Genomic DNA, 55,678 nt, shown 5'->3' with positions numbered 1-55,678 from the left:
CGCGCCGACACCGAACCCGCCACCTTGGCCCCCAGGGCTTCCAGCTTGTCCTTGGCCTGGTCGCGGCTCATGGCCTCCAGCGTGCCGGTCAGCACCCAGGTCTGCCCGGCCAGGGGCAGCCCTTCCACCGCCTTGCGCTCGCACGACCAGTGCATGCCGAACTCCAGCAGTTGCGCCTCGATGCGCAGGGCGTGCTCGCGATTGGCCGGCTCGTCGAAGAAGTCGCGCAGGGAGCGGGCGGCCTTTTCGTTGAGGCGCTCCACCTGGCGCAGGTCCAGCCAGTCGGCCTGGATCACGCCCTGCAGGCTGCCGAAGCGGGCCGCCAGCTTCTCGGCGCCGGTGGTGGCGATGCCGGGGATGTTCAGCTTGTCGATGAAGCCACCCAGGGAGGCACAGGCGGTGAATTCGGCACTGACGTCGCCTTCGTCCTGCAGGATGACGCCGCGGGCCAGCAGGTCGGCAATCACCTGGCGGTTGTGGTCGTCGCCGAAGAAGTTGTGGATCTCCGACGCCACTTCCAGCCCCACGTCGGGCAGGTAGGTCAGCACTTCCGGCAGGGCCTGTTCCAGGCGCTTCAGCGAGCCGAGGGCGCGGGCCAGCAGCTTGGCGGTCTCTTCACCGACATCGGGAATGCCGAGGGCGAAGATGAAGCGCGCCAGGGTCGGCTTGGCGCTGTCCTGGATCGCCGCCAGCAGGTTGCGGGTCGAGAGGTCGGCGAAGCCCTCCAGCTCCACCACCTGCTCGTAGGTGAGGGTGTAGAGGTCGGCGGGCGACGCCACCAGACCGGTGTCCACCAGTTGCTCGACGATCTTGTCGCCCAGGCCATCGATATCCATGGCGCGGCGGGAGGCGAAGTGGATGATCGCCTGCTTGAGCTGGGCGCCGCAGGCCAGGCGGCCGACGCAGCGGTACACCGAGCCTTCGCTGGTGGTGGCCTTGCCCTTGGCACGCTTGACCAGTTGGGTGCGCTCGACAGCGGAGCCGCACACTGGGCACTGCTCCGGTACGTGCACCGGACGGGCATCCGCAGGACGGCGCTCGGCCACCACCTGCATGACCTGGGGAATCACGTCGCCAGCGCGGCGGATGATGACGGTGTCGCCGATCATCAGGCCCAGGCGGGCGACTTCGTCCATGTTGTGCAGGGTGGCGTTGGCGACGGTGACGCCCGCCACCTTGACCGGCTTGAGGCGCGCTACGGGCGTCACCGCGCCGGTACGGCCGACCTGGAACTCGACATCCAGCAGCTCGGTCAGCTCCTCCTGGGCGGGGAACTTGTGGGCGATGGCCCAGTGCGGGGTGCGGGCACGGAAGCCCAGTTGCTGCTGGTCCTCCAGGGTGTTGACCTTGAACACCACGCCGTCGATGTCGTAGGGCAGCGCCATGCGCCGCTGGCCGATATCGCGGTAGTAGTCCAGGCAGGCCTCGACGCCCTTGGCGAGGCGCAGCTCACGGCTGATGGGAATGCCCCAGCCCTTGAGGCGCTCCAGCATGCCCACCTGGGTGGGGGCCAGTTCGGTGCTGACCTGACCGATGCCGTAGCAGCAGAACTCCAGCGGGCGGCTGGCGGTGATCTTCGGGTCCAGCTGGCGCAAACTGCCGGCGGCGGCGTTGCGCGGGTTGGCGAAGGTCTTGCCGCCGCTCTCGGCCTGGCGGGCGTTGAGTTCCTCGAAACCGGCCTTGGGCATGTACACCTCGCCGCGCACTTCCAGCACCTGCGGCCAGCCTTCGCCCTTCAGCTTGAGCGGTACGTTGCGGATGGTGCGCACGTTGGCGCTGATGTCCTCGCCGGTGGTGCCGTCACCGCGCGTCGCGCCGCGCTCCAGCACGCCGTTGCGGTACAGCAGGCTGACGGCCAGGCCGTCGAGCTTCGGTTCGCAACTGTATTCCACGGCTGCTCCACCGCCGAAGAGGTCGCCGCCGGACAGGCCGAGACCACTCTGCACGCTGCGATCGAAGGCGAGAAGGTCCTCCTCCTCGAAGGCGTTGCCCAGGCTGAGCATGGGCACTTCGTGGCGCACTTCGCCGAAGGCGCTGAGGGCCTCGCCGCCGACACGTTGAGTGGGCGAATCGGGGGTGACCAGTTCCGGGTGCTCGGCCTCCAGGGCCTGCAGCTCGCGGAACAGGCGGTCGTACTCGGCGTCGGGCACGCTGGGCTCGTCGAGGACGTAATAGCGGTAGTTGTGCTCATCCAGTTCGGCACGCAGTGCCTGGATGCGCTGGGCGGCATTGCCTGAGGTGTCGTTCATGATGCGGGGCTCTTTTCCGTGCAAACGAAAAGAGCAGCCTGGGCTGCTCTGTTTCGGTGGACCTTCCGGTTCAGCGCTTCTGGGTCAGGCTGCGACGCTCGAACTCGACGATGCGCTGGCGGTAATGCTCGATGGTCTGGGCGGTCAGCACGCTGCGCTGGTCGTCCTTCAGCTCGCCGTTCAGCTCCTGGGAGAGCTTACGGGCAGCGGCCACCATCACGTCGAAGGCCTGCTTCGGGTGACGCGGGCCGGGCAGGCCGAGGAAGAAGCTCACCGCACGGGTGCTGAACAGGTCGATATCGTCCAGATCGAAGGTGCCGGGCTTGACGCCGTTGGCCATGGAGAACAGCACCTCGCCATTGCCGGCCATGCTCTCGTGACGGTGGAAGATGTCCATCTCGCCGAAACGCAGGCCGCTCTCGAGAATGTTCTGCAGCAGGGCCGGCCCCTTGAAGCCACCTTCGTCACGGGCGACCACGTTGATCACCAGCACTTCCTCCACGGGCGGCAGGTCCTGGGCCTTGGCCGGGCGCGCCGCCTTGGCGGAGGCAGCTTCCTCGACGGGAGTCAGCAGAGTCGGTACCGGCTCGTCCAGCGCCAGGTCGCCCTGGCGTGGCTCGTTGCGGCGCTTGTTCAGTTCCCTGGCGCTCATGCTGGGCAGGTCTTCCTCGTCCAGCAGCGGCTCCCCACGCTCGCGAACGCGGGCTGGCCCGAGGAGGCTGGGGTCCTCCTCGTCATCGGGAAGGTTGGAGAAACTGCGATCGAGCTTGAACTTGAGCTTGCCTTTGCCGCCACTCATGCGGCGCCAGCCATCAAACAAAATGCCGGCGATTACGATGACGCCGATGACGATCAGCCACTCGCGCAGACCGATTTCCATTAATCCTGTGTCCCCTGGTCAAAAAATATTCTGATAGTGATGAAGAAAGGACATCCGGTCCCCTGAAAACGTGGCGCCCAACTCCATGTTCCCAATGGCGTTTTCCACGTGTCAAAAAAATTGGGCATTAAGCTAGCACGGCCAGCCCAGCAGAGAAACCTCTGTTCACGAGGCCTGCAGGCCAACTCGGTCGGCAATCACCGCCGGATACATCAGGCCTCTACGAGGGAAAGCGCCTCCTCGACATCCACGGCGACCAACCGTGAGCATCCCGGCTCGTGCATGGTCACGCCCATCAACTGGTCGGCCATCTCCATGGCGATCTTGTTGTGGGTGATATAGATGAATTGGACCTTCTCCGACATTTCCTTGACCAATCGTGCATAACGGCCGACGTTGGCGTCGTCCAGCGGCGCATCCACCTCGTCGAGCATACAGAACGGCGCAGGGTTGAGCTGGAAGATGGCGAAAACCAGCGCCAGCGCGGTGAGGGCCTTTTCGCCACCGGACAGCAGGTGGATGGTGCTGTTCTTCTTGCCCGGCGGGCGCGCCATGATGGCCACCCCGGTGTCCAGCAGGTCTTCGCCGGTCAGTTCCAGATAAGCGTGCCCTCCCCCGAAGACCTTGGGGAACAGCGCCTGGAGGCCGGCGTTGATCTGGTCGAAGGTTTCCTTGAAGCGGTTGCGGGTCTCCTTGTCGATCTTGCGGATGACGTTCTCCAGGGTGTCCAGCGCCTCCACCAGGTCATCGTTCTGCGCGTCCAGGTAGCGTTTACGCTCGGACTGCTGCTGGTATTCGTCGATGGCGGCCAGGTTGATCGGGCCCAGGCGCTGGATGCGCGCGGCCAGTCGCTCCAGCTCCTCGTCCCAGGCCGGCTCGCTGGCGCCCTCGGGCAGCGTGGCGAGCACGCCGTGCAGGTCGTAACCGTCTTCCTGCAATTGGTCCTGCAGCGCCTTGCGGCGCACGGTCAGGGCCTGCCACTCCATGCGTTGCTGCTCCAGTTGGCCACGCAGCAGTTGCGACTGCTGCTCGGCCTGGGTACGGCGTTTCTCGGCGTCACGCAGTTCGCGGTCGGCATCTTCGAGGGCGAGCCGGGCAAGCTTGAGTTCGTCTTCCACCGCCATGCGGCGTTCCAGCAGCTCTTCCAGCTTCATGCGCAGCTCTTCCAGCGGGGCTGCGCCCTCCTCCAGGTTGAGGCTGAGCTGCTCGCGACGCTCTTCGAGGCGTTCGAACTGCTGGCTGAGGCGCTCCAGGGCCTGGCGTGTCGAGTCGTGCTGGGCCCGCAGGGAGCCCAGGCGCACGGCCAACTGGTGGGCCTGGTCCTTGTGCTGGCGAGCCTCCTGGCGGATGCGGTCGAGGCGTTCGCGCAGGTCATCGCGCTCGGCCAGCAGGCGTTCGCGCTGCTCGGTGTCGGTGGCCATGGCGTCCAGGGCGTCCTGCAGCACCAGGCGGGCTTCGCCCAGTTGCTCATGCTCCAGGGCGCGCTGTTCATCGAGTTCGGCCAGCTCCGCTTCCAGGCGCTGGCGACGCAGGTTGAGCTGCTCGACCCGCGCCTGCTGGGCGGACAGGCGGGCCTTCACCTCGGACAGGCAACGCGCCTCGTCCTGCACCTGGCGGCGTTGTTGTTCACGGGTTTCTTCCTGCTGGCGCTGCTGGTCCCGCAGGGTTTGCAGGGCCTCGTCGAGGCGCTCCAGTGTGGTTTCGCGTTCGCCACGCTCGGCGTGCAGGCGCTCCAGCTCCTGGCCACGGGCCAGCAGGCCGCTTTCCGCTTCGCTGGCGCGACGGACACGGAGGAAGTTGCGCCCGACCCAGTAGCCATCGCGGCTGATCAGGCTTTCGTCGGCGGCCAGCGTGGCGCGGCCGGCCAGGGCGTCGTCCAGGCTCTCCACCGGACGCACGCGGCCGAGCCAGGGCGCGAGATCGAGCCGTGACTCGACCTTGTCCAGCAGACTGCCGGCGACTCGCGCCCCGCCTTGGCCGGCGGCTACAAGTCGCAGGTCGCCCTGACTGAAGCCGGCCAGATCGAGCCCCTGGAAGTCCTCCAGCTGCACGGCCTGCAGGTCCGCCCCGAGGACGGTCTCCACCGCCAGCTCCCAGCCCGCCTCCACCCGCAGGCCTTCGGCCAGGCGCGGGCGCTGGTCGAGTCCATGCTCACGCAGCCAGTCTGCCGTGCCGGCACCGGGGTCGAGAGCAGCCTGCTGCAGGGCTTCCAGCGAGGCGATACGGCCGTTGAGGCGCTGCAGCTCGCCCTGGGCCTGCTGCTGGGCCTGGCTGGCGCGCTGCAGTTCATCACGCAACTGCTCCAGACGCTCCACCAGGGCCTCTTCGGCGGCCTGCAGGGTTTCCAGCTCCAGTTCGCCAGCAGCGGCCTGTTCATTCAATTCGAGGATGGCTGCGCTCTCGGGGTCGGCGGCCAGTTGGGCGCGCTCGTCAGCCAGGCGACGCTCGCGCTCCAGCACGCGCTCCAGGCTCTGCTCCAGCTGCTGGATGCGCGCCTGCTGCACTTCGGCCTGGCGCCGAGGCTCAGCGCTGCGCTGGTTGAAGCCGTCCCAGCGCTCCTGCCAGCCCTGCATGCCGGCCTCGGCCTCTTCGAGCTGGGCACTGGCCTCTTCGGCGGCGGCGGCGCTGAGTTCCTGCTCGGGGATGAGCATGTCCATCTCTTCACCGAGGGTCGCCAGCAGGGTGCGGTCATGCCCCAGGTGGGACTCGGTCTCCTGGCGGGCGCGCTCGGCATCGCGCAGGTCGTCCTGCAGTTGCCGCTGGCGCTGCTGGCCGTGCTGGATGCTCTGCTCGACCCGGGCGATATCACCGCCCACGGAATAGAAGCGGCCCTGCACCAGGTTGAAGCGTTCGGACAGCTCGTGATGGCCGTCACGCAGGCGTTCGATGGCAGCGTCGGCGTTGCGCTGCTCGGCCACCAGTGCCTCGAAGGCCACCTCCTGGCTGCCGATCACGCCTTCACGCTGACCCACCTGCTCGTTCAGCGCCTGCCACTTGAGGGCGGACAGCTGGGCCTTGAGCTGGCGCTCCTCGGCCTTGTACTCCTGGTACTTCTCCGCCGCCTGGGCCTGCCGATGCAGGCGGTCGAGCTGGCGCTCCAGCTCTTCGCGCAGGTCGGTCAGGCGCGCCAGGTTCTCGTGGGTGCGGCGGATGCGGTTCTCGGTCTCGCGGCGGCGCTCCTTGTACTTGGAGATGCCGGCGGCTTCCTCGATGAAGTTGCGCAGGTCCTCGGGCTTGGCCTCGATGAGCTTGGAGATCATCCCCTGCTCGATGATGGAGTAGCTGCGCGGCCCCAGGCCGGTGCCGAGGAAGATGTCGGTGATGTCCCGGCGGCGGCACTTGGTGCCGTTGAGGAAGTAGGTGTTCTGGCCGTCGCGGCTGACGCGGCGGCGAATGGAAATCTCGGCGAAGGCGGCATATTCGCCCACCAGGGAGTTGTCCGAGTTGTCGAAGATCAGCTCGATGCTGGCCTGGGCCACCGGCTTGCGGGTGTTGGAGCCGTTGAAGATGACGTCGGTCATCGACTCGCCACGCAGATTCTTGGCCGAGCTTTCGCCCATCACCCAGCGCACAGCGTCAATGATGTTCGACTTGCCGCAGCCGTTGGGGCCCACCACCGCCGACATGTTGCTGGGGAAGTTGACCGTGGTGGGGTCGACGAAGGACTTGAACCCGGCCAGCTTGATGCACTTGAGCCGCATGGGCGCCTCTCCCGATCAGTGGCGTCAGTGACCAGCCAGGGCGGCGAGCACCAACTGGCAGTTGTGCTGGCCGTAGCCCACCAGCACTTCGCGGATGCGCGCCAGGTCGCGGTCGATCACCGCCTTGAGCAGTTGGGCGAAGGCGTTCATGAACTGCACCATCTCGCCTTTGCGCTGCTCCAGCGCCAGGTGATAGGTGCGGCTGATGGCCGGCAGCAGGTTCTCCACCGTTTCCTCCAGATAGGGGTTGTCGGCGAAGGCATAGGCCGCGCGCATGATGCTGAAGCTGGACTCGACGAAGCCGCCGATGTCGTGCTCCCGCAGGTTCTGTTCGAGACGCTGCTGGATGGCCAGGAAGGGCGCAAGGTCCTCTTCGCTCTTCCAGCGCTGGGCAACGGCACAGCCCAGCAGAATGTACATCTCCATCATCAGCGCGTAGAGGCTCTGCACACGGTGCGGGGTGAGCTCGGACACCTGGGCGCCGCGGTGCGGCAGGATGGTGATCAGGTGGCGGCGCTGGAGGATCAGCAGCGCTTCGCGCACCGACCCGCGACTGACGTTGAGGGCCTGGGTGACCTTCTGCTCCTGGATGCGTTCGCGGGCCTTCAGGTCCCCTCGGATGATGCGCTCGGCGAGGTGGTGGGCGATCTGTTCGGCGAGGCTGTCCGGTGCCTTGAACGTCATGGTTTTCCTTCGGTCTTGGCTGTGGGGGGTCGATCAGGCGCCCTCGGGGTCCGGCACAGCGGGCTGGTCGGAAGGGGTCATGCACGAGGGATCTGCGCAGGACGCGGCAGGGGGCAAAGTGTAACACAGGGTGTTACCCGTCAAAGGTGACAGACGGCGGGCATTCAGACCTAAAGGTCGGTCGCCCCGCACCGGATTGAGGCGCAGGATTGTCCGACAATCCTGAAAAACCCACCCACCTGCACGGACGGAGCCCACCATGTTCGAACGCCTGCCCTCCAACTGGATGATCGCCCTGAAGAAAGTCGGCTACTGGATCTGGCTGATCCCGGTGGCCGGCATTCCCATGAGCTACTACTGGTCGCTGGGCAGCGACCACCCCAATGCCTGGCCCTGGCTGGTGATCACCATCGTCTTCGGAGTGATTCCGTTCCTCGATTTCGTCGTCGGCCGCGACCCGGCCAACCCCGACGAGTCGGACGACGTGCCGTTCATGGAGGGCCAGGGTTACTACCGCTTCCTCAGCCTGATGACCCTGCCGCTGTTGCTATTGATGCTGGCCTGGAGCGGCTGGGTGTTCGTCCATCACCCGGACTGGAACTGGGTGGGCAAACTCGGCTGGGTACTCTCGGTGGGCACGGTGATGGGCGCCATCGGCATCACCGTCTCCCACGAGCTGATCCACAAGGACCCGCTGCTGGAGCAGAGCGCCGGCGGTATCCTCCTGGCGGCGGTGTGCTACGCCGGCTTCAAGGTGGAGCATGTGCGCGGCCACCATGTGAACGTCTCCACCCCGGACGACGCCTCCTCTGCCCGCTTCGGCCAGAGCCTCTACCAGTTTCTGCCCCACGCCTATAAGCACAACTTCCTCAACGCCTGGAACCTGGAGGCCCAGCGCCTCAAGCGCAAGGGGTTGCCGGCGCTGCACTGGCGCAACGAGCTGGTGTGGTGGTACGCCCTGAGCGTCGCCATGCTGGTCGGCTTCTCCCTCGCCCTGGGCTGGCTGGGCGGGGTGTTCTTCCTGGTACAGGCGGCGATGGCCTTCACCCTGCTGGAGATCGTCAACTACGTGGAGCACTACGGCCTGCACCGCCGCAAACTGGACAACGGCCGCTATGAGCGCACCAGTCCGGCGCACTCCTGGAACAGCAACTTCCTGCTCACCAACCTGTTTCTCTTCCACCTGCAGCGCCATTCGGACCACCACGCCTACGCCAAGCGCCGTTACCAGGTGCTGCGCCATTTCGACGACAGCCCGCAGTTGCCCAACGGCTATGCCGGGATGATCGTCCTGGCGCTGTTCCCGCCGCTGTGGCGCGCCGTGATGGACAAGCGGGTGCGCGCCTATTATGCCGGTGAAGAACACCAGTTGACCGACCAGCAACAGGTGGCCTGACCCGCCCCTCTCCCTCTCTCCATCCAAGCGCCCCGCCCCAGAGCGGGGCGTTTGCATTCCGGTCTACCCTTGCTCCAGAGCCCCGGCACGGCGCTTGCTAGAAAGCTCGAATAATTTTCTGACTTTCAGGTCAGAAAATTATTGACCGAAAAGTCAACGGACTCTAAATTCGCGGCCATACGAGCCCTCGTAAACAACAATAAAGTGCCTGGAGGTCTTCCTTGATCCAGTTTCTACTCAACCGGGAGCTGCGCACCGAACATGCGCTCGACCCCAACGTCACGGTGCTGAACTACTTGCGTGAGCACCTGGGCAAGACAGGAACCAAGGAGGGCTGCGCCTCCGGTGATTGCGGTGCCTGCACCGTGGTGGTGGGCGAGGTGGTCGACGACCGCATCCGCTACCGCACCCTCAATGCCTGCCTGACGTTCGTCTCCTCGCTGCACGGCAAGCAGCTCATCACCGTCGAAGACCTCAAGCACAAGGGCCAGTTGCACAGCGTCCAGCAGGCCATGGTGGACTGCCATGGTTCCCAGTGCGGCTTCTGCACCCCCGGTTTCGTCATGTCGCTGTTCGCCCTGCAGAAGAGCCGGGCCGCCTCCGGCAGCACCGGCTACGACAAGGCCCAGACCCTGGAAGCCCTGGCCGGCAACCTGTGCCGCTGCACCGGCTACCGCCCGATCCTCGATGCCGCCGAGCAGGCCTGCTGCCAGACGCAGACCGACCAGTTCGACGCCGCCGAAGCCGAGACCCTCGCCCAACTCAAGGCGATTGCCCCGCGCGACACCGCCGAGCTGAACAGCGGCGACAAGCGCTGCCTGGTGCCGCTGACCATCGGCGACCTGGCCGAACTCTACGTTTCCAACCCGCAGGCCCGCCTGCTGGCCGGCGGCACCGACCTGGCCCTGGAAGTCACCCAGTTCCACCGCGAGCTGCCGGTGATGATCTACGTCGGCCATATCGACGCCATGAAGCGCATCGAGACGGATGCCGACTTCATCGAGATCGGCGCCGCCACCCCGCTGTCCGACTGCTACGAGACCCTGTCCCGCGAGTACCCGGACTTCGGCGAACTGCTGCACCGTTTCGCCTCCCTGCAGATCCGCAACCAGGGCACCCTCGGCGGCAACATCGGCAATGCCTCGCCCATCGGCGACGCGCCGCCGCTACTGATCGCCCTCGGCGCCGAGATCGTCCTGCGCAAGGGCAACCAGACCCGCACCCTGCCGCTGGACGAATACTTCCTGGACTACAAGGTCACCGCCCGCCAGGAGTCCGAGTTCATCGAGAAGGTGCGCATACCCCGCGCCCGCAAGAACCAGGTGTTCCGCGCCTACAAGGTCTCCAAGCGCCTGGACGACGACATCTCCGCCGTCTGCGCCGCCTTCAACCTGGTGATCGAAGACGGCGTGGTGCGCCGCGCTCGCGTCGCCTTCGGCGGCATGGCCGGCATACCCAAGCGCGCCAGCGCCTGCGAACAGGCCCTGGTCGGCTCCGCCTGGTACCCGGGCACCGTCGAGCGCGCCTGTGAAGCCCTGGCCCAGGACTTCAGCCCCCTCACCGACTTCCGCGCCAGCAAGGAATACCGTCTGCTGGCTGCCCAGAACCTGCTGCGCAAGTGCTTCCTCGAACAGCAATCCCCAGCCGTCGAAACCCGGGTGACCGCCTATGTCTAAGCACCATTTCAAGACCCAGGAAGAACTGGCGGCGCTGTTCCGTGCCGACATCACCACCGGCGTCGGCAAGAGCGTCAAGCACGAGAGCGCGCCCAAGCACGTCACCGGCGAAGCGGTGTACGTCGACGACCGCCTGGAGTTCCCCAATCAGCTGCACGTCTATGCCCGCATGAGCGACCGCGCCCACGCGCGCATCGTCCGCATCGACACCCGCCCCTGCTACGCGATCCCCGGCGTGGCCATCGCCATCACCGCCGAGGACGTGCCCGGGCAACTGGACATCGGCCCGGTGGTGGCCGGTGACCCGCTGCTGGCGGACGGCAAGGTGGAATACGTCGGCCAGGTGGTGCTCGCCGTGGCTGCCGACAGCCTGGAAACCGCACGCAAGGCCGCCATGGCCGCCCTCATCGAGTACGAAGACCTGGAGCCCGTGCTCGACGTGGTCGAGGCCTACCGGAAGAAGCACTACGTGCTCGACCCGCACCAGCACAAGCGCGGCGACTCCGCCACCGCCCTGGCCGCTTCGAAGCACCGCCTGCAGGGCCACCTGCACATCGGCGGGCAGGAGCACTTCTACCTGGAGACCCAGATCTCCTCGGTGATGCCCAGCGAAGACGGCGGCATGATCGTCTACACCTCCACCCAGAACCCCACCGAAGTGCAGAAGCTGGTGGCCGAAGTACTGGGCGTGCCGATGAACAAGATCGTCATCGACATGCGCCGGATGGGCGGCGGCTTCGGCGGCAAGGAAACCCAGGCCGCCGGCCCCGCCTGCCTCTGCGCGGTGATCGCCCACCTCACCGGCCGGCCTACCAAGATGCGCCTGCCGCGCATGGAAGACATGAGCATCACCGGCAAGCGCCACCCCTTCTACGTCGAGTACGACATCGGCTTCGACGACCAGGGCCTGCTCACCGGCATCGAACTGCAGCTCGCGGGCAACTGCGGCTACTCGCCGGACCTCTCCGGCTCCATCGTCGACCGCGCGATGTTCCACTCGGACAACGCCTACTTCCTCGAACACGCCACCATCAACGGCCTGCGCTGCAAGACCAACACCGCCTCCAACACCGCCTACCGCGGCTTCGGCGGCCCCCAGGGGATGGTCGCCATCGAAGAGATCATGGACGTCATCGCCCACCACCTGGGCAAGGACCCGCTGGCGGTGCGCAAGCTCAACTACTACGGCAAGGACGAGCGCAACGTCACCCACTACTACCAGACCGTCGAGCACAATCTGCTCGCCGAGATGACCGCCGAACTGGAGGCCAGCGCCGAGTACGCCCAGCGCCGCGACGCCATCCGCACCTTCAACGCCCAGAGCCCGGTGCTGAAGAAAGGCCTGGCGATGACGCCGGTGAAGTTCGGCATCAGCTTCACCGCCACCTTCCTCAACCAGGCCGGCGCGCTGATCCATGTCTACACCGACGGCAGCATCCACCTGAACCACGGCGGCACCGAGATGGGCCAGGGCCTCAACACCAAGGTCGCCCAGGTGGTGGCCGAAGTGTTCCAGGTGGACATCTCGCGCATCCAGATCACCGCCACCAACACCGACAAGGTGCCCAACACCTCGCCGACGGCCGCCTCCAGCGGCACCGACCTGAACGGCAAGGCCGCGCAGAACGCCGCCGAGACCATCAAGGGACGCCTGGTGGACTTCCTCGTCGGGCACTTCAAGGTCACCCCCGAGGACGTGGCGTTCAAGAACAGCCAGGTGCGCGTGCGCGACCAGTACCTCGCCTTCGAAGAGGTCATCCAGCTGGCCTACTTCAACCAGGTCTCGCTCTCCAGCACCGGCTTCTACCGCACGCCGAAGATCTACTACGACCGCGACAAGGCCGCCGGCCGCCCCTTCTACTACTTCGCCTACGGCATCGCCTGCTGCGAAGTGCTGGTGGACACCCTCACCGGCGAGTACAAGATGCTGCGCACCGACATCCTCCACGACGTCGGCGCCTCGCTGAACCCGGCCATCGACATCGGCCAGGTGGAAGGCGCCTTCGTCCAGGGCATGGGCTGGCTGACCACCGAGGAGCTGGTGTGGAACGCCAAGGGCAAGTTGATGACCAGCGGCCCGGCCAGCTACAAGATCCCGGCCATCGCCGACATGCCCATCGACCTGCGGGTGAAGCTGGTGGAGAACCGCAAGAACCCCGAGCAGACGGTGTTCCACTCCAAGGCCGTGGGCGAGCCGCCCTTCATGCTCGGTATCGCCGCCTGGTGCGCCATCAAGGACGCCGTGGCCAGCCTCGCCGACTACAAGGCCCACCCGCAGATCGACGCACCGGCCACCCCCGAGCGCGTGCTCTGGGGCGTCGAGCAGATGAAGGCGCTGCAACGCAAGGCCGAGGCCGCCAGCAACGCCCATGTGGAGCCTGCCTGAGGGCAGCCGGGAGGCGACCGATGACCCCACGTCCGATCCTGCACGACACCCCGGCCCGGCCGGCAGCCGCCACCGACACGCCTCGCCCCGGCGAGCGTGACGACTGGCGCCTGTCCCGCTCGCGCCGCCCGCTGCGCAACTGGAGGCTGAGCCGATGAGCTGGATCAACGCCCTTGCCGAGCTGCAGCAGCGCGGCGAACCCAGCGTGCTGGTGACCATCATCGAAGAGCGGGGCTCCACGCCCCGCAACGCCGGCTCGAAGATGGTGGTCACCGCCGAGCGCATCTACGAAACCATCGGCGGCGGCCACCTGGAGTTCAAGGCCATGGCCATCGCCCGGGAGATGCTCGCGAGCGGCAGCCGCGACACCCGCCTGGAGCGCTTCAGCCTGGGCGCCAGCCTCGGCCAGTGCTGCGGCGGCGCCACCGTGCTGCTGTTCGAGCCGATGGACCAGCCCCAGGCGCAGATCGCCCTGTTCGGCGCCGGCCACGTCGGCCGCGCCCTGGCCCCACTGCTCGCCAGCCTGCCGTGCAAGGTGCGCTGGATCGACTCGCGAGAAAGCGAATTCCCCGAGCAGGTGCCCGCCGGCGTGGAGAAGGTGGTGAACGACGAGGTGGTCGACGAAGTCGACGCCCTGCCCTCCGGCAGCTACTTCATCGTCATGACCCACAACCACCAGTTGGACCTGGAGCTGACCGCCGCCATCCTCAAGCGCAACGACTTCGCCTACTTCGGCCTCATCGGCTCGCGCACCAAGCGGGTCAAGTTCGAGCACCGCCTGCGCGAGCGCGGCTTCGCCAGCGAAACCGTGCAGCGCATGCGCTGTCCCATGGGGCTGGCCGAGGTCAAGGGCAAGCTGCCGGTGGAGATCGCCATCTCCATCGCCGGTGAGATCATCGCCACCTACAACGCCACCTTCGGACAGAAGGACAATGGCCAGGACGTGAAGAAGGGAGAAACGGTCGCCCGGCTGGTGCCCAGCTCCCGCCGCGAACAGGCCTGACCAGACGACGCACAGGAAAGCGGGCGTCCCCCGGCGCCCGCTTTTCCACGCCCGCGCGAAACGCGGGCCCTCAAGTACCGCATTGACCGACGAGACTGCCATGACCCGTTTGATTGCCTACCGCTCCGCCCTCCTCCACAGCATCGCCGACCCTGCAGAAGTGGGCGTCGAGGCCTCCTACGAATACTTCGAGGACGGCATCCTGCTGGTGGAGGATGGCCGCATCGCCCGCATCGGCCACGCCCGCGACCTGCTGCCCCAGCTCGACGGCGTGGAGATCCGCGAATACCCCAACGCGCTGATCACCCCCGGTTTCATCGACACCCACATCCACTACCCGCAGACCGGCATGATCGCCTCCTACGGTGAGCAGTTGCTGGACTGGCTGAACACCTACACCTTCCCTACCGAGCGCGCCTTCGCCGACCCGGCCCACGCCCGCGAAGTAGCCGACCTGTTCCTCGGCGAGCTGCTGCGCAACGGCACCACCACCGCCCTGGTGTTCGGCACCGTGCACGCCACCTCCGTGGACGCCTTCTTCGAAGCCGCCCAGGCGCTGGACCTGCGCATGATCGCCGGCAAGGCACTGATGGACCGCAACGCCCCGGACTACCTCACCGACACCGCCGAATCCGGCTATGCCGACAGCAAGGCGCTGATCGAGCGCTGGCACGGCAAGGGCCGCCTGCACTACGCAGTGACCCCGCGCTTCGCCCCCACCAGCACCCCCGAGCAACTGGAGCTGGCCGGCAAGCTCTATGGCGAATACCCCGGCCTGTACATGCACACCCACCTCTCCGAGAACAAGGCGGAGATCGAATGGGTCAAGTCGCTGTTCCCCGAGCGCAAGGGCTACCTGGACGTCTACGACCACTACCGGCTGATCGGCGAGCGCTCGGTGTTCGCCCACGGCGTGCACCTGTGCGACGAGGAGTGCCAGCGCCTGGCCGAGACCGGCTCTGCCGTGGCCTTCTGCCCCACCTCCAACCTGTTCCTCGGCAGCGGCCTGTTCGACCTGCAGAAGCTGGAACAGCACGGCGTGCGCGTGGGCCTAGGCACGGACGTCGGCGCCGGCACCAGCTTCTCCCAGCTGCAGTCGCTGAACGAGGCCTACAAGGTCATGCAGCTGCAGGGCAAGAAGCTCGACCCGTTCAAATCCCTCTACCTCGCCACCCTGGGCGGCGCCCGCGCGCTGTACCTGGACGACCACATCGGCAACTTCCAGACCGGCAAGGACGCCGACTTCGTCGTCCTCGACTACCAGGCCACCCCGCTCATGGCCTACCGCATGCAGCAGGCCCGCAGCCTGGCGGAGAAACTGTTCGCGCTGACCATCCTCGGCGACGACCGCACCGTGAAGGAAACCTTCGCCGCCGGCCGCTCGGTACATCGCCGCGCCTGAACCACGCCACGGTTTCCAGACGCAGAAACGCAACGAGGGGGCCAATTGGCCCCCTCGTTGCGTTACAGCAGTGCGGATCAGTCTTCGCGGTAGCGACGCAGCTTCAGCGACTTGCCCGCCACGCGGGTGTCCTTCAGCTTGCCCAGCAGGCGATCCAGGCCCTCTTCGGGCAGCTCGATCAGGCTGAAAGTCTCGCGGATCTGGATACGACCGATGGCTTCGCGCGCCAGGCCACCCTCGTTGAGGATGGCGCCCAGCAGGTTCTTCGCGGCGATGCCGTCGCGGGTCCCCAGGGCGGTGCGGCAACGCACGCGGCCTTCGCCGACCGGCAGCGGCGCACGACGCTCGCGGTATTCACCGCGCTCGCCACGCTCACCGTCACGCTCACGGCGCTCACGGGGCTGGGGAGCGCCCGGTACCAGCGGCTGCTCGCGCTCCACGTCCGCCAGGTTCAGCGACTGGCCGTTGGTGGCCTTGCGCAGCAGCGCAGCGGCCAGGGCACGCGGGCTGCAGCCGATGTCGGCGATCAGGCGGTCGAGCAGTTCGCCATGGCTGGCCTCGGCGTCGGCCACCAGGGGGGCCAGGCTGTTGGTCAGCTTCCTGATCCGTGCATCCAGTACCTGGGGCGCGGTGGGCAGACGGACTTCGGCGACCTTCTGGTTGGTCACGCGCTCGATCACCTGCAGCATGCGGCGCTCGCGCGGGGTGACCAGCAGCAGGGCACGGCCTTCACGACCGGCACGGCCGGTACGGCCGATACGGTGCACGTAGGACTCGGGGTCGTACGGCATGTCCACGTTCACCACGTGGGTGATGCGCGGTACGTCGATGCCGCGAGCGGCGACGTCGGTGGCGACGACGATGTCCAGGCGGCCGTCCTTGAGGGACTCGATCACGCGCTCACGCTGGTTCTGGGCGATGTCGCCGTTCAGCGCAGCAGCCTTGTAGCCCTTGGCTTCCAGGGCGGAGGCCAGGTCCAGGGTGGCCTGCTTGGTGCGCACGAAGGCGATCAGCGCGTCGAACTCCTCGACTTCCAGCAGGCGCAGCACGGCACCGACCTTCTGGTCGGCGTGGACCATCAGGTGGGCCTGCTCGATGCGGGCCACGGTCTGGGTCTTGGCAGCGATCTTGACGTGCTGCGGCTCTTTCAGGTGACGCTCGGCGATCGAACGGATCGACGGCGGCAGGGTGGCGGAGAACAGCACGCTCTGACGGCTTTCCGGCAGGGCCTCGAAGATCACTTCGAGGTCTTCCATGAAGCCGAGCTTGAGCATCTCGTCCGCTTCGTCCAGCACCATCTGCTGCACGGTGGCGAGCATCTTCTCGTCACGGCGCAGGTGGTCGCACAGGCGGCCGGGGGTGGCCACGATCACCTGGGCGCCCTGGCGCAGGGCCTTGAGCTGCGGGCCCATGGGCGCGCCGCCGTAGACGGCCACGACGTTCAGGCCGGGCATCTGCTTGGCGTAGGTTTCGAAAGCGGTGGCGACTTGCAGTGCGAGCTCGCGGGTCGGTGCCAGGATCAGCGCCTGCGGCTCACGTTTGGCCGGATCGATACGGGAGAGGATCGGCAGCGCGAAGGCTGCAGTCTTGCCGGTACCGGTCTGGGCCTGGCCGATCATGTCGTGCCCGGCGAGGATCACCGGAATCGACTGGGCCTGGATGGGGGAAGGCTCTTCGTAGCCCACTGCAGCGATGGCAGCGAGAACATTGGGGTGAAGGCCGAGCGCGGCGAATCCGCCGATATCCTGGGTCATGGGTATGCCTCATGTGCATCCGCAAAGACCCAAACCCAAAGCTGCATATGCCGAAAGACCTTGTGGGTCACCCTGGCAGCCTGGGAGAGAATTTGCGAGTTGCTTATTGGTTGGAGTGTTACGTCTAGGGTAGTCCGCGATGCGGACGGTGCAGCTGAAGGCGAATGCCCCGAAAGATGCAGTTCCTGAACGGGGCCCAGTTAGGGCCGGCGCGCATCATACAGCAAAAGCTGACAAGCGCGCAGCGTTTTTCTCACGCAAAGCGCCAGACGGCTCTGGTCGCATGGACAACGCCACACGCAACGGCTATATCCTCCGAGCCCCCGCCCTTCCCTCCGAGGACCGCCTCCATGTCCCACGCCCAAACCGGCCGCGTGACCCGCGAACAGCGCGGCCACATCCTGCTGCTCGGTCTCGACCGCCCAGCCAAGCGCAACGCCTTCGACCAGGCGATGCTCGATGACCTGGTGCTGGCCCTGGGGGACTACGAGCGGGATGACGAGGCACGCTGCGCACTGGTGTTCGCCCACGGCGAGCACTTCACCGCCGGCCTCGACCTGGCCAACGTCGCCGAGACCTTCCGCAACGGCTGGCAACTGCCCGAGGGCGCCGTCGACCCCTGGGGCACCTTCGGCGGCCCGCGCCTGAGCAAACCGCTGCTGGTGGCCGTGCAGGGCTACTGCTTCACCATCGGCATCGAACTAATGCTCGCCGCCGACATCAACCTCTGCGCCAGCAACACCCGTTTCGCCCAGATGGAAGTCCAGCGCGGCATCTTCCCCTTCGCCGGCGCCACCCTGCGCCTGCCCCAGGTGGCCGGCTGGGGCAACGCCATGCGCTGGCTGCTCACTGGCGACGAATTCGACGCCCACGAAGCCCTGCGCCTGGGCCTGGTGCAAGAGGTGCTGGCCAGCGAAGAGCTGATGCCCCGCGCCCTCTGGCTGGCCGAGCGGATCGCCGCCCAGGCGCCACTGGGCATCCGCGCCACCCTTGCCTCCGCACGGCAGGTGGTGAACGAGGGTGAACTCGCCGCCGCCCGCGCCCTGCCGGCGGTCGCCCAGCGCCTGCTGACCTCGGAGGACGCCCGGGAAGGCCTGCAAGCCATGCTCGAGCGCCGCCCTGGCACCTTCAAGGGACGCTGAAGCCATCGCACCACTGCTGATCCTGCTGCCCGGCCTGGACGGCAGCGGCCTGCTGTTCGCCCCCCTGCGCCAGGCCCTTGACGGGCGCCTGGACTGCCAGGTGCTCGGCTACCCGACGCTGGCGCCCCAGGACTACGACAGCCTGGTCGAATGGGCGGAACAGCAACTGCCGAAAGACCGGCCCTTCATCCTGCTCGGAGAATCCTTCTCCGGCCCCGTCGCCTTGAAATTGGCGCTGCGACACCCGCCGGGCCTGATGGGGCTGGTGCTGGCCTGCAGCTTCGCCCACCGCCCTCGACCGGGGATCGCTCTTCTCACACCGCTGATCCGCCGACTGCCCCTCGACGCCGTGCCGGGTTGGCTGCTGCGCTTTGCCCTGCTGGGCGCCGACGCGCCCGCGTCGACCCTGGCGGCCCTGCGCCAGAGCCTGTCCCTGGCCCCACCAGCCTGTCTCGCCGCGCGCCTGCGCGCCGTCGCCACGGTGGACCTGCGGGCCCGCCTGACGGAACTGCAGGTTCCGTCGCTCTACCTGCAGGCCCGGCAGGACCGTTTGGTGCCGGCACGGACCGCCCGGGCAATGGCGCGCCGCACCCGCGGCTTCAACCTGGTCCGCCTGGACGGCCCCCACGCACTGCTGCAGGCCCACCCCCTGGCCTCGGCCGAGGCCATCATGGCGTTCTACCGGCGGCACCTGGGTGTGAACTGAATCATCGGGAAGAGATGATCGCCGTCACCCTGCACCTTCCCGGAGCTTTTCTATACTCGTTGCACAACCTCGAACCGGACCGCCCTGTGCCCGCCAAAGCGCCCTGGATCATCGCCCTGCTCTGCCTCGCATTCGGCCTCCAGGCACAGCCACGTCAGGTGGACCTGTACCTGCCCGATGCACCGCCCTTGACCCTGGTTCAGGACGCCAAGGGCCACGGCATCGTCGGTGACGCCGCACTTTTGGCGCTCAAGCGCGCCGGCTACCGGGTGCGCATCCGCGTCGAGCCCTGGGCCCGGGCGCAGAAAACCGTCATGGACGGCCGCGACCTGCTGATCATCCCCCTCTCCCGCACCCCCGAGCGCGAAGCCCATTACACCTGGGTGGCACCGGTCATGGCGCTGGACCGGGTGTTCTTCAGCCTCGACGAGCCGGTGAAGAACTTCGAGGAGGCGCGCCAACGCTACCGGCAGATCGGCGTGGGGCTCGGCACCGCCCAGAGCGACATCCTCCACCGCGAAGGCTTCGCAGGCGAACAGATCCGCCACCTGATGCTGGGTGACAAACCCGTGCAGTTGTTGCTGATGGGGCGCATCGACGCCTGGTTCACCGGCGCAATCGAAGGGCTCTACATCTGGCCCCAGGTCACCGACCGGAAACTGCACATCAGCCCGCCACTGGCCACCACCGACCTCTACATCGCCTGCTCGCGCCAGTGCGACCCACAATTGGTCGACGCCGTCGCGCAGGCCATGCAGGCCCTGCGCGACGAAGGCCGCATAAAGCACATCCAGAAACACTACCTGCCTGGGGTTCGGTGAACAGGGCGAGGCCCAAAACCATCGACAGCCCAAGCAGCGCGTCCTATGATGCGCGCGCCCTTCGGTGGCGATTCTGCCGCCAGGGTCGATGATCTGCCTCTTCCCTGTCCGTCGGCGATGGCCGGCCCGCAGCATGAACACTCAATGTGTCATCTCACTGATCAAGCGCATCGAGCTTGATCACCTGTTCGACCTTGCACTCAACAGCGCACCCGACCTTCACAACGAACCGCCCCTGCCTCCTTGCGGCTGCATACACCCAGAACACGAATACGCATTCGGCCGGTTGTTCGATGCGGTCCGCTTCCAACCTCATCAGTTGAATCAACTGCTGGCAGCAGAACGAAGCTTGGTGACAGCCGGTAACGGGTTGGGTGAAAACGTCCTGCACTGGATGGCGGTTGAAAACCGTGTACAGGAAATCGAATTACTCCGAGGGCTGGGTTCTCCGATTCCTGGCCCAGCCCTGGTCGAAGCCGTGGAAATGGGCCATGCCGAAACGGTGATCCTGTTATTGGAACTGGGCGTGGAAGTAGACCGACACGGCTGCCGTATCGCCCTGATGGAAAGCGGTCTGGCATCGAGCAAGCGCAGCCTCATCGACCGTTACTTCCGCCAGTTCGGCCACTACCTGATCGATCAGCCCGACACAGTACGCCCCCGGCGTATGCACCGGCGCCAGAAGCGGCAAGAGCTTCGCCCCAACCACCGGCAACCACTGGCCACTCAACCCAATCGACGGCTGAGCCCGCGTCGCCCCGCGAACCAGTTGCTGCGACAGCTCCAAGCGCTGGACGACTAACTCCGATCAGAAATGCTTGCCCGGGTCTTCCGGCGGCGTTTCCTCGGGCAGTTCCTCCAGCTTCAGCTCCAGGCCCCAACTGGCCGCGTCCTGGGTACGGGGCGCGGCCGGTGGCGGGGTGGGAGCGGCGGCTGGAGCCGGCGTCGGCGCGGGGGCTGGGCCATCGCGGTAGAGCTTCAGCTTGAGGCGCAGGTTGTTGGCGGAGTCGGCATTCTTGATCGCCTCGTCCTCACTGATAGCGCCTTCCACCACCAGGTCGAACAGCGCCTGGTCGAAGGTCTGCATGCCCAGGGCCTTGGACTTCTCCATGATCTCCTTGATGGAGCTGAAATCACCGCGCTTGATCAGGTCGCTGATGGTGGAAGTGCCCAGCAGCACCTCCACCGCCGCGCGACGCTTGCCGTCGGAGGTGCGTACCAGGCGTTGGGAGACGAAGGCCTTGAGGTTGTTGCCCAGGTCGTTGAGCAGCTGCGGCCGGCGCTCCTCGGGGAAGAAGTTGATGATGCGGTCCAGCGCCTGGTTGGCGTTGTTCGCGTGCAGGGTGGAAATGGCCAGGTGGCCGGTGTCGGCGAAAGCCAGGGCGTGCTCCATGGTCTCGCGGTCGCGGATCTCACCGATCAGGATCACGTCCGGCGCCTGGCGCAGGGTGTTCTTCAACGCCGCGTGGAAGCTGCGGGTGTCCACCCCCACCTCGCGCTGGTTGATGATGGATTTCTTGTGCCGGTGCACGTACTCCACCGGGTCTTCGATGGTGATGATGTGCCCGCCGCTGTTGCGGTTGCGGTAGTCGATCAGTGCCGCCAGGGAGGTGGACTTGCCAGAGCCGGTGCCGCCGACGAAAAGCACCAGGCCGCGCTTCTCCATCACCACCTTGAGCAGCACCTCGGGCAGCTTGAGGTCCTCGAAGCGGGGGATGTCCAGCTTGATGTTGCGCGCGACGATAGAGACCTCGTTGCGCTGCTTGAAGATGTTGATGCGGAAGCGCCCCACGTTGGGCACTGAAATCGCCAGGTTCATCTCCAGCTCACGGTCGAATTCGACGCGCTGCTCCGGGTCCATGATCGACTCGGCGATACGCGCCACGTCCCCCGGCTTGAGCGGGTCGGCGCTCAGCGGCTTGAGCACGCCATTGAACTTGGCGCAGGGCGGCGCGCCGGTGGACAGGTAGAGATCCGAGCCATCCTGGGAGGCAAGGACCTTCAGCATCGAAGGGAGATCCATGGGGCGTGTATCCGTGGGGCGGGACAAGGTAACGGTAGGCGAATTTCGCCAGTGGGCACGGCGCGTGCCGTGAAGGCGACGAACTGTATGGCCCGACCCGCGACTGGCACAATGAACGGCTCCACAAACCAAGAGGAAATCCCATGGCCAAGGCCCTTGCCCGCCACATCCTGGTCAAGACCGAGGCGGAAGCCGAACAGATCAAGCAGCGCCTGGCCAAGGGCGAAGATTTCGCCGTGCTGGCGAGGAAGCACTCCATCTGCCCATCCGGCAAGCGCGGTGGCGACCTGGGCGAGGTGCGCCCCGGACAGATGGTGCGGGTGATCGATCAGGTGATCTTCAAGAAACCGGTGCGCACCATCCACGGCCCGGTGAAGAGTCAGTTCGGCTATCACCTCGTGCAGGTGTTCTTCAGGGACTGAAACAGTCCTACGCGCCACGTCGAGGCATCCCCCTTCCGCCATCGGCCACCCCCTGGGGATGCGGCGATTGCCTTCCGCTACCGTGGGCGGCTTTCGTAACTGATAGAGGAAGCCGACCATGTGGTTTGCCAGGAAGAAGCCGGCCGCGCCGCCCGTATCGCTGGGGGAGCTCGAGCTGCGGGCCATCCGCAATGCCATGGCGATGATCGAGTTCAGCCCGGACGGCACCATCCTCGATGCCAACGCCGCGTTCCTCGGCGTCGTGGACTACCAACTGGACAACGTACTTGGGCGCAACCACAGCCTGTTCTGCACCCCGGAACTGGTGCGCAGCCCGGCCTACGAAGAGTTCTGGCGCCGCCTGCGGGCCGGCGAGCACTTCAGCGACCGTTTCATGCGCCTGACCCGCAGCGGCCGCCAGGTATGGCTGGAGGCCACCTACATGCCGGTACTGGATGAAACCGGCCAGACCATCCGCATCCTCAAGGTCGCCACCGACATCACCCGCCAACTGGAAGCCGAGCACGTTCACGAGAGTTACGTGAACGCCATCAACCACGCCATGGCCGCCATCGAGTTCGACCTCGAAGGCCGGGTGGTGGGCGCCAACGCCAACTTCCTCGGCCTGATGGGCTACAGCCTCAACGAGGTGCAGGGCAAGCACCACAGCCTGTTCTGCTGTGCCGAGGAGGCCAGCGGCAGCGACTACCAGCACTTCTGGGACCGCCTGCGCCACGGCGAGTACATCTCCGATCGGTTCCGCCGGGTCACCCGCTCGGGCAGCACCATCTGGCTGCGCGCCACTTACAGCCCGCTGTACGACTCCACCGGCCGCCCCTACGGCGTGGTCAAGTTCGCCACCGACATCACCCCACAGATGCTGCGGCGCGACACCGAGGCCGCCGCCGCGCAACTGGCTCAGGACATCGCCCGGGAAACCGACATCACCGCCGACCGCGGCACCCGCACCGTGGCCGAGACGGTCCAGGTGGTCACCGAGATCGCCGACGACCTGGCCGCCGTGGCCGGGCAGATCGAAGGCCTCAACCAGCAGTCGGAGCAGATCACCAATATCGTCCAGGTGATCCGCTCCATCGCCGACCAGACCAACCTGCTGGCGCTCAACGCTGCCATCGAGGCCGCCCGCGCCGGCGACCAGGGGCGCGGCTTCGCGGTGGTCGCCGACGAGGTTCGCCAACTGGCCTTCCGCACCAGCCAGGCCACGGTGGAGATCAAGGCCGTGGTGCAGCAGAACCAGAGCCTGGCCCACGATGCGGTGACCGGCATGGCCACCACCCAGACTCGCGCCCAACGCGGCGTGGAGCTGGCCAACCAGGCCGGCACGGTGATCACTGAAATCCGCTCCGAAGCCCAGCGCGTAGTCGACGCCGTGGCCCAGATCGCCCTCTCCTACACGGACTGACCCACCTGCGGCTCACTCCCGGCCGGCGACCTCCGCCGCCGGGACACCGATCATTCGTACAGCCGCCGTACAGCCGACCTTACTTACGCTTGGCACCGAGCCTGGACGGCTCCGAAAGCCCCCCAGGGAACGTACACCCGACCATGCAGACCTCTCCGACCATGCGCTGGCAGCGACTCGCGATCCCCGTCCTTCTTCTCCTGCTACTCCTGCGTCTCATCGCCGCCTGGGCACTCCCTCTCACCGACAAGACCGAAGCCCGCTACGGTGAGATCGCCCGCAAGATGTGGGAGACCGGCAACTGGGTCACCCTGTGGCACGACTACGGCGTGCCCTTCTGGGCCAAGCCGCCCCTGTCCACCTGGCTCTCCGCCGGCAGCATGGACCTGCTCGGCATCACCGAACTGGCAGCACGGCTGCCCTCGCTGCTGCTGGCCGTGGCCACCTTGTTGCTGACCTGCAGCCTCATCCGCCAGCGCAGCGGCCGCGACGCCGCCCTCGCCTGTGCACTGATCCTCGGCAGCGGGCTGCTGTTCCTCGGCACCGCCGGCACGGTGATGACCGACTCCGCTCTGCTGTTCTGCGTCACCTTCAGCCTGGTGGCGGTCTGGCGTGCCGTGGTCCTGGGCAGCCTGGCCTGGGGCTACCTGCTGTTCGTCGGGCTGGGGCTCGGCCTGCTGGCCAAGGGGCCGCTCGCCGGCGTGCTGGTGGGCTTGCCGGTGTTCTTCTGGGTCCTGCTGGGCAACCGTTGGCGCGCCCTCTGGCAGGGTCTGCCCTGGCTCACCGGCACTCCTCTGATGCTGGCCATCGCGCTGCCCTGGTACCTGCTGGCAGAACACTGCACCCCGGGCTTCCTGAACTACTTCATCGTCGGCGAGCACCTCAGTCGTTTCTTCGATGCCGGCTGGAAGGGCGACAGGTACGGCTTCGCCCACGCCACCCCGCGCGGCATGATCTGGCTCTACGCCTTCGCCGCACTGCTGCCCTGGTCACTGGTGATGCTCGCCTGGCTGGCGCGCCACGGCCGCCAACTGCCGCGCCTGGTACGTGACGAGGACGGCTGGGTGCTCTACCTGGCGCTCTGGACGCTGATGACGCCGCTGTTCTTCACCCTCTCCGGCAACATCATCTTCCCCTACCCCATGCCCATGCTGCCGGGCTGCGCCCTGCTGTTCGCCGAACTCTGGCTGCGTGCCCGGAGCAATCCCGACGGCAGCAGCACCCTGCCGCTGATCGCCGCCTTCGGCGCCCTGCTGCTGGCCGGGGTACTGGCCGTCAACCACGTGCAGGGGGACCGCTACCTGCGCACCCAGAAGGACGTGATCGCCGCCTGGCGGGCACAGCACCCGACGCCCGCCAGCGCGCTGGTGTACTGGAACAACAGCCGGACCTTCTCCGCCGAGTTCTATTCCCACGGCCGCGCCCGCACCACCGAAGACCCGGAGCAGTTGCGCGCCTGGCTGGCCGGCCGCCCCGGCAGCTTCATCGTCTGCCAGGACAAGGACCTGCGCCTGCTGCCGGCGGACATCCGAGTCCGCTTCGAGCCCGTGGCGCAGGTGCGCAATGCCGGCACCACCTTCCTGCTGCTGGGCGAAGCCGCCCCCATCCCGGACGTCGAGGGCCATCATCATGACTGATTACCTGATCCCGCCTTACCTGCTGGCCCTGCGCGCCCAGGAGCGACCGGTCGATCCGCTGGTCAGTTGCATCCTGCCGGCCTACAACGAGGCGGCCAACATCGTGCCGATGCTGCAGACCCTGCACGCCCTGCTCGACGCCGCCGGCTACCGTCATGAACTGGTGGTGGTGGATGACGGCAGCCGCGACGACACCGTGCAGCAGGTACTCGGCCAGTTGGAGGCGCTGCCGGTGAAGCTGATCCAACTGTCGCGCAACTTCGGCAAGGAGATCGCCCTGAGTGCCGGCATCGACCAGGCCCGGGGCGACGTGGCCGTGCTGATCGACTGCGACTTCCAGCACCCGCCGGAGCGCGTCCCGGATTTTCTCGAACAATGGCGGCAGGGCTACGACATGGTCTACAGCGTGCGCGAACACCGCCGCGGCGAGCCCTGGATCAAGCGCGTGTGCACCCGCACCTTCTACCGCCTGACCAACAGCGGCTGCCGACACAAGATGCCGCCGGACACCCAGGACTTCCGCGTGCTCGACCGCTGTGTGCTGGAAGCCCTGCGCCAGATGCCCGAGCGCAACCGCTTCATGAAGGGCCTGTACCACTGGGTCGGTTTCACCCAGCGGCCGATGATCACCCGCGTCGACGAGCGCCGCGCCGGCCACAGCAGCTTCAACTACCGGCGTCTGCTGGACCTGGGCATCACCGGGCTCACTGCCTTCTCCAACCTGCCCTTGCGCATCTGGACCCTGGTGGGTTGCGCGATCTCGCTGCTCGCCATCGGCTATGCCGTCTGGGAACTGGTCCACACCCTGCTGTTCGGCAACCCGCTACGGGGCTGGCCGACCCTGGCCGTGGCGGTGTGCTTTCTCGGTGGAGTCCAGTTGCTGTCCATCGGCATCCTCGGCGAATACGTCGGGCGCATCTTCGACGAGGTCAAGCAGCGCCCCAACTACCTGATCAGCCGCATCAGCGGCCGCGACCAGGAGCCCCGCCCTTGAGCCGCGAGCTGTTCTGGTTCGGCGTGGTCGGCATCAGCGCCCTGCTGGTGCACTTCGCCAGCGTGGCCTGGGTGCTGGTACCCCTGGGGCTGGCGCCGCTGCTGGCCAACGTGCTGGGCTTCCTGCTGGCCTTCCAGGTCAGCTACTGGGGGCACCGGGTGCAGACCTTCCGCGCCACTGGCGTGCCCCATCGCCAGGCCCTGCCACGCTTCTTCGCCGTCGCCTGCCTGAGCTTCGCGGTCAACGAAGGGCTGTACGCCCTGCTGCTGCAGCACACGGCCCTCGGCTACCGCCCGGCCCTGCTGCTGGTCCTGGTCCTGGTGGCCGGGATGACCTTCGTGCTCGGCAAGCGCTGGGCCTTCCGCCTGCCCGGACGTGCCGGATGACCCGCCACGCCCGCCCACCCCGTCGGCTGACCCTGTGCGCCGACGACTTCGCCCAGACCGACGCCACCAGCGGCGCCATCCTCGCGCTGCTGGGCGCCGGGCGCCTGTCGGCCACCAGCGTGATGAGCCAGTCGCCGCTGTGGCCCGAACACGCCAGAGCGCTCAAGGCCTTCGACGGCCAGGCGGACATCGGCCTGCACTTCAACCTGACCCATCCGTTCGAGCACGGTGCACGTCCACTGCCCTGCTGGCTGCTGCTGAGCCAGCTCCGCGCCTTGCCCCGCGCAAGACTGCAAGACCTGGCGCTGGCCCAGATCGACCGTTTCGCCGAGCACTTCGGCCGCCTGCCGGACTTTATCGACGGGCATCAGCACGTCCATGCCTTCCCGGTGATCCGCGAGGCGCTGCTGGCCGCCATCGAACAACGCTGGGAACACATCGCACCGCCCTACCTGCGCGCGCCGGACCGGCTCGCCCACCCCGGCGACAGCGGGTTCAAGGCGCGTGTGCTGGCCAGCGCCTGCCGGGGTTTCCAGCAGCGGGCCAAGGCTCGGGGGTTGCGCACACCGCCCTGGTTCGCCGGCCTCTACGCGCTGACGCCGGAGGCGGACTTCCCAGGGCTCATGCACACCTGGCTGGACGCCTGCCCCGATCGCGGCCTGCTGATGTGCCACCCCGGCCACGGCCCGCGCGCCGCTGACGACCCAATTGCCGCTGCCCGGGAACGGGAATACGCCTTCCTCGCCAGCGACGCCTTCATGGAGGCCTGCACACAGCGGGACATCCTCCTCGCGCGCTTCGGCTGACCCAGCCGCTCAGCGCTGGATGCGCATTCCCTCACCAACAGCCTCGACCCGAACTCCATGGCTCTGCACCAGCATGGCCAGTGCCAGGGGCAGGTCATCGACGGGGAAAGTGCCGGACACCCGCAGGTTCGCCACGGCGGGTGACCAGGCCAGGGGTCGGTCGCTGTAGCGCATCAGCTCCTGCGCCCATTGCGCCAGCGGCATGTCCTCCGCCACCAGCAGCCCCTTGCGCCAGGCCAGGGCGGACTCGCGCGCGACCTCGACGACGCCGAACCGCTCATGGCTGAAGCGCACCTGCTGGCCGGCCTGCAGGACCACCTCGCGCGGCATCGCCCCTGGGTGATCGAGGGTCACCTTCACTGCCCCCTGGTAGACGGCGAGCAGGCTCGCGTCGGGGAAGGTGCGGACGCTGAAGCGCGTGCCCAGCGCCTGCATCAGCCCCTGCCCGGTGCGCACCCGCAGCGGCCGGGCCGGCACCTGCCGGTCCACGGCAGTGGTCACGTACAGCTCGCCGCGCTGCAGGTTCAGCAGGCGCTGGTCGGCGCTGAAGCGCACCTGCAGGGCCGAGTCGCTGTTCAGTGCCACCTGGGTGCCGTCCTCCAGCCACAGCTCGCGGCGCTCGCCCCGGGCAGTGAGGTAGTCGAGGCCCGCTCGGCTGCGCTGCCACAGCCACCACCCCAGCGGTGCCGAGCAGGTGGCCAGGAGCAGGCTGCGCAGCACCGTGCGGCGACTGCTAAGGGGGCGGGACAGCGCCTGCCGGGCCAGGCCCGGCGGCAGCGCGTCCAGGCAGTCCAGCAGCCGCTGGGCACGCTGCCAGGCACGCTCATGTTCGGGATCGTCGTGCTGCCAATGCTCCAGCTCGGCCCGTTCGGCAGACGTCAGCGGCCGCTCCTGCATCAGCAGCAGCCAGGACGCGGCCTGTTCCAGCACGGTGGTGGCGATGGGTTCGCCAGAGGGGCGCAGGTCAGGCATCGGGCATCCGGCTCAGGCAGACCAGGTAGCCCTGGTGGATGTACTGCTTGACGGTGGGCAAGGCGATGTTCAGGGCCTCGGCGATGGCTTTCTGCTTCATGCCGTCCAGGGTCGCCATGAGGAACGCCTGGCGCACACGCGGGCGCAGGGTGTCGAGCAACGCATCCACCTCATGCAGCGTCTCGAGGATGACGCTCTGCTGCTCCGGCGAGGGATGCTCCGGTTCGGGCAACTGCAACAACGCCTCCAGCCAGGCCTGCTCCAGGGAATGTCGCCGCCGCCAACTGACCAGCACGCACTGGGCGATGCGGGTCAGGTAGGCGCGTGGCTGCTGAATGACCCCCTCCTGCCGGGCGTCACGGCTGACCAGCACCCGCAGGAACACGTCCTGGGCCAGGTCATCGGCGACACCCCGCCCCCAGGAACGCAAACGATAGCTCAGCCACCCGCGCAGCCAGCCGTGATGCTCGGTGTACAGCGTGGTCACGGGGCAGCGCTCGGCAGGCAGGGGCGGGGATTCGGGGGAAGTCATCGCGGACAGGATCGGCACGGCAGGTCGCAAATGAAAACAATTATCACTAAAATTCGGGCCGCCACAAGCACGGATGAAAACAAGAACGATCCGCATATACCTTTTCCAATCTCGTGCGACAGAGGGAGTGACAGCCCGCATCGAGTGACGGGCCACACACCCTACGAGCGAGAGAACCATGCCAGCAGTCCACCGGCGCCCTGCCACTTCGCCCATCCCCATCCGCCTCTCCCCGATCAGCCTGGCCGTCGGCTGCGCATTGCTCGGCTGCCTGCTGGCCGGTGTCACCGCCCCGCCCGTGCAGGCCACGGAGACGACCGCGCCCCACGACCGGCCGGACAGTACACACGACTACGACATCCCCCGCGGCCCGCTGGGTGCCGCACTGGGCCTGTTCGCCAGCCAGTCCGGGCTGCTGCTGTCCTACGATGCCGACCTGGCGCGGGGCCGCACCGCCCCCGCACTCAAGGGTCGCTACAGCGTGGCGGAAGCGGCCCAGCGCCTGCTGGCCGGCACGGACCTGGACCTGCTGCCCGGGGCCGCTGGCACCTACATCCTGCTGCCCCGGCACACCCCGCCCCAGGCCGGGCTCGAACTGAACCCGACGATGGTCGGCGCCACCGCCCTGCTCGACGACACGCAAGAGACCTACCGCGCGCCCCGCTCCTCCGTGCACCTGACGCGGGAGGATCTGGACCGCTTCGGCACCGTTTCGGTGGGCGACATGCTCAAGGGCGTGGCGGGTGTGCAGGTGGGCGACAGCCGCAACGGCGGCGCGCTGGACGTCAACATCCGCGGCATCCAGGGGCAGAGCCGCATCGCGGTGCGGGTGGACGGCTCGGAGCAGGCGCTGGATGTCTACCGCGGCTACGGCGGCACCCAGCAGCGCAGCTACATCGACCCGGACCTGCTCAGCAGCGTGACCGTCGACAAGGGCCCCAGCCTGCGCTCCGGAGCCATCGGCGGCGCGGTGGAGATGACCACCCTCGGCGTCGACGACATCCTCGTCGACGGCCAGAACGTGGGGCTGCGCGTGACCGGCAACCTCTGGAACAACGGCGTCGAACCCGCCGACCGCGACGCCCACTCGCGGACCGAGGACCTCAGCGCCGTCCCCCGCGAAAAGCGCGGCAACCTGTTCAACTCGGCGGCCGAATCCGGTAGCGCCGCCTTCGCCTTCCACCACGAGCGGGTGGACCTGGTGGCCGCCTACGCCCACCGCAACCAGGGTAACTACTTCGCCGGCAAGCACGGCCAGGAGCGCTACCGCCTGTTCGACCGCCGGGGCGACGAGCAGCCCAGCGTGGCCAACACCTACAACGCCGGTGAAGAGGTACTCAACTCCTCGGCACGGACCGAGTCCTACCTGCTCAAGACCACCTGGCGGCTGGACGACGAACAGACCCTGGACCTGGGTTACCGCCGCTTCGACGGGCACATGGGCGAGATCATGCCCTCGGACATCTTCCGTTCCGGTACCGCCGGCATCTACCAGTACCCCACCAGCGACGTGGCGATCGACACCTACACCGCGCGCTACCACTACCTGCCCGCCGACAACCCGCTGCTGGACCTCAGTGCCAACCTGTGGATGACCGTGTCGAAGACCAGCTCCCTCAGCGCCGCCTGGATGGCACCGACCTCCCAGTTGTACCGCACCGACCGCAGTTGGGCCCGGCAGGATGACCGGCGCATCGGCGGCGACCTGGGCAACGTGTCGCGCTTCAGCACCGACCACGGCGACTTCACCCTGGAGCTGGGTGGCGCCTTCCAGGTGGAGGACCTGAAGCCGCAGAAAAGCGTGGTCGTCACCCAGCACGACATCAACGCCAACCGCATGCTGCGGGACGCCTCGCGCCAGGAGTTCAGCTTCAACGGCAAGCTGGAATACCAGCCCATCGAGGAAGTCACCCTGTGGGGCGGCGGCCGCTACAGCCACTACCGCACCCGCGACAACACCGTGCTCGCCGAGGCCCGCCGGGCAGACCGCGCGATGCGCTGGATCTCGGTGAGTGGCCCCACGGGCTGGGGCAGCATGATGTGGTTCCCCGACCAGAATGGGCAGTACACCGCCGCCACCGACCCGCGCCTGAACAACGGCATCGTCTTCGGCAACAGCAACGAGCCGTTCAACGGCGTGCCCTTCGACAGCTTCGGCGCCACCCAGGTGACGGTCTACCCGGAAGAGATCAGCAACGTCGTCACCGGGTACGACTACACCCCGCAGCGCGACAGCCACGGCGGCGGCTTCGCCCCGGCCTTCGGCATCAACGTCGAGTTCCTGCCGGACACCTTCGCCTACCTCACCTACACCGAAGGCCTGCGCCAGCCCTCGCTGTTCGAGACCAGCCAGGGCACCCACCAGGTCACCCCGGGCAAGCACCTCAAGCCCGAGCGCTCGCGCAGCTGGGAACTGGGCCTGAGCGCCCTGCGCAGCGACCTGCTGGCATCAGGCGACACCGCGTCCGCCAAGCTGGCGTTCTTCGACAACGAGATCCGCCACTACATCACCCGCTACTACGACCCGAGCCCGGGCCTCTGGGGGCAGATGACCTTCAGCAACACCGACCGCTACAGCACCCGTGGCCTGGAACTGCAGTCGCACTACGACGCCGGGCGCGTGTTCGCCGACCTCTCGGCCACCTACTACCTGAAGACCGAAACCTGCGACGCCGCCTTCGCCGCCAAGCTGCGCGCCGCCGCCAGCCCCTACCAGCACACCCAGGACACACCGGACTGCACCCCGGGCAGTTACATGGGCTCGTACACCAACACCCAGAACCCGCCAAAGCTGTCGACCAACCTGCTGGCCGGCCTGCGCTTCTTCGACGAGACACTGACCCTGGGCGGGCGCATGACCCACACCTCCGGCCCGACCGCGCAACTGGACAAGCCCTGGCAGACCGGTGCCACCACGCCACAGATCGACTACCGCGCGGTGACGCTCTACGACCTGTTCCTCACCTACAAGGTGCTGGAGCACGCCGAGCTGAACCTGTCGGTGCAGAACCTCACCGACCGTTACTACCTGGACCCGCTGGCGCAGAGCTTCATGCCGGCTCCGGGACGTACCTGGCGGCTGGGTATGCAGGCGCGGTTCTGAACCGCCAGACGCTCAGGCCGACTGGCGTTGCCGGTACCAGGCCTGGGCCATGTCATCGAGATGGGTGAGGAACACCGTCGCCAGGGGCGACAGGCGCTTGCCCCGGGGGTAGAGCGTCCACCAGTTCGATTGCAGCGGGAAACCCTGCACGTCCAGCACGGCCAACTGCTCGTGCTCGACGATGGGGGCCAGGGCATGGCGGGAGATGACCGACAGCCCCATTTCAGAGGCCACCGTCTGCTTGATCGCCTCGTTGCTGCCCAGCTCCACCCAGACCTGGGGCACGAAGCCGGCCTGCCGGAAATGCGCATCGCAGGCCAGCCGCGTGCCGGAGCCACGCTCGCGGAGGATGAAGCGCTGCTCCGCCAGGTCCGCCAGGGTCAGCCCCTGCCGGCCAGCCAGGGGGTGCGACTGGCTGGCGATCACCACCAGCGGGTTGGGCAGGAAGGCGTGGGTCTCCAGCTCCAGGTCGGCCGGCGGCATGGAGAGGATGTAGAGGTCGTCGCGGTTGTCCCGCAGGCGCGCCAGCACCGCATCACGGTTGAGCAGCTCCAGGGCGATGTCGATCTGCGGATGGCTGGCGCAGAAGCGCCCGAGCAGGCTGGGCACGAAGTACTGCGCGGTGCTCGCCACCGCCAGGCGCAGGCGCCCCCGGGTCAGCCCGCGCATGCCGTCGATGCGCTGCTCGAACGAGCCCCACTCCTCCACCATCGCCTGGGCCGTCTCGGCCAGCGCTTCGCCGGCCTCGGTGAGGTACAGCCGCCGGCCGATCTGCTCGTACAGCGGCATGCCCACCGCCTCGGACAGCTCCTTGAGCTGCATCGACACGGTGGGCTGCGTCACGTGGCAGGCCCGGGCGGCAGCGGTGATGCTGCGGTGCTCGGCCAGGGCGAGGAACAGGCGCAATTGCCGGAACGTCGCGCTCATAATCTTTCCTCTAATCTTTGCATCGTAATTATTGATTTTTGATTATGTATTTCGCGCACTAGCCTATGGCCATCCCTGCTCTCTGGAAACCACCGATGTCCAACTTCCTCGACCCCGCGATCCTCTTCTTCCTCTTCGGCATCTTCGCCGGCCTGCTGAAGTCCAATCTGGAGATCCCCGCACCGATCTCCCGTTTCCTCTCGCTCTACCTGCTGATGGCCCTGGGCCTCAAGGGCGGTTTCGCCCTTGCCGCCTCCGGCTTCACCCCGGAAGTGGCGCGCTCCCTGGGCCTGGCCGTGGTGCTGGCGCTGCTGGTGCCGGCCTTGGCCTACCTGCTGCTGCGCCGCCTGCTCAACGGCTTCGATGCCGCCGCCCTGGCCGCCACCTACGGCTCGGTCAGCGCGGTGACCTTCATCACCGCCATCCAGTACCTGGAGAACCAGGGCCTGCCCTATGGCGGGCACATGGCTGCGGCCATGGCGCTGATGGAGTCGCCGGCGATCATCGTCGCCGTGGTGCTGGCCAACAGCCTGCGTCACCGCGCACCGGCCAGTCCGGCACTGGCCACCCCGTCCGGCTCCCCGGCGGGGGGCGTCGGGCTGGGCAAGGTGCTGCACGAGTCCCTCACCGACGGCGCCCAGTTGCTGCTGCTCGGCGCCATGCTGGTGGGCCTGGTGACCGGCGCCAAGGGCCAGGCCGCCCTCGCGCCGTTCTCGGTGGACCTGTTCAAGGGCATGCTGGCCTTCTTCCTGCTGGACATGGGCCTGCTGGCCGCACGCAACCTGAGCGACCTCAAAGGCCGTTCGCCCTGGCTGCTGCTCTACGCGCTGGCCGCCCCGCCGGTGCATGCCTGCCTGGCCCTGGGCCTGTGCGTGCTGGTCGGGGTCGAGGCCGGCAACGCCGCGCTGCTGATGGTGCTGGCGGCCAGCGCCTCCTACATCGCCGTGCCGGCGGCCCTGCGCTTCGCCATCCCCGAGGCGAGCCCCTCGCTGTACTTCGGCATGTCCCTGGGGATCACCTTCCCCTTCAACATCCTGCTGGGCATCCCGCTGTACGTCGGCCTGGCCCACCGGGTGCTGGGCTGAAGCCGGCCCGCCTCCGGAAACGAAAAACCCCGCCTGAGCGGGGTTTTTCCTGTCCGGTCGTGATCAGACGATCACGCCCTGGCTGCGCAGGTAGTCATCGTAGGTGCCGCTGAAGTCGGTCACGCCGTTCTCCGACAGCTCGATGATGCGGGTGGCCAGGGAACCGACGAACTCACGGTCATGGCTGACGAAGATCAGCGTGCCCGGGTAGTTCTCCAGCGCCAGGTTGAGCGCTTCGATGGATTCCATGTCCAGGTGGTTGGTGGGTTCGTCCATCACCAGCACGTTGGGCTTCTTCAGGATCAGCTTGCCGAACAGCATGCGGCCCTGCTCGCCCCCGGAGATGACCTTGACCGACTTCTTGATGTCGTCGTTGGAGAACAGCATGCGGCCGAGGGTGCCACGCACCAGTTGCTCGCCGCCCTGGGTCCACTGGGCCATCCAGTCGAACAGGGTCATGTCGTCCTCGAAGTCCTCGGCGTGGTCCTGGGCGAAGTAGCCCACGTCAGCGCTCTCGGTCCATTTCACCTCGCCGGCCATCGGCGCCATCTCGCCCACCAGAGTGCGCAGCAGGGTGGTCTTGCCGATGCCGTTGGGGCCGATGATGGCGACGCGCTCGCCGGCCTCGATCTGCATGGACAGGTTCTTGAACAGCGGCGTGCCGTCGAAGCCCTGGCTGACCCGCTCCAGGGTCACCGCCTGGCGGTGCAGCTTCTTGTACTGCTCGAAGCGGATGAAGGGGCTGACGCGGCTGGATGGCTTGACCTCTTCGAGCTGGATCTTGTCGATCTGGCGGGCACGGCTGGTGGCCTGCTTGGCCTTGGAGGCGTTGGCCGAGAAGCGGCTGACGAACTGCTGCAGTTCGGCGATCTGCGCCTTCTTCTTGGCGTTGTCCGAGAGCAGGCGCTCGCGGGCCTGCTCGGCGGCGGTCATGTACTCGTCGTAGTTGCCGGGGAACAGGCGCAGCTCACCGTAGTCCAGGTCGGCCATGTGGGTGCAGACGCTGTTCAGGAAGTGACGGTCGTGGGAAATGATGATCATGGTGCTGTTGCGCGCAGTCAGCACGCCTTCCAGCCAGCGGATGGTGTTGATGTCCAGGTGGTTGGTCGGTTCGTCCAGCAGCAGCACGTCCGGATCGGAGAACAGCGCCTGGGCCAGCAGCACGCGCAGCTTCCAGCCCGGTGCCACGGCGCTCATCGGGCCGAAGTGCTGGTCCAGGGGAATGCCCAGGCCCAGCAGCAGTTCACCGGCGCGGGACTCGGCGGTGTAGCCGTCCATCTCGGCGAACAGCACTTCCAGCTCGGCCACGGCCATGCCGTCGTCCTCGCTCATCTCCGGCAGGCTGTAGATGCGGTCGCGCTCGGCCTTCACCTTCCACAGCTCGCCGTGGCCCATGATCACCGTGTCGATGACGGTGAAGTCCTCGTAGGCGAACTGGTCCTGGCGCAGCTTGCCCAGACGGGTGTTGGGTTCGAGCATCACCTGCCCGCCGGACGGCTCCAGCTCGCCGCCGAGGATCTTCATGAAGGTCGACTTGCCGCAGCCGTTGGCGCCGATCAGGCCGTAGCGGTTGCCGTTGCCGAACTTGACGGAAACGTTTTCGAACAGCGGCTTGGGGCCGAACTGCATGGTGATGTTGGCGGTGGAGATCAAGGGCGGAATCCTGGGCTGGGCGTGCAGGCACGCAAAAAAGGGCGCGATTGTAGCCGTTTAGGGCCCTCAGCGGGGAGCCGCCTGGCGAGCAGGACGGGTGAGGCCGCGACATTGCCGGCTCAGGAGGCCGAGCACAGCCATGAAAAAGCCCCGCCGAAGCGGGGCTCGTTCATCCAGCCTGCCGATCAGGCAACCGCGAACAGCTCGCCGATGCGCGACTGGGCGGCCTTGAAGGCGTTGGCACGGGGCTCCTCGCCGTAGGCCAGGCCTTCGGCGCGGACGATCTCGATGTCGGTGATGCCGAGGAAGTTCAGCACCTGCACCAGGTAGGCCTCGTGGGCCTGACCGCTGGGCTGGCCGGCGTGGATGCCGCCGGCGGTGGAGACGATCACCACCTTCTTGCCACCGGCCAGGCCCTGGGGACCGGCTTCGGTGTATTTGAAGGTTTTGCCGGCGACGGCGATGCGGTCGATCCAGGCCTTGAGCTGGGTGGGCACGGTGAAGTTGTACATCGGCGCACCGATGACGATGGCGTCGGCGCCGAGGAATTCGTCCAGCGAGACTTCGGACAGGGCGACCTCGGCCTTCTGCGCGGCGTCGCGCAGCTCGGCGGGGGTGGCGCCGGCCATCAGGCTGGTGGCGGAGAGGTGGGCGTAGGCGTCCTGGGCGAGGTCACGGTAGGTGACCTGTACGCCCGGCTCGGCGGCCTGCCAGGCTTCGACCACGGCGCGGCTGAGTTGGCGGGAGGCGGACGCGTCACCGAGGATGCTGGAGTCGAGGTGCAGAAGTTTCATGGGAAGGCCCCTGTGTCTGGCGATCGCCGGAGTGCGATCGGAATGGTGGCCATCCTACCCATGCAGCCAAACGACGATTAGTCGGTTCTTTTGCGATGCAGCGTCCCACCCATGAGGCGAATCAGCGCAACGATGTTTGCAGGTCCGCCAGGGTGCGGGTGAAGAAGCGCACGGCCTCGGCGTACTCGCAGACCTGGGGCACCAGGGCGTTCATCTCCTCGGAACAGGGCGCCATGAACACGAAGTGGCCAGCACCCGACACCAGGCGGAAGTCCGGCAGCTTGCGCAGCAGCGCGCGGGCGTTCTGCTCCAGCGGCAGCACGCGGTCCTCCTCACCGCTGTTGAGCGGCACCGGCTCCAGCCCCTTGCGCCCGAACAGCACGCCGGGGGGGCGCCGGGGGGCGCCATCAGCATCACGGCACCGACACGCTCGTCGGCGAAGGGGTCGAGGTCGTCGCGGTCGGGCCAGGCTCGCCTCCCTGAGCCGGCGCCTCCGTCGATGGAGCGGCAGTGAGCCTGAGGTGTTGCAGGTATCGCGCCAGTCTTGGCCCGGCATTCACCGATACGCGAAGTACTCAAGATACACAGCTCCGATAACCTCGTAGGTGGAGGCTTCATCAAGTCGACGAAATCCACCCACGAGTGCCATAGTGCGCCCTCTTCCGAGCGGTAGCGCAGCATGCAGGACCTCAACGACCTCTTCTATTTCGCCAAGGTGGTGGAGCACGGCGGCTTTGCGGCGGCCGGGCGCCTGCTGGGCATTCCCAAGTCCCGCCTGTCGCGACGCATCGCCGAGCTGGAGACCCGGCTCGGTGCGCGCCTGCTGCAGCGCACCACCCGCAAGCTGGCCCTGACCGACGTGGGCGAGCGCTTCCTGCGGCACTGCCAGGCGATGCTGCTGGAGGCGGAACAGGCCGAGGAAGCGGTGGCCAGCCTGACCAGCGAACCGCGCGGACGCATTCGCGTCACCTGCCCCACCGAAGTCGCCCGCACCCGGCTGCGCGGGGTGTTCAGCGACTTCCTCGAACGCTACCCGCTGGTGCAACTGGAAGTGGCACTGGTGAACCACCGGGTCGACCTGCTGGCGGAGGGGGTGGACGTGGCCCTGCGGGTACGCGACCGGGAGGACGAGGAGCCCTCGCTGATCTGTCGCCACCTGGCGCCCGCCCGCGCCTACCTGGTGGCGACCCCTGCCCTGCTCCAGGCCGGCGCCCCTCAAAGCCCGGACGAGCTGGCACGGTTGCCGGTACTCGGCGCGCTGGAGCGCGACCGCAAACTGCACTACCTGCTGCGCGACGCCCAGGGCAACCGCCGCGACATCGTGCTCGAACCCCGGCTGGCCATCGAGGATTTCGAGGTGCGCAAGCAGGCGGCCTTGCGCAGCCTGGGCATCACCATGCTGCCGGCGATGCATTGCCGCCAGGAGCTTGAAGACGGCCGCCTGGTGAGGGTCCTACCGGATTGGGAGCTGCCGGGCGGCCACCTGCAGGCGGTCTACACCCACCGGCGCGGCCTGCTGCCGGCGGTGCGGGCGTGGATCGACCACCTCGTCGACGCCTGCCGCAGCGAAGCGCTGGAGCCCCTCTGAGCACTCGTTAGCTGGCTTTCCCTTGGCCTGCCGGCTGGAGGATGATGGGCGCCTCCCGCACCGAGCCCGAACCAGGTCCATCCATGCGCAGCGTCGAGCAGTCTGCCTCCATCACCCTGCAGATCGTCTCCATCGTCTTCTTCACCTTCATCAGCTTCCTGTGCATCGGCCTGCCGCTGGCGGTCCTGCCCGGTTACGTGCACAACGACCTGGGCTATGGCTCGGTGCTGGCCGGCGTGGTGATCAGCACCCAGTACGCCGCCACCCTGCTCTCGCGCCCCTTCTCCGGCGCGGTGGCCGACCGCCGCGGCGCCAAGCACGCGGTGCTGCTGGGCCTGGGCGGCTGCGCGCTGAGCGGCCTGCTGACGCTGGCCTCCACCTCCCTGCAGGGCCTGCCGAGCCTGAGCCTGGGCCTGCTGCTGGCCGGCCGCGTGGCATTGGGCGTGTCCCAGGGGCTGGTGGGCACCGGCTCGATCAGTTGGGGCATCGGCCGGGTCGGCGCGGAAAACACCGCGCGGGTGATCTCCTGGAACGGCATCGCCTCCTACGGCGCGGTGGCCATCGGCGCGCCTCTCGGGGTGCTACTGGTGAGTGGCCTGGGACTATGGAGCATGGGCGCGCTGATCGCCCTGCTGGGCGCCGGAGCGTTGCTGGTGGCACGGGGCAAGGCACCGGCACCGATCGTCGCCGGCGTGCGCCTGCCGTTTCGCAACGTGTTCCTGCGCATCGCCCCCAACGGCGTGGCGCTGGCCCTGGGCTCCATCGGCTTCGGCACCCTGGCCACCTTCGTCACGCTGTACTACGCCAGCCGTGGCTGGAGCGGCGCGGCCTGGTGCCTGACGGCCTTCGGCTGCGCCTTCATCGGCGCGCGCCTGCTGTTCGCCGGCACCATCAACCGGCTCGGCGGTTACCGGGTAGCCATCGCCTGCCTGGGCATCGAGAGCCTGGGCCTGCTCCTGCTGTGGCTGGCACCGCAGCCTTGGCTGACCCTGTGCGGCGCCGCGCTGACCGGCTTCGGCCTGTCGCTGGTGTACCCGGCCCTGGGCGTGGAGGCCATCTCGCGCATCCCCGCCTCCAGCCGCAGCTCGGCGCTGGGGGCCTACGCGGTGTTCTTCGACCTGGCCCTGGGCCTGGCCGGCCCGTTGATGGGTCTGGTGGCCAACGCCCAGGGTTTTGCCGCGATCTTCCTGGTGGCCGCCGGCCTGGCCCTGGCCGGTATGCTGCTGGGCCTCGTGCTGTTGCGCAGCGATGTGCGCCAGCGACCTCTCTAGACCCGCAAGGAGCTGCCCATGACCGCTGACGAGATCGCCGCGTTCTGCCTGCAATTGCCCGGCGCCCGGGAAGACCTCAAGTGGGGCGCGAACCGGGTGTTCTCGGTGGCCGGGAACAAGATGTTCGCCATCGCCGACTTCCTCGGCGAGGACTTGGCGTTCAAGGTCGACCCCGACCTGTTCCTCGGCTACGTCGACCGCCCCGGCGTGCGCCCGGCGCCTTACCTGGCCCGTGCCTTCTGGGTCAGCGTGGCGATGCCGCCCGCCCTCGGCGGCGCCGAGCTGAAGGCCCTGCTGACCCGCTCCCACCAACTGGTGGTGGCCCGCCTGCCGAAGTACAAGCGGGTGGGGTTGCTGCTGGACTGAGCCGCCTGGGGCGACCCGATGCCTCATTGCCGGCGCGGGGGCACTGCGGCAGATTCGCGTCCATACCCATGACAAGGACGTTGCCATGCCTGCCCGATCCCTCGCCCTCGCCGCTCTCCTCGCCTTTGGTGGCTACACCCTCTATGTGATGGCCATCAGTGAACAGTCGCTGCTGGCCTTCGGCGCTCAATTGATGAGCCGGCCGGACACCGCCCAGGTGGTGATCGACCTGTACCTGGCCTGCGCCCTGATCGCGGTCTGGATGTACCAGGACAACCGCCGCCAGGGCCGGAGCCTGGCCTACCTGCTGTCCTTCTACCTGCTGACGGCGGTTTTCGCCTCCATCGGCCCGCTGCTTTACTTGGTGCTGCGCCGCCCAGCCACTCAGCGGTAGTGCCGGGCCAGGAAACTCAGCAGGCGCTCATTCACCGCCTCGGGCTGCTCGCTCTGCAGCCAATGCCCGCAGGCCTCGATCCGATGGACCTCCAGGGCTGGCACCACCTCCGGCATCTGTTTCAGCGTGTGGGCTTCCAGCAGGCCCACGGGGTCGTGGTCGCCGATGAGGAACAGCGCCGGTTGCAGCACCCGCTGCCCTTGCAGAGGCTCGGTCAGTGCCCAGTTGCGCTCGAAGTTGCGGTACCAGTTGAGCGCACCGCGAAAGCCCTGGCGCTCGAAGGCCTGGCAGTAGCCGGCGAAGGCTTCCGGCTCGCACCACACCGGCGGCAGGCCGGGGTCTTCGAGCCCATCGAAGAGCCGCGAGCCGGCGGGACGCTCCTGGAGGAAATGCCCCAGCGGCACGGCGGCGGAACAGTGGTGCAGCATCATGCGCAAAGTGCGGGGGATGTCGGCATCCAGCTCCTGCTCGGCCAGGCCGACCTGCTGGAAGTAGAGGATGTAGTTGAAGCGATCGGCGAAGTGGCGGCGCATGGCCTCGGTGGCCGGCTGCCGGGGCCGGCCGCCAAAGGGCACGGCCATGCCCGCCACCGCCTGGACGCGCTGGGGCTCCAGCAGCGCGAGGTGCCAGGCAACAGGCGCGCCCCAGTCGTGCCCGACGACGCAGACGCGGGCCTGGCCGAGGGCGTCCATGGCGGCGCGGATGTCGGCGCAAAGGGTCAGCAGGTCGTAGGCGGCCGGGTCGGCAGGGGCGCTGCTGGCGCCATAGCCGCGCATGTCAGGCACCAGCACACGGTAGCCGCCACGGGCCAGGGGTTCGATCTGGTGGCGCCAGGCCAGCCAGCATTCGGGGAAGCCGTGCAGCAGCCAGACTGGCGGGCCGTCCTCCGGGCCGGCGAGATGCAGGGCGAGTTGAATGCCGTTGACGGCCAGCAGGCGGTGTTCGAGCGGGAGCATGGTGGGCCTCCGGGCAATGGCGGGGGCCCACTATGACAAAGGCGCGCCCGTGGCGCGCCTTCATCGATGCGGCGAATACCTCGGCCTCGTCAGGCCTGGGCGGTGCTCCAGTCCACCACGCCGAAGACCCAGGTGGCGAGGATCAGCAGGCCGAAGCCGATGCGGTACCAGGCGAACACGGCGTAGCTGTGGCTGGCGATGAACTTCAGCAGGGCACGCACCGCGAGCATGGCGAAGATGAACGACACCACGAAGCCCAGGGCGAATACGGGCAGGTCGGCAAGCTGGAACAGGGCGCGGTACTTGTAGCCCGAGTAGACGGCCGCGCCGACCATGGTGGGCATGGCGAGGAAGAAGGAGAACTCGGTGGCAGCCTTGCGCGAGAGGCCGAAGACCAGCCCACCGATGATGGTGGCGCCGGAACGGGAGGTGCCGGGCACCAGCGCCAGGCACTGGGCGCAGCCGACCTTGAGGGCGTGCTTCCAGGTCATCTCGTCCACCGTGTCGACTTCGATGGAGTGCTGCCGGCGCTCGGCCCAGAGCATGACCACGCCGCCGATCACCAGGGCGGTGGCGACGGTGATGGGGTTGAACAGGTGATGGTGGATGACGTCGGCGAAGGCCACCCCCAGCACCACGGCGGGGAAGAAGGCCACCATCAGGTTGAGGGTGAAGCGCTGGGCGCTGCTCTGCCGCGGCAGGCCGATCACGATGTCGAAGATCTTGCGCCGGTATTCCCAGACCACAGCGAGGATGGCGCCGAGCTGAATGATGATGTTGAAGGCTTTGAAGCGCTCGCCGCCGAAGCCGATCAGATCCGCAACGATGATCTGGTGGCCGGTACTGGAGATCGGCAGGAACTCCGTCAGGCCTTCGACGATGCCCAGCAACAGGGTCTGGAAGGCGGTCCACAAATCCATCGAATCTCCCCAGGGCGCACGCGGTCGTGGCCCGACTAAATTAAGTGCGTTGGTGTTGGTGCGGCTGGGCTGCCGAGCGGCTCTATGACCGACCTTGGTCGACTGGGTTCCCGAGGCCCCGACCGTCATGCTCAGGTTTGGGGCGAAAAGGCCGAAATGCTATCAGACAACACGCCTGCAGCGCGCCTCTGACGCCTTAGGGAAAAAACAACAATGTCGCGGGGAGTACCTCATTCATGAATCTGCGCAGCCTGCCCATCAGCCAGCGACTCTGGCTGATCCTCGTCGTTGCCGTGTCGATGCTGCTGGTCCTCGGGGTGCTGATGCTCCGCCAGAGCCATGAGGACCTGCTCGTCGGCAAGGAACTGAAGACCCAGCATGTGGTGCAGACCGCCCTGGGCACCCTGCAGTACTTCCAGGGCCTGGAGGCGGCGGGTACGTTGACCCGCGAGGCGGCGCAGAAGCAGGCGATGGAGGCCATCCGCGGCCTGCGCTACGACAAGACCGACTACTTCTGGATCAACGACCTGGGCCCGCGCATGGTCATGCATCCGACCAACCCGAAGCTGGAGGGTCAGGACCTCTCCGGCTACAAGGACCCGGACGGCAAGCCGCTGTTCAACCTGATGGTGGAGGTGGCCAGAGCCAAGGGCGCCGGCTTCGTCCACTACCGCTGGCCCAAGCCGGGTGCCTCCGACCCGGTGCCGAAGGTGTCCTACGTGCAACTGTTCCAACCGTGGGGCTGGGTGCTCGGCTCGGGCATCTACATCGACGACTTGGAGAGCGAGTTCCGCGACCAGGCGCTCGAAGCCTCGGCCATCGGCCTGGTCATCGCCCTGCTGATGGCCGCCCTGGTGATGCTCATCGCCCGCAGCATCACCCGCCCGCTGAACGACGTGGTGGCCGCAATGGCCGACATCGCCAGCGGCGAGGGTGACCTCACCAGTCAACTGGACACCCACGGCCGCGACGAGGTGACTGCGCTGGCCGGCCACTTCAATGCCTTCACCGGCAAGCTGCGCGGGGTGATCCGCCAGTCCCTGGAGGCTGCCGGTGCGCTGGACCAATCGGCCAGCGCCCTGGGCGGGATCGCCCAGGACGGCCACGCCCACAGCGAGCAGCAGTCCCAGCGCATGGAGCTGGTGGCCACTGCCATCAACCAGGTGACCTACGGCGTGCAGGACGTGGCGAAGAACGCCGAGCACGCCGCCGAGGAGGTGCGTACCGCCGAGGACCAGGCACGCCTGGCCCAGACCAGCATCGACGCCAGCATCCAGCAGATCAGCGACCTGGCCGGCACCATCGGCCAGGCGGTGGAGGTGATCCGTTCCCTGGCGGCGGAAAGTTCGCAGATCGGCAGCGTACTGGAGGTGATCCGCTCCATCGCCGAGCAGACCAACCTGCTGGCGCTCAACGCGGCCATCGAGGCCGCTCGTGCCGGGGAGCAGGGCCGTGGCTTCGCCGTGGTGGCCGACGAGGTGCGCCTGCTGGCCCAGCGGACGCAGAAATCCACGGCGGAGATCCAGAGCATGATCGAGCGCCTGCAGGCCAACTCCGAGGCGGCGGTGAAGGTCATCGACGAGAGCAGCCGGGCCACCCAGGCCACGGTGGAGCGCGCCAGCCAGGCCGGCGAAAACCTGGGGCAGATCGGCCAGTCGCTGCGCAACCTCACGGGCCTGAATGCCTCCATCGCCAGCGCCACCCTGGAGCAGTCCCACGTAGTGGAGGACGTCAACCAGAACGTCACCCAGGCCGCCAGCCTGGCCCACGATACGGCCATGGCCGCCGAGCAGACTCGCAGTGCCAGCCATCAGTTGAACGAGCTGGCCGAACGCCTCGGCCACCTGCTGCGCCAGTTCCGCATCTGAGCCCTCCCCTGCCCCACTTGCCGCCACTGGCGCGGCAGGTGGGAGCCGCTACAATCGCCCCTCCATCGAACGAGGGTCGCCCGTGTCACCGCTTGAACTCTTCGCCGCCGCTCTCGGCGTGCTGGCCGTCTGGCTCACCGCCCGGCAGAACATCTGGTGCTGGCCCATCGGCCTGGTGATGGTGCTGATCTACGTCTGGATCTTCTTCGAGGTGAAGCTCTATTCCGACATGCTGCTGCAGGGCATCTACGCCGTGCTGCAAGGCTACGGGTGGTGGCAGTGGACCCGGGGCGGCGCCCGCCATGACGGCCGCGAGGTCAGCCGCCTGACTCCGGCGCAACTGGCGACGGGCCTGAGCCTGGGTGCCGCCGGCAGCCTGACGCTGGGCTATGTGATGGCCACCCACACCGATGCCGCCGTCCCCTGGCTGGACGCGGCGCTGACCGGGTTCAGCCTGGTGGCCCAGGTGTGGATGGCGCAGAAGCGCCTGGAATGCTGGGCGCTGTGGATCGTGGTGGATGTGATCTTCGTTGGGCTGTTCACCTACAAGGGGCTCTACCTCACCGCCGCGCTCTACGCGCTGTTCACCCTGCTGGCGGTGCATGGCTGGCGGCAGTGGCGCCAGCCCCTGGCGGCTTCGGTATGAAGGTGCTGGTAATGGCCGGCCCCGAGTCCAGCGGCAAGAGCTGGCTGGCCGGCGAGATCGCTACGCGCTTCGGCGGCCGGGTGGTGGGCGAGTACGTGCGCGAGTTCATCGACGAGCAGCAGCGCGACACCTGCTACGCGGACATTCCCCTGATCGCCCGGGGGCAGTTGCAGCGCGAAGACGCGGCGCGGGCCGAGCGACCGGCGCTGCTGGTGCTGGATACCCACCTGCTGAGCAACATCCTCTGGAGCCGCACGCTGTTCGGCGATTGCCCGGCCTGGCTGGAGACGGCCCTGGCCGAGCGCCGCTACGACCTGCACCTGCTGCTGAGCCCGGAAGGCGTGCCTTGGGTGGGCGATGGGCAGCGCTGCCAGCCAGCGCTGGCTGAACGCTTGGCGTTCTTCCACGCCAGTGAGGCGTGGCTGAAGGCCCAGGGGCAGCGTTATGTGGTGTTGGTGGGAGATTGGGCCGAGCGCCGCGAGGCGGCACTGGCCACGGTGTCAGCCTGGCTGGCCGAGTAGCAGGCCGCCCCAGGCCACCAGCAGGCTGGTGACCACGCCGATGGTCAGCGGGCGGCGCAGGGCCGGGTACCAGCCAGGTGCGAGGCCCAGGCGCACGGCACGCAGGTCGGCCAGGTAAAGGCCGATGAAGGCCGGGATGAACACGGCCACCGCCAGGCCAGCGGGCAGCCCGGCGGCGATGGCGACCCAGCCGAACAACGCGGGAATCACCGAGAGGCCCAGTTGCAGGCGCGCGCGGGTGTCGTCCTGGCCGGCGCGCATGGCCAGCCCCCAATGAATGGCGCCCATGAACGCGAGAATGACGGCGGCGTAATCCAGTAACGCAGCCAGTACCAGGGGGCGCCAACCGATCGGGGTCAGCCAGATGCCGAGTGCGCCGGTGACGAAGGGCACCAGCCCGGCGTAGCCGAGCAGCCGGGCCAGGTGCGGCGGATGGGGAGCATCGAATGCATGCATGGGGCGGGTCCTTGTTGGGTTGCCTTCAGACTAGACAGGCCTGATACCAACCGCACTGTGCGCCGTCAACGGTGCGGAACAGGCAGGTCGATGCGCACCCGCAGGCCGCCGAGGGGGCTGCTGTCCAGGCTGAGGTGACCGCCCCAGGCCTCGACGATGTCACGCACGATGCCCAGGCCGAGGCCATGCCCGGCCACCTGTTCGTCGAGGCGGGTGCCGCGCTCCAGCACGGCCTGGCGCTGGTCCTCGGCGATGCCGGGGCCGTCGTCGTCGACGCACAGGCGGTAGCCGTCGGCCTGGCGGGATATCCCCAGCAGCACCTGGGTCTCGGCCCACTTGCAGGCGTTGTCCAGCAGGTTGCCCAGCAGCTCCAGCAGGTCTTCCCGGTCCCAGGGCAGGCGCAGGCCGGGCTCGACGCTCCAGTCGAGGTCGAGCGCGCTGTCGTGGATCATCGCCAGGGTGTTGAACAGGGTCGGCAGTTCCGCGTCGCAATCGAAGTGCGCACCGGGCAGGGCCTCGCCGGCCAGCCGGGCACGCCCCAGTTCGCGGGCGAGGCGCTGCTGGATCTGCTCCAGTTGCTCGGTGAGGGTGGCGCGCAGCTCGGGATGCTCGCGCAGCTCCTCCCGGCCCTGCAGGTTGACCAGCACGGCAAGCGGTGTCTTGAGGGCGTGCCCGAGGTTGCCCAGGGCATTGCGCGAGCGACGCAGGGTGTCTTCGGTGTGGGCCAGCAGGTGGTTGACCTGGCCCACCAGCGGCTCCAGCTCTCGGGGTACCTGGGCGTCCAGTTCGCTGCGCTGACCCTGCTGCAACTGGGCGATCTGCTGCCGGACCCGCTCCAGGGGACGCAGGGCGCGGCGCACGGTGTAGCGCTGCAGGCCGAGGATCAGCAGCAGCGCGGCCAGGCCGAGTGCGACGCCGGTCCACTGCACGCGGCGGAACTCTTCCAGCACGGGGGTGTAGTCCTGAGCGACGACGATGACCACCTGGCGGCCAAAGCGCCGGTAGTCGCCCCGGTAGGTGAGCAGCCGCTGCTCGCGGGGTCCAGGCAGCAGGTCGGTGGCCAGGCCGGCACGCTCGGGCAGTTGCAGTTCGCTGTCCCACAACGAGCGGGAGCGCCAGGGGCGGTCGTCGATGCGGATCACGAAGTAACGCCCGGAAAAGGGCTGCTGGTGGGCGGGGTTGAGCTTCTGCTCGTCCAACTGGATGCCATTGGGACCACGCACCAGGGCAGCGAGCAGGCCCTCCGCTTCGCTGCGCAGGTTGTTCTCCAGGTAACGCCGCAGGCCGTCGTCGAACAGCCAGAGACTGAGCTGGGCCAGTGGAAGGCCAACCACCAGCAGCAGGGCGACCAGGCCGAGGGAAAGCTGGCGCTGGATGGACCTCACCCGGTGACTCCGGTGAAGCGGTAGCCCTGGCCACGGCGTGTCTCGATGACGCTGCGGCCGAGCTTGCGGCGCAGGTGGTTGACGTGGACTTCGATGACGTTGGAATCGCGCTCGGTCTCGCCGTCATACAGGTGTTCGGCCAGGTGGCTCTTGGAGAGCAACTGGCCGGGGTGGAGCATGAAGTAGCGCAGCAGGCGGAACTCGGCGGCGGTCAGCGTCACCTCTTCGCCGTCACGCAGCACGCACTGGCGGCCTTCGTCCAGTTGCAGGCCGGCGGCCTCCAGGTGCGGCTGGTTGGCCAGGCCCTTGGCACGGCGCAGCAGGGACTGGATGCGCAGGGCCAGCTCCTCGGGGTGGAACGGCTTGGTCAGGTAGTCGTCAGCACCGGCCTTGAGGCCTTCGATGCGCTCGGCCCAGGAGTCCCGCGCAGTGAGCACCAGCACCGGGGTGGCGAGGCCGTTGGCGCGCCACTCCTGGAGCACCTCAAGGCCCGGACGCCCCGGCAATCCAAGGTCCAACACGATCAGGTCGTAGGGTTCGCTGATGCCCTGATGCGCGGCATCGCGGCCGTCGGCCAACCAGTCCACGGCGTAGCCCTGGCGGGCCAGGCCGGTCAGCAGTTCATCGGCCAGGGGAACATGGTCCTCCACCAGCAATAGGCGCATCAGTCGTCTTCCTCGTCCTTCAGGATGCGGCCGTCACGGGCATCCAGTTCCAGCTCGCGGACCACGCCATCGGTGGTCAGCAGTTCCACTTCATACACGTAGATATCGTCTTCCTCCTCCAGCTCCGCTTCCAGCAGGCGCGCCCCGGGGTAGAGCCCCAGGGCGCGGTCGAGAAGTTGTTCGAGGGGCATGATCACCCCTCGTTCGCGGAGCCTGAGGGCTTCGTCCTGGTCCAGGTCGCGGGCCATGGCCTGCAGGGTGCAGGTGGCCAGGACCAGGGCGACGATGCCGCTGTAGCGGATGATCAGGCGCATCAGTCGTCCTGGTGGTTCTTCAGAACCTGGCCGTTGGTGGCGTCCAGCTCCAGGTCCCACTGCACGCCCTTGGCATCACGCAGCTCTACCTGGTAGACGTAGCGGCCGTACTCTTCCTCCAGTTCGGTCTCGTTGATGGTGCCACCGGGGTGCTGGGCCAGGGCGGCGGCATTGAGCTTCTCGAAGGACTGGATGGTGCCGGCGTCACGCAGTCTGAGCGCTTCATCCGGCCCCAGGTCACGAGCAAGGGCGAGGCTGGAGGTGGTGGCGAGAACGGCAGTGGCGAACAGGGCAGTAAGGGTTTTCATCGTGGGTTCTCCTTGTGGGGATTGCTGTCTTGAGATGGGCTCACTGTAGCCAGTCGCCATTAATTCAAGCTGAATTCACCGAAGCCCCGCTGCCGGGGCGGCATCGCGCTGCCTGCGGACGCATCATTCACATGCTGAAAGCGCTTGGTCAGCCGGCGCGGGCCACTATAATCGCTGCCTCGCTTTTTTCGGAGGCCCCCATGAGCGCCATTCACATCAAGTCGCCCGCCCTCACCCTGCGCGCCGGCAAGCGAGCGCTGGCCCGTATCCGCGAGCACGGCCTGCAGCCGGCGGATGTGAAGATCCTGCCCGGCGCGGCGGGCGGGCCGAAGGCGCTGGGCATCCAGGGGCTTGACCTGGCGCTGTTCGGCGAATGGCTACCCCGGGCGCCCCAGGAGCGCTCGCTGATCGGTGCCTCGATCGGCTCCTGGCGCTTCGCCAGTGCCTGCCTGCCGGACGCCGCCAAAGGCCTCCGGCGGCTCGGCGAGCTGTACACCTCTCAGCGCTTCCCCAAGGGCGTGAGCATGGCGGACGTGAGCCGCCGCTGTACGGCGATGCTGGACCAGTTGCTCGACGGCCAGGACCAGCAGGTGCTGAGCAACCCGCACTACCGCCTGAACGTGGTGGTGGTGAAGAGCCATGGCCTGCTCGCCCACGACCGTCGGGGAGCGCTGGGCCTGGGATTGTCTTCGGTGATCGGCGCCAACCTGCTGGGCCGCCCGCGCCTGGCGCGCCACTTCGAGCGAGTGATCCTGCATGACAGCCGCCTGGCGCCGCCGCTGGCGGCGCTGAACGACTTCCCCTCGCGCTGCCTGCCGCTGGACGGCGCCAACCTGCGCCACGCGCTGCTGGCCTCCGGCTCCATCCCCATGGTGATGGAGGGGGTGCGCGACATCCCTGGCGTCGGCCCCGGAACCTACCGCGACGGCGGCCTGCTGGACTACCACCTGGACCTGCCCTATCAGGGCGACGGGGTGGTGCTCTACCCGCACTTCACCGACAAGGTCATCCCCGGCTGGTTCGACAAGGGCCTGCCCTGGCGCCGAGGCGATGCCGAGCGTCTGCAGGACGTCCTGCTGCTGGCACCGTCGAAGGACTACCTGGCCACCCTGCCCCACGGCAAACTGCCGGACCGCAAGGACTTCACCCGCTACCTGGGCGACGACGATGGCCGCGAGCGCTATTGGCGCAAGGCCATGGCGGAAAGCCAACGGCTGGGTGACGAGTTTCTCGAGCTGGCCGACAGCGGCCGCCTCGCCGAACGCCTGCTCCCTCTCTGACCCGATCTGCTCCAAGGAAGGAACCCATGAAACTCGCCGTCGCCATCCTGCATGGCATTGGCAGCCAGCCCGACCAGCGCGATGCCGAGGGCCAGTACAGCTATGCCCAGGGCCTTATCGGCGGGCTGCGCCGGGAGCTGGGCGTGGAGGCCGACACCATCGCCTTCCAGAGCCTGTACTGGGCCAGCGTGCTGGACCGCCGCGAACGGGCCTACCTCGACCGCCTGGAGCGCGAACCAGTGACCTGGCGCTGGCTGCGCGAGGCGGTGACGCTGTTCCTCGGTGACGCCAGCGGCTACCGCAAGGTGAGCCAGGCCTACGACACCACCTACGAGGAGGTGCACCAGTGCCTGCGCAACGGCCTCACGGCCCTGCGGGCGAAGGTGGCGCCGACCACGCCACTGGTGGTGCTGGCCCACTCGCTGGGCGGGCACATCTTCTCCAACTTCGCCTGGGACCAGCAGAAGCTGAACACGACGCCCAGTTGTCCGCGCGATCCCTTTCTCGCGCTGGAAACCCTGGCGGGCCTGGTGACCTTCGGCTGCAACATCCCGCTCTTCACCTTCGCCTACGACCCGGTGCGACCTATCCGCTTCCCCGGTCATTGCCTGCCGGCAGGCCTTGAGCGAGCCGCGCGCTGGCTGAATGTGTATGCTCCGGCCGACCCGCTGGGCTACCCGCTGCGACCGCTGCAGAACTATGCCGAAGTCGTGACGGAGGACGTCGCCCTGCCGGTCGGCCCCTGGTACAAACGCCACACCCCTTTGAGCCACATGGAGTATTGGAACGATGCGCGCTTCCACCGTTATCTGGCGGGCCATCTGCGCCAGCTGCTTGCTGCTTGCGACCACCCCGAGCCAGGCCCAACTGGACGCGAAGAGCCAGCAGGAGATCAACGCCCTGCTGGGGTTCGTGGAAAGCAGTGGCTGCCTGTTCATCCGCAACGGCAGTGAGTACCCCGCCGCCGAGGCACGGCAGCACATGCAGAAGAAGCTGAACTACCTGGAAAAGAAGGGCCTGGTGGACAACGCCGAGGATTTCATCGCCCGTGCAGCCACGGAAAGCAGCATGAGTGGCAAGCCTTACAAGGTGAACTGTGCTGGCCAGGAGCAGCTTTCGGCCGACTGGCTGAAACAGGAACTGGCACGCGCGCGCACCGCCCGCCCCTGACCCTCGCCGCCTTCAGCCCGGCTGACCATCAACCCGGGCCCGCCAGAACATCGCCCCGTAGTGCCCAAGGAACAGGGCGAAGGCCAGGATCCAGCAAGCCCCGGCCAGCAGCAGGCTGGCCAGTGGCCAAATCCCGATGCCGAAGACCCGCAGCACCGCCCCCAGGTTGAGCAGGCCGAAGGCCCAGCCCATCGCTGGAGGCGCCACCAGCGCGCGCCCGGTGTGCCCGAGGCTGACCCTCGCCAGCATCCCCAGGATCAAGCCACCCATGGCGCCCACCGCCAGTGCGTGAAGGGCCGGGCTGCTGCCCGCCAGCCAGCCCAGGTGCCAGGCCGCGAGGCCGAACGGCGCTACCACCAGCCAGGCGAATGCCAGGTGCAGTGACCAGAGCAATGGCACCCGCCAGATGCCCCGGTGATACCAGCGCACCAGGCGCAGCAGGTGCCCCGCCCCAAGCACGGCGAACGGCAGAGCCAGGAACGGAACGGGCCGGTTGGCGGCGCCCATGAGCGCCAACAGCGCCACGGCCAGCGACAGCCCCAGAGTGCCCCACTCCAGCCAGGGCCAGGCCTTGACCTGGCTGGGCAGACCAAGCCCGCGCTGGGTGAAGAACGGGATCACCCGCCCGCCGATCAAACCCATCAGCGCGGCCACCAACCAGAGCGCCCCCTGCACACCCTGGCGCTGCCAGGCGTCATTGCCCGCGAGCGTGCCCAGCACCACGACCCCATCGGCCACTGCCAACAGCAGGAGCATCAGCACGACCGGGTAGTTGTTGCGCTGTCGCACCCGCCACAAGCGACGGCCGATTACCCAGGCCAGCAGGGGCAGGAAGACCAGTTGCAGGGGCGCCACTATTACCAGAGGCACACCGCCAAACCGGGCCAGTCGCGCCAGCAGCCATACCGCAAACAGGCCAGCCAGCGGGCGGCCGGCAAGGCCCGGCTGGCCTGTCCAGTTCTGCACGGCGGTGAGCAGGAAGCCGGCAATGATTGCCACGGCAAAACCGAAGGGCATCTCGTGGCGGTGCCAGGCGAGCCAGCCTCCGGTGGGCTGCCAATCCTGAAGTGCTCCGCTCAGCACGCCCAGCCAGGCCGCTACCGCGAGCAACGCGAAGGCACTGCCAGCCAGGAAGAAGGGCCGGAACCCGAGGCGCCAAAGCGGTGCAATGGCCAGTTCGCGGCGACGATCACGCAGTTGCATGGCAGGCCCCCCGATGCAGGCGTTGCAGAGCGGTGAGACGGATGACATAGCCGACCTTGATCAGCGAGGGCCCCAGGATGACCAGTCCATGGGCCAGCACCTGGGCTGGCAGCGCGAGGTAATGATCCAGCCCGTAGGCACCGACGACACCAACCAGCAGCAGCGCGAGGCCGGCAGCCAGCAGGCGGTGGGCCAGGCTCAACAAGGAGCAAGGGACAGGGCACATGGTGAACACCTCCAGTAAAGGCCCGGCACCGGGGTGCCGGGCGGCGGTTCAGGCATCCAGTTCGGCAGCCGGGCCGAAGAACTCGTAGTGACACTGCGCAGCCGGCACGCCCAACGCGGCTAGGTGTTTCTTGACCATGGCCATGAAGGGCTTGGGACCGAGGAAGTACGCCTCGACATCGCGGGAGGCGGGCAGCCACTGGGCGAGTTGGTCGCGGCTCAACAGGCCGATGGCATCGGCCCGGTCACCGGCGTTCGGTTCGCTGAGGCAGGTGTGGAGTCGCAGATTCGACGTGTGCGCGGCCAACTCTTCCAGCCAGGGGCGGAAAGCCTGCACGGAAGCATTGCGGGCGCAGTGGATGAAGTGGATCGGTCGACCGCTGCCGTGGGCGGCTTCGAGCATGGCGAGGGCGGGGGTGATACCGACGCCGGCACTGATCAGCACCAGAGGCTTGCGGCCGGGGCGCAGGATGAAGTCGCCGGCGGGGGCGAACAGTTCGAGGGCATCACCCTCCCCGACCCGATCGTGCAGGTGGTTGGATACCTTGCCATTCGGTTCACGCTTGACGCTGATGCGGTAGTCGCGACCGTTGGGGGCGGCGGACAGGGAGTAGTTGCGGCGTACCTCCTGCCCATCGATGTCCAGCCGCAGGCCGATGAACTGGCCGGGGATGAACGCCTGGACGGGGCCGCCATCGGCGGGAGCCAGGTAGAACGAGGTGATCTCCTCGCTCTCCACCACTTTCTGCCGCACCACGAAGCGACGCCCGCCCCGCCAACCGCCTTCGGATTCGGCATTGGCGGAATAGACCTCCTCCTCGGCAGCGATCAGGAGGCTGGAAAGCTGCTGGTAGGCGTCGGCCCAGGCGGCGATCACCTCGTCGGTAGCGATCTCCTCGCCCAGCACTTCACGGATCGCCCGCAGCAGGCAGGCGCCGACGATGGGGTAATGCTCGGGCAGGACCTGCAGGGCAACGTGCTTGGCGACGATGCGCCCGACCATCGGCCCGAGGACGTCGAGGCGATCGAGGTGGCGGGCGTACGTGATGATGCCGTTGGCCAGGGCGCGCGCCTGGTCGCCACTGGCCTGGTGGGCCTGGTTGAAGAGGACACGGACCTCGGGATACTCGGTCAGCATGATGCGGTAGAAGTGGGTAGTCAGCGCTTCGCCGCCGGTTTCCAACAGCGGGATGGTGGAAGTGACGATTGCACGGGCTTGGCTGGAGAGCATGGGAGTTTCCCTTGTGGTGTGATGGTTCACCTTGTCTATTCCAGTTTTCGTTCCAGAAAATTTTCCCTTTATATTCAGCTAGTTGCATTTATACGGGTTAATTTGACTACACTTGGCACCATGTCCTGACGACACGCCTGGAGTCATTATGACTGCGCCATCCTTGCTGCAAACCTTGCTTCCCCTGGTCAGCGACCTCTCCCGCGACCTGCCTGAACGCGAGCGCTATCGTCGCTTGCTGGAAGCCCTCCGCGAATTGCTGCCGTGCGATGCCACGGCACTTCTTCGCCTGGAGGATGAACACCTGGTGCCGCTGGCAGTGGATGGGCTGAGCCTCGATACCCTGGGCAGGCGCTTCCGCGTGGTCGATCACCCCCGTCTTGCGGCCTTGCTGGAACAGCGATCCCCTACGCACTTTCCTGCGGACTGCGACCTGCCCGATCCCTACGACGGGTTGGTGGAGGGCCATCACGCGCACCTGGAGGTGCATGATTGCCTGGGGTGCCCGCTCTACCTCGATGAGCGCCCATGGGGTTTGCTGACGCTGGATGCCCTGGACCCGTCGCGCTTTTCGCAGCAGGACCTGCAGACACTGGAGCAATTTGCCAGCCTGGCTTCCGCCACGGTGAAGGCTGCGGAGCGCATGCATGACTTGGAGCGTCGCGCACAGGACGAACGGCAGCGGGCGGATGCATACCGCCAGGCCGCCGGTGAGCCGGCGCCTCGTGAGCTGATCGGTCAGAGCGCTGCGCACAAGGCGCTGCTGGCGGAGATCGCAACGGTGGCGGACAGCGAGCTGACGGTACTGGTGACCGGGGAAACGGGGGTTGGCAAGGAGCTGGTGGCCCAGGCGATCCATGCCCGCTCGGCTCGGCACGGGATGCCGATGGTCAGCCTGAACTGCGCGGCGCTACCTGACACGCTGGTGGAGAGTGAGTTGTTCGGGCATGTGCGTGGTGCATTCTCCGGTGCGGTGAGTGATCGTCGAGGCAAGTTCGAGCTGGCCAACGGGGGGACGCTGTTCCTCGATGAAGTGGGCGAGCTGCCCATGGCCGTCCAGGCGAAGCTCCTGCGGGTGCTGCAGAGCGGGCAACTGCAGCGCGTCGGCTCGGATCGGGAGCATCGGGTGGATGTGCGGGTCATCGCAGCCACCAACCGGGAGCTGGCCGAGGAGGTCAGGCAAGGCCGTTTTCGCGCCGATCTGTACCACCGGCTGAGCGTGTATCCGTTGCTGGTCCCGCCATTGCGGGAGCGTGGACGGGATGTGCTGCTGCTGGCGGGCTTCTTCCTCGAACGCAACCGGGCCCAGCTCGGGCTCCGCAGCCTGCGCCTGGCGGCAGACGCACAGGCCGCCCTCCTCCGCTATGACTGGCCAGGGAACGTGCGGGAGCTGGAGCATCTGATCGGTCGGGCGGGGCTCAAGGCGCTGGCTGCCGTGCGCCCCCAGCGACCACGCATCCTGACGATCGACGCTTCCGACCTGGCGCTGCCAGCGCTCCAGGAAGGCGTGACTGCAACATCCAGTGCAATCGAAGCAGGTGCCGGCAAGGTCCGTGACCTGAGGGAAGCCGTCGATGATTACCAGCGACGCCTGATCGAGGCGGGACTGCAGCATCATCAGGGCAACTGGGCAGCTGCGGCACGCGACCTGGGGCTGGATCGCGCCAACCTTCTACGACTGGCGAAACGCCTGGGCCTTCGCTGAAGCCTGGGCTGGCGCCGGGCGGTACGAAAACACAGGTCACACCTGATACACTCGCGCCCCCGAAATCCCTTTCAGCCAGGGCGCAGCAGTTGGAAATCTTCAAGGAATTCATCTTCGAGGCAGCCCACCGCCTCCCCCACGTACCGGCAGGACACAAGTGCGGCCGTCTCCATGGTCATTCGTTCCGAGTCGCCCTCTATATCGAAGGGAACGTTGATCCCCATACCGGCTGGATTCGGGACTTCTCGGAGATCAAAGCGCTTTTCAGGCCCATCTACGAGCAACTGGACCACAACTACCTGAACGACATCCCCGGCCTGGAGAACCCCACCAGCGAGGTACTGGCCAAGTGGATCTGGCAGCAGGTCAAGCCGCTGATCCCGGAACTGAGCCGAGTCCGCATACACGAGACGTGCACAAGCGGGTGTGAATACCGGGGGGATTAAGTCACCACTGTGAAAGCCGCCAATAGGCGGCTTTTTTGTGTCTGCGCAGTAGCGAACGCCAGGAGGTGGGCGGTCGACGGATGGGAGCTGAACACCGACACGCAGCTTTGACGGGGTACCCTTCCACAGGGATAAACAAGACTCAGCGGAAAGCTCGCAGACTCGAATGATCTGGGGTCGCTCTTGCGCGATTTTCCCCCGCT

General features: G+C 67.4%; 52 protein-coding genes (1 of these 52 cut by a window edge). 30 read left to right on the top strand and 22 right to left on the bottom strand.

Annotated features, from left to right (window positions below; translation table 11 throughout):
• The 4 genes from ligA to A7D27_RS17490 form a co-directional block, all read right to left on the bottom strand.
• Positions 1-2,249, bottom strand: partial view of an NAD-dependent DNA ligase LigA gene (gene ligA, locus A7D27_RS17505; protein WP_069565574.1) — the 5' portion only. The gene continues 124 nt to the left of window position 1, outside the view; only the first 2,249 of its 2,373 coding nucleotides appear in the window; the start codon lies at positions 2,247-2,249; the stop codon falls past the left edge of the window.
• A gap of 70 nt (positions 2,250-2,319) precedes the next feature.
• The gene (zipA, locus tag A7D27_RS17500) at positions 2,320-3,129 is read right to left on the bottom strand and encodes a cell division protein ZipA (RefSeq protein WP_069565573.1); all 810 of its coding nucleotides are present in this window, start codon (positions 3,127-3,129) and stop codon (positions 2,320-2,322) included.
• A 212-nt stretch (positions 3,130-3,341) separates the two neighbouring features.
• Positions 3,342-6,830 (bottom strand): chromosome segregation protein SMC, encoded by a 3,489-nt coding sequence (gene smc / locus A7D27_RS17495; RefSeq protein ID WP_069565572.1) that lies wholly within the window; start codon positions 6,828-6,830, stop codon positions 3,342-3,344.
• A 24-nt stretch (positions 6,831-6,854) separates the two neighbouring features.
• Positions 6,855-7,514, bottom strand: a complete 660-nt coding sequence (locus A7D27_RS17490; RefSeq protein WP_069565571.1) for a GntR family transcriptional regulator — start codon at positions 7,512-7,514, stop codon at positions 6,855-6,857.
• A gap of 259 nt (positions 7,515-7,773) precedes the next feature.
• Between A7D27_RS17490 and A7D27_RS17485 the strand changes: the two genes are divergently transcribed.
• From A7D27_RS17485 to guaD, 6 genes are all read left to right on the top strand, one after another.
• Complete coding sequence (locus tag A7D27_RS17485; RefSeq protein WP_069562551.1) at positions 7,774-8,910, top strand: alkane 1-monooxygenase; 1,137 nt, start codon at positions 7,774-7,776, stop codon at positions 8,908-8,910.
• A gap of 221 nt (positions 8,911-9,131) precedes the next feature.
• Positions 9,132-10,586 (top strand): xanthine dehydrogenase small subunit, encoded by a 1,455-nt coding sequence (gene xdhA / locus A7D27_RS17480; RefSeq protein WP_069565570.1) that lies wholly within the window; start codon positions 9,132-9,134, stop codon positions 10,584-10,586.
• Positions 10,579-12,972 carry a xanthine dehydrogenase molybdopterin binding subunit gene (gene xdhB, locus A7D27_RS17475; protein WP_069565569.1) on the top strand — a complete coding sequence of 798 codons (2,394 nt, stop codon included), beginning with the start codon at positions 10,579-10,581 and terminating at the stop codon, positions 12,970-12,972. Before xdhA ends, xdhB begins: the two co-directional genes overlap by 8 nt.
• A gap of 20 nt (positions 12,973-12,992) precedes the next feature.
• Positions 12,993-13,130: a hypothetical protein gene (locus tag A7D27_RS28385; RefSeq protein ID WP_165665115.1), complete on the top strand. Its 138-nt coding sequence runs from the start codon at positions 12,993-12,995 to the stop codon at positions 13,128-13,130.
• Positions 13,127-13,975, top strand: coding sequence for a xanthine dehydrogenase accessory protein XdhC (gene xdhC, locus A7D27_RS17470; RefSeq protein ID WP_069562554.1), 849 nt, complete (start codon positions 13,127-13,129; stop codon positions 13,973-13,975). The genes A7D27_RS28385 and xdhC overlap by 4 nt, the downstream gene beginning before the upstream one ends.
• 100 nt (positions 13,976-14,075) lie before the next feature.
• Entirely contained in the window at positions 14,076-15,377 is a 1,302-nt protein-coding gene (gene guaD, locus A7D27_RS17465; protein ID WP_069565568.1) for a guanine deaminase, read from the top strand.
• Between the two features lie 77 nt (positions 15,378-15,454).
• Here the strand turns inward: guaD and A7D27_RS17460 are convergent, their stop codons facing one another.
• Positions 15,455-17,131 carry a DEAD/DEAH box helicase gene (locus tag A7D27_RS17460; protein ID WP_044409057.1) on the bottom strand — a complete coding sequence of 559 codons (1,677 nt, stop codon included), beginning with the start codon at positions 17,129-17,131 and terminating at the stop codon, positions 15,455-15,457.
• 350 nt (positions 17,132-17,481) lie between these two features.
• Between A7D27_RS17460 and A7D27_RS17455 the strand changes: the two genes are divergently transcribed.
• From A7D27_RS17455 to A7D27_RS27950, 4 genes are all read left to right on the top strand, one after another.
• Complete coding sequence (locus tag A7D27_RS17455) at positions 17,482-18,273, top strand: crotonase/enoyl-CoA hydratase family protein (protein ID WP_069562556.1); 792 nt, start codon at positions 17,482-17,484, stop codon at positions 18,271-18,273.
• Positions 18,251-18,979, top strand: coding sequence for an alpha/beta fold hydrolase (locus A7D27_RS17450; RefSeq protein ID WP_083265677.1), 729 nt, complete (start codon positions 18,251-18,253; stop codon positions 18,977-18,979). The genes A7D27_RS17455 and A7D27_RS17450 overlap by 23 nt, the downstream gene beginning before the upstream one ends.
• 86 nt (positions 18,980-19,065) lie before the next feature.
• Positions 19,066-19,800 carry an ABC transporter substrate-binding protein gene (locus tag A7D27_RS17445; RefSeq protein ID WP_240921125.1) on the top strand — a complete coding sequence of 245 codons (735 nt, stop codon included), beginning with the start codon at positions 19,066-19,068 and terminating at the stop codon, positions 19,798-19,800.
• A 133-nt stretch (positions 19,801-19,933) separates the two neighbouring features.
• The gene (locus tag A7D27_RS27950; RefSeq protein ID WP_139134119.1) at positions 19,934-20,602 is read left to right on the top strand and encodes an ankyrin repeat domain-containing protein; all 669 of its coding nucleotides are present in this window, start codon (positions 19,934-19,936) and stop codon (positions 20,600-20,602) included.
• Between the two features lie 6 nt (positions 20,603-20,608).
• Here A7D27_RS27950 and A7D27_RS17435 read toward each other — a convergent pair whose 3' ends face one another.
• Positions 20,609-21,823 carry a PilT/PilU family type 4a pilus ATPase gene (locus A7D27_RS17435; RefSeq protein ID WP_170832302.1) on the bottom strand — a complete coding sequence of 405 codons (1,215 nt, stop codon included), beginning with the start codon at positions 21,821-21,823 and terminating at the stop codon, positions 20,609-20,611.
• 143 nt (positions 21,824-21,966) lie between these two features.
• On the opposite strand from A7D27_RS17435, the gene A7D27_RS17430 reads away from it, so the two are divergent.
• The 6 genes from A7D27_RS17430 to A7D27_RS17405 all read left to right on the top strand — a co-directional run bounded on the left by A7D27_RS17430 (position 21,967) and on the right by A7D27_RS17405 (position 27,491).
• Positions 21,967-22,245 (top strand): peptidylprolyl isomerase, encoded by a 279-nt coding sequence (locus A7D27_RS17430; RefSeq protein WP_069562560.1) that lies wholly within the window; start codon positions 21,967-21,969, stop codon positions 22,243-22,245.
• Positions 22,246-22,363: 118 nt separating this feature from the next.
• The gene (locus A7D27_RS28955) at positions 22,364-23,668 is read left to right on the top strand and encodes a PAS domain-containing methyl-accepting chemotaxis protein (protein WP_069562561.1); all 1,305 of its coding nucleotides are present in this window, start codon (positions 22,364-22,366) and stop codon (positions 23,666-23,668) included.
• Positions 23,669-23,811: 143 nt separating this feature from the next.
• On the top strand, positions 23,812-25,305 hold the full coding sequence (locus tag A7D27_RS17420; protein ID WP_069562562.1) for a glycosyltransferase family 39 protein: 1,494 nt from the start codon (positions 23,812-23,814) through the stop codon (positions 25,303-25,305).
• Positions 25,298-26,299 (top strand): glycosyltransferase family 2 protein, encoded by a 1,002-nt coding sequence (locus A7D27_RS17415; protein ID WP_069562563.1) that lies wholly within the window; start codon positions 25,298-25,300, stop codon positions 26,297-26,299. The genes A7D27_RS17420 and A7D27_RS17415 overlap by 8 nt, the downstream gene beginning before the upstream one ends.
• Positions 26,296-26,685 (top strand): GtrA family protein, encoded by a 390-nt coding sequence (locus tag A7D27_RS17410; protein WP_069565565.1) that lies wholly within the window; start codon positions 26,296-26,298, stop codon positions 26,683-26,685. Before A7D27_RS17415 ends, A7D27_RS17410 begins: the two co-directional genes overlap by 4 nt.
• Positions 26,682-27,491 (top strand): ChbG/HpnK family deacetylase, encoded by an 810-nt coding sequence (locus A7D27_RS17405; protein ID WP_069565564.1) that lies wholly within the window; start codon positions 26,682-26,684, stop codon positions 27,489-27,491. The genes A7D27_RS17410 and A7D27_RS17405 overlap by 4 nt, the downstream gene beginning before the upstream one ends.
• A 9-nt stretch (positions 27,492-27,500) precedes the next feature.
• Here the strand turns inward: A7D27_RS17405 and A7D27_RS17400 are convergent, their stop codons facing one another.
• Positions 27,501-28,463: a FecR domain-containing protein gene (locus A7D27_RS17400; protein WP_069565563.1), complete on the bottom strand. Its 963-nt coding sequence runs from the start codon at positions 28,461-28,463 to the stop codon at positions 27,501-27,503.
• A complete protein-coding gene (locus A7D27_RS17395; RefSeq protein ID WP_069565562.1) occupies positions 28,456-28,995 on the bottom strand; it encodes a sigma-70 family RNA polymerase sigma factor in 540 nt (179 codons plus the stop codon). Before A7D27_RS17395 ends, A7D27_RS17400 begins: the two co-directional genes overlap by 8 nt.
• Positions 28,996-29,173: 178 nt before the next feature.
• On the opposite strand from A7D27_RS17395, the gene A7D27_RS17390 reads away from it, so the two are divergent.
• Positions 29,174-32,098 carry a TonB-dependent receptor gene (locus A7D27_RS17390; RefSeq protein ID WP_083265675.1) on the top strand — a complete coding sequence of 975 codons (2,925 nt, stop codon included), beginning with the start codon at positions 29,174-29,176 and terminating at the stop codon, positions 32,096-32,098.
• A gap of 12 nt (positions 32,099-32,110) precedes the next feature.
• Here A7D27_RS17390 and A7D27_RS17385 read toward each other — a convergent pair whose 3' ends face one another.
• Complete coding sequence (locus A7D27_RS17385; protein WP_069565561.1) at positions 32,111-33,025, bottom strand: LysR family transcriptional regulator; 915 nt, start codon at positions 33,023-33,025, stop codon at positions 32,111-32,113.
• Positions 33,026-33,120: 95 nt separating this feature from the next.
• On the opposite strand from A7D27_RS17385, the gene A7D27_RS17380 reads away from it, so the two are divergent.
• Positions 33,121-34,110 carry a sodium-dependent bicarbonate transport family permease gene (locus A7D27_RS17380; protein WP_069565560.1) on the top strand — a complete coding sequence of 330 codons (990 nt, stop codon included), beginning with the start codon at positions 33,121-33,123 and terminating at the stop codon, positions 34,108-34,110.
• 63 nt (positions 34,111-34,173) lie between these two features.
• Here A7D27_RS17380 and A7D27_RS17375 read toward each other — a convergent pair whose 3' ends face one another.
• The 3 genes from A7D27_RS17375 to A7D27_RS29200 all read right to left on the bottom strand — a co-directional run bounded on the left by A7D27_RS17375 (position 34,174) and on the right by A7D27_RS29200 (position 36,939).
• The gene (locus A7D27_RS17375) at positions 34,174-35,763 is read right to left on the bottom strand and encodes an ABC-F family ATPase (RefSeq protein ID WP_069562570.1); all 1,590 of its coding nucleotides are present in this window, start codon (positions 35,761-35,763) and stop codon (positions 34,174-34,176) included.
• A 185-nt stretch (positions 35,764-35,948) separates the two neighbouring features.
• On the bottom strand, positions 35,949-36,557 hold the full coding sequence (locus A7D27_RS17370; RefSeq protein WP_069565559.1) for an FMN-dependent NADH-azoreductase: 609 nt from the start codon (positions 36,555-36,557) through the stop codon (positions 35,949-35,951).
• 121 nt (positions 36,558-36,678) lie between these two features.
• Entirely contained in the window at positions 36,679-36,939 is a 261-nt protein-coding gene (locus A7D27_RS29200) for an alpha/beta fold hydrolase (protein ID WP_069565558.1), read from the bottom strand.
• 297 nt (positions 36,940-37,236) lie between these two features.
• Here A7D27_RS29200 and A7D27_RS17360 point away from each other — a divergent pair, with 297 nt between their 5' ends.
• The 4 genes from A7D27_RS17360 to A7D27_RS17345 all read left to right on the top strand — a co-directional run bounded on the left by A7D27_RS17360 (position 37,237) and on the right by A7D27_RS17345 (position 40,176).
• Positions 37,237-38,145: a LysR substrate-binding domain-containing protein gene (locus A7D27_RS17360; RefSeq protein ID WP_069565557.1), complete on the top strand. Its 909-nt coding sequence runs from the start codon at positions 37,237-37,239 to the stop codon at positions 38,143-38,145.
• An 83-nt stretch (positions 38,146-38,228) separates the two neighbouring features.
• The gene (locus A7D27_RS17355; RefSeq protein WP_069565582.1) at positions 38,229-39,416 is read left to right on the top strand and encodes an MFS transporter; all 1,188 of its coding nucleotides are present in this window, start codon (positions 38,229-38,231) and stop codon (positions 39,414-39,416) included.
• 18 nt (positions 39,417-39,434) lie between these two features.
• Complete coding sequence (locus A7D27_RS17350; protein ID WP_069565556.1) at positions 39,435-39,782, top strand: MmcQ/YjbR family DNA-binding protein; 348 nt, start codon at positions 39,435-39,437, stop codon at positions 39,780-39,782.
• Between the two features lie 85 nt (positions 39,783-39,867).
• The gene (locus A7D27_RS17345) at positions 39,868-40,176 is read left to right on the top strand and encodes a DUF2834 domain-containing protein (RefSeq protein WP_069562575.1); all 309 of its coding nucleotides are present in this window, start codon (positions 39,868-39,870) and stop codon (positions 40,174-40,176) included.
• Here the strand turns inward: A7D27_RS17345 and A7D27_RS17340 are convergent.
• Together A7D27_RS17340 and A7D27_RS17335 are read right to left on the bottom strand one after the other, a co-directional pair.
• Positions 40,167-41,132 carry an alpha/beta fold hydrolase gene (locus A7D27_RS17340; protein WP_069565555.1) on the bottom strand — a complete coding sequence of 322 codons (966 nt, stop codon included), beginning with the start codon at positions 41,130-41,132 and terminating at the stop codon, positions 40,167-40,169. The genes A7D27_RS17345 and A7D27_RS17340 overlap by 10 nt on opposite strands.
• Before the next feature lie 89 nt (positions 41,133-41,221).
• Positions 41,222-42,052, bottom strand: a complete 831-nt coding sequence (locus A7D27_RS17335) for an undecaprenyl-diphosphate phosphatase (RefSeq protein ID WP_069562577.1) — start codon at positions 42,050-42,052, stop codon at positions 41,222-41,224.
• Between the two features lie 236 nt (positions 42,053-42,288).
• Between A7D27_RS17335 and A7D27_RS17330 the strand changes: the two genes are divergently transcribed.
• From A7D27_RS17330 to A7D27_RS17320, 3 genes are all read left to right on the top strand, one after another.
• Positions 42,289-43,920, top strand: a complete 1,632-nt coding sequence (locus A7D27_RS17330) for a methyl-accepting chemotaxis protein (RefSeq protein ID WP_069565554.1) — start codon at positions 42,289-42,291, stop codon at positions 43,918-43,920.
• Between the two features lie 82 nt (positions 43,921-44,002).
• A complete protein-coding gene (pnuC, locus tag A7D27_RS17325; RefSeq protein ID WP_069565553.1) occupies positions 44,003-44,566 on the top strand; it encodes a nicotinamide riboside transporter PnuC in 564 nt (187 codons plus the stop codon).
• Positions 44,563-45,087 carry an AAA family ATPase gene (locus A7D27_RS17320; RefSeq protein ID WP_069562580.1) on the top strand — a complete coding sequence of 175 codons (525 nt, stop codon included), beginning with the start codon at positions 44,563-44,565 and terminating at the stop codon, positions 45,085-45,087. Before pnuC ends, A7D27_RS17320 begins: the two co-directional genes overlap by 4 nt.
• Here A7D27_RS17320 and A7D27_RS17315 read toward each other — a convergent pair.
• The 5 genes from A7D27_RS17315 to A7D27_RS17295 all read right to left on the bottom strand — a co-directional run bounded on the left by A7D27_RS17315 (position 45,067) and on the right by A7D27_RS17295 (position 48,215).
• Positions 45,067-45,543, bottom strand: coding sequence for a DUF3429 domain-containing protein (locus tag A7D27_RS17315; protein WP_069562581.1), 477 nt, complete (start codon positions 45,541-45,543; stop codon positions 45,067-45,069). The genes A7D27_RS17320 and A7D27_RS17315 overlap by 21 nt on opposite strands.
• A gap of 65 nt (positions 45,544-45,608) precedes the next feature.
• Entirely contained in the window at positions 45,609-46,928 is a 1,320-nt protein-coding gene (locus tag A7D27_RS17310) for a sensor histidine kinase (RefSeq protein ID WP_069565552.1), read from the bottom strand.
• The gene (locus tag A7D27_RS17305) at positions 46,925-47,593 is read right to left on the bottom strand and encodes a response regulator transcription factor (protein WP_069562583.1); all 669 of its coding nucleotides are present in this window, start codon (positions 47,591-47,593) and stop codon (positions 46,925-46,927) included. Before A7D27_RS17305 ends, A7D27_RS17310 begins: the two co-directional genes overlap by 4 nt.
• Positions 47,593-47,907, bottom strand: coding sequence for a PepSY domain-containing protein (locus A7D27_RS17300; protein ID WP_069562584.1), 315 nt, complete (start codon positions 47,905-47,907; stop codon positions 47,593-47,595). The genes A7D27_RS17305 and A7D27_RS17300 overlap by 1 nt, the downstream gene beginning before the upstream one ends.
• Entirely contained in the window at positions 47,907-48,215 is a 309-nt protein-coding gene (locus tag A7D27_RS17295) for a PepSY domain-containing protein (RefSeq protein WP_069562585.1), read from the bottom strand. The genes A7D27_RS17300 and A7D27_RS17295 overlap by 1 nt, the downstream gene beginning before the upstream one ends.
• 200 nt (positions 48,216-48,415) lie before the next feature.
• Here A7D27_RS17295 and A7D27_RS17290 point away from each other — a divergent pair, with 200 nt between their 5' ends.
• The 3 genes from A7D27_RS17290 to A7D27_RS17280 are packed head-to-tail and all read left to right on the top strand — an operon-like array spanning position 48,416 to position 50,665.
• On the top strand, positions 48,416-49,495 hold the full coding sequence (locus tag A7D27_RS17290; RefSeq protein WP_069565551.1) for a hypothetical protein: 1,080 nt from the start codon (positions 48,416-48,418) through the stop codon (positions 49,493-49,495).
• Positions 49,496-49,521: 26 nt separating this feature from the next.
• Positions 49,522-50,448: a hypothetical protein gene (locus A7D27_RS17285; protein ID WP_069562587.1), complete on the top strand. Its 927-nt coding sequence runs from the start codon at positions 49,522-49,524 to the stop codon at positions 50,446-50,448.
• The gene (locus A7D27_RS17280) at positions 50,408-50,665 is read left to right on the top strand and encodes a DUF5329 family protein (RefSeq protein ID WP_240915582.1); all 258 of its coding nucleotides are present in this window, start codon (positions 50,408-50,410) and stop codon (positions 50,663-50,665) included. Before A7D27_RS17285 ends, A7D27_RS17280 begins: the two co-directional genes overlap by 41 nt.
• 12 nt (positions 50,666-50,677) lie before the next feature.
• Here A7D27_RS17280 and A7D27_RS17275 read toward each other — a convergent pair whose 3' ends face one another.
• From A7D27_RS17275 to hmpA, 3 genes are read right to left on the bottom strand one after another with little or no spacing between them, the layout of a single operon-like run.
• The gene (locus tag A7D27_RS17275; RefSeq protein WP_069565550.1) at positions 50,678-51,868 is read right to left on the bottom strand and encodes an NnrS family protein; all 1,191 of its coding nucleotides are present in this window, start codon (positions 51,866-51,868) and stop codon (positions 50,678-50,680) included.
• A complete protein-coding gene (locus A7D27_RS17270; RefSeq protein ID WP_069565549.1) occupies positions 51,855-52,094 on the bottom strand; it encodes a hypothetical protein in 240 nt (79 codons plus the stop codon). The genes A7D27_RS17275 and A7D27_RS17270 overlap by 14 nt, the downstream gene beginning before the upstream one ends.
• Positions 52,095-52,142: 48 nt before the next feature.
• A complete protein-coding gene (gene hmpA / locus A7D27_RS17265) occupies positions 52,143-53,324 on the bottom strand; it encodes an NO-inducible flavohemoprotein (protein ID WP_069565548.1) in 1,182 nt (393 codons plus the stop codon).
• Positions 53,325-53,472: 148 nt separating this feature from the next.
• On the opposite strand from hmpA, the gene norR reads away from it, so the two are divergent.
• Together norR and queD are read left to right on the top strand one after the other, a co-directional pair.
• Complete coding sequence (gene norR, locus A7D27_RS17260) at positions 53,473-55,029, top strand: nitric oxide reductase transcriptional regulator NorR (protein ID WP_069565547.1); 1,557 nt, start codon at positions 53,473-53,475, stop codon at positions 55,027-55,029.
• Positions 55,030-55,118: 89 nt separating this feature from the next.
• A complete protein-coding gene (gene queD / locus A7D27_RS17255) occupies positions 55,119-55,475 on the top strand; it encodes a 6-carboxytetrahydropterin synthase QueD (RefSeq protein ID WP_069565546.1) in 357 nt (118 codons plus the stop codon).
• The last annotated feature ends 203 nt before the right edge of the window (positions 55,476-55,678 follow it).

The organism is Pseudomonas sp. 1D4, assembly GCF_001728925.1.
Lineage (GTDB): Bacteria > Pseudomonadota > Gammaproteobacteria > Pseudomonadales > Pseudomonadaceae > Metapseudomonas > Metapseudomonas otitidis.
This window is presented reverse-complemented; position numbering and strand designations above follow the sequence as displayed.

What these genes read in the sequence shown, in the direction of transcription:
- guaD (WP_069565568.1), top strand. Translation starts at nt 14,076, where the DNA reads ATGACCCGTTTGATTGCCTACCGCTCCGCCCTCCTCCACAGCATCGCC.
- A7D27_RS17285 (WP_069562587.1), top strand. Translation starts at nt 49,522, where the DNA reads ATGAAACTCGCCGTCGCCATCCTGCATGGCATTGGCAGCCAGCCCGAC.
- zipA (WP_069565573.1), bottom strand. Translation starts at nt 3,129, where the DNA reads ATGGAAATCGGTCTGCGCGAGTGGCTGATCGTCATCGGCGTCATCGTA.
- smc (WP_069565572.1), bottom strand. Translation starts at nt 6,830, where the DNA reads ATGCGGCTCAAGTGCATCAAGCTGGCCGGGTTCAAGTCCTTCGTCGAC.
- A7D27_RS17370 (WP_069565559.1), bottom strand. Translation starts at nt 36,557, where the DNA reads ATGAAACTTCTGCACCTCGACTCCAGCATCCTCGGTGACGCGTCCGCC.
- A7D27_RS17435 (WP_170832302.1), bottom strand. Translation starts at nt 21,823, where the DNA reads ATGGATCTCCCTTCGATGCTGAAGGTCCTTGCCTCCCAGGATGGCTCG.
- A7D27_RS17400 (WP_069565563.1), bottom strand. Translation starts at nt 28,463, where the DNA reads ATGCCTGACCTGCGCCCCTCTGGCGAACCCATCGCCACCACCGTGCTG.
- A7D27_RS17380 (WP_069565560.1), top strand. Translation starts at nt 33,121, where the DNA reads ATGTCCAACTTCCTCGACCCCGCGATCCTCTTCTTCCTCTTCGGCATC.
- A7D27_RS17345 (WP_069562575.1), top strand. Translation starts at nt 39,868, where the DNA reads ATGCCTGCCCGATCCCTCGCCCTCGCCGCTCTCCTCGCCTTTGGTGGC.
- xdhB (WP_069565569.1), top strand. Translation starts at nt 10,579, where the DNA reads ATGTCTAAGCACCATTTCAAGACCCAGGAAGAACTGGCGGCGCTGTTC.
- A7D27_RS17430 (WP_069562560.1), top strand. Translation starts at nt 21,967, where the DNA reads ATGGCCAAGGCCCTTGCCCGCCACATCCTGGTCAAGACCGAGGCGGAA.
- A7D27_RS17455 (WP_069562556.1), top strand. Translation starts at nt 17,482, where the DNA reads ATGTCCCACGCCCAAACCGGCCGCGTGACCCGCGAACAGCGCGGCCAC.
- A7D27_RS17485 (WP_069562551.1), top strand. Translation starts at nt 7,774, where the DNA reads ATGTTCGAACGCCTGCCCTCCAACTGGATGATCGCCCTGAAGAAAGTC.
- A7D27_RS17290 (WP_069565551.1), top strand. Translation starts at nt 48,416, where the DNA reads ATGAGCGCCATTCACATCAAGTCGCCCGCCCTCACCCTGCGCGCCGGC.
- A7D27_RS17300 (WP_069562584.1), bottom strand. Translation starts at nt 47,907, where the DNA reads ATGCGCCTGATCATCCGCTACAGCGGCATCGTCGCCCTGGTCCTGGCC.
- A7D27_RS17330 (WP_069565554.1), top strand. Translation starts at nt 42,289, where the DNA reads ATGAATCTGCGCAGCCTGCCCATCAGCCAGCGACTCTGGCTGATCCTC.
- A7D27_RS28385 (WP_165665115.1), top strand. Translation starts at nt 12,993, where the DNA reads ATGACCCCACGTCCGATCCTGCACGACACCCCGGCCCGGCCGGCAGCC.
- A7D27_RS17270 (WP_069565549.1), bottom strand. Translation starts at nt 52,094, where the DNA reads ATGTGCCCTGTCCCTTGCTCCTTGTTGAGCCTGGCCCACCGCCTGCTG.
- norR (WP_069565547.1), top strand. Translation starts at nt 53,473, where the DNA reads ATGACTGCGCCATCCTTGCTGCAAACCTTGCTTCCCCTGGTCAGCGAC.
- A7D27_RS17315 (WP_069562581.1), bottom strand. Translation starts at nt 45,543, where the DNA reads ATGCATGCATTCGATGCTCCCCATCCGCCGCACCTGGCCCGGCTGCTC.
- A7D27_RS17340 (WP_069565555.1), bottom strand. Translation starts at nt 41,132, where the DNA reads ATGCTCCCGCTCGAACACCGCCTGCTGGCCGTCAACGGCATTCAACTC.
- A7D27_RS17335 (WP_069562577.1), bottom strand. Translation starts at nt 42,052, where the DNA reads ATGGATTTGTGGACCGCCTTCCAGACCCTGTTGCTGGGCATCGTCGAA.
- A7D27_RS17355 (WP_069565582.1), top strand. Translation starts at nt 38,229, where the DNA reads ATGCGCAGCGTCGAGCAGTCTGCCTCCATCACCCTGCAGATCGTCTCC.
- A7D27_RS17420 (WP_069562562.1), top strand. Translation starts at nt 23,812, where the DNA reads ATGCAGACCTCTCCGACCATGCGCTGGCAGCGACTCGCGATCCCCGTC.
- A7D27_RS17350 (WP_069565556.1), top strand. Translation starts at nt 39,435, where the DNA reads ATGACCGCTGACGAGATCGCCGCGTTCTGCCTGCAATTGCCCGGCGCC.
- A7D27_RS17275 (WP_069565550.1), bottom strand. Translation starts at nt 51,868, where the DNA reads ATGCAACTGCGTGATCGTCGCCGCGAACTGGCCATTGCACCGCTTTGG.
- A7D27_RS17415 (WP_069562563.1), top strand. Translation starts at nt 25,298, where the DNA reads ATGACTGATTACCTGATCCCGCCTTACCTGCTGGCCCTGCGCGCCCAG.
- xdhC (WP_069562554.1), top strand. Translation starts at nt 13,127, where the DNA reads ATGAGCTGGATCAACGCCCTTGCCGAGCTGCAGCAGCGCGGCGAACCC.
- A7D27_RS17305 (WP_069562583.1), bottom strand. Translation starts at nt 47,593, where the DNA reads ATGCGCCTATTGCTGGTGGAGGACCATGTTCCCCTGGCCGATGAACTG.
- A7D27_RS17390 (WP_083265675.1), top strand. Translation starts at nt 29,174, where the DNA reads ATGCCAGCAGTCCACCGGCGCCCTGCCACTTCGCCCATCCCCATCCGC.
- A7D27_RS17395 (WP_069565562.1), bottom strand. Translation starts at nt 28,995, where the DNA reads ATGACTTCCCCCGAATCCCCGCCCCTGCCTGCCGAGCGCTGCCCCGTG.
- A7D27_RS17385 (WP_069565561.1), bottom strand. Translation starts at nt 33,025, where the DNA reads ATGAGCGCGACGTTCCGGCAATTGCGCCTGTTCCTCGCCCTGGCCGAG.
- hmpA (WP_069565548.1), bottom strand. Translation starts at nt 53,324, where the DNA reads ATGCTCTCCAGCCAAGCCCGTGCAATCGTCACTTCCACCATCCCGCTG.
- A7D27_RS17360 (WP_069565557.1), top strand. Translation starts at nt 37,237, where the DNA reads ATGCAGGACCTCAACGACCTCTTCTATTTCGCCAAGGTGGTGGAGCAC.
- A7D27_RS17405 (WP_069565564.1), top strand. Translation starts at nt 26,682, where the DNA reads ATGACCCGCCACGCCCGCCCACCCCGTCGGCTGACCCTGTGCGCCGAC.
- A7D27_RS17320 (WP_069562580.1), top strand. Translation starts at nt 44,563, where the DNA reads ATGAAGGTGCTGGTAATGGCCGGCCCCGAGTCCAGCGGCAAGAGCTGG.
- A7D27_RS17460 (WP_044409057.1), bottom strand. Translation starts at nt 17,131, where the DNA reads ATGACCCAGGATATCGGCGGATTCGCCGCGCTCGGCCTTCACCCCAAT.
- A7D27_RS17490 (WP_069565571.1), bottom strand. Translation starts at nt 7,514, where the DNA reads ATGACGTTCAAGGCACCGGACAGCCTCGCCGAACAGATCGCCCACCAC.
- A7D27_RS27950 (WP_139134119.1), top strand. Translation starts at nt 19,934, where the DNA reads ATGAACACTCAATGTGTCATCTCACTGATCAAGCGCATCGAGCTTGAT.
- A7D27_RS17295 (WP_069562585.1), bottom strand. Translation starts at nt 48,215, where the DNA reads ATGAAAACCCTTACTGCCCTGTTCGCCACTGCCGTTCTCGCCACCACC.
- A7D27_RS28955 (WP_069562561.1), top strand. Translation starts at nt 22,364, where the DNA reads ATGTGGTTTGCCAGGAAGAAGCCGGCCGCGCCGCCCGTATCGCTGGGG.